The organism is Paraburkholderia sp. SEWSISQ10-3 4 (genome assembly GCF_030464785.1).
GTDB classification, from domain to species: Bacteria; Pseudomonadota; Gammaproteobacteria; order Burkholderiales; family Burkholderiaceae; genus Paraburkholderia; species Paraburkholderia aspalathi.
The window spans coordinates 1-56431 of the sequence record NZ_JALPRI010000024.1; the positions used below are offsets into that span (position 1 = coordinate 1).

General features: G+C 62.3%; 53 protein-coding genes, 1 tRNA gene and 1 riboswitch (1 of these 55 cut by a window edge). Of the genes, 26 read left to right on the forward strand and 28 right to left on the reverse strand.

Annotated features, from left to right (window positions below; translation table 11 throughout):
- Positions 1-402: 402 nt before the first annotated feature.
- The 4 genes from M0D68_RS30500 to M0D68_RS30515 form a co-directional block, all read right to left on the reverse strand.
- Positions 403-1887 (reverse strand): MFS transporter, encoded by a 1485-nt coding sequence (locus M0D68_RS30500; protein WP_093636568.1) that lies wholly within the window; start codon positions 1885-1887, stop codon positions 403-405.
- A 79-nt stretch (positions 1888-1966) separates the two neighbouring features.
- A complete protein-coding gene (locus tag M0D68_RS30505; RefSeq protein ID WP_200651140.1) occupies positions 1967-3214 on the reverse strand; it encodes a CaiB/BaiF CoA-transferase family protein in 1248 nt (415 codons plus the stop codon).
- A complete protein-coding gene (locus M0D68_RS30510; RefSeq protein ID WP_200651141.1) occupies positions 3211-4188 on the reverse strand; it encodes a hydroxymethylglutaryl-CoA lyase in 978 nt (325 codons plus the stop codon). Before M0D68_RS30510 ends, M0D68_RS30505 begins: the two co-directional genes overlap by 4 nt.
- Before the next feature lie 176 nt (positions 4189-4364).
- Entirely contained in the window at positions 4365-5267 is a 903-nt protein-coding gene (locus tag M0D68_RS30515; RefSeq protein WP_200651142.1) for a LysR family transcriptional regulator, read from the reverse strand.
- 180 nt (positions 5268-5447) lie between these two features.
- Between M0D68_RS30515 and M0D68_RS30520 the strand changes: the two genes are divergently transcribed.
- Entirely contained in the window at positions 5448-6095 is a 648-nt protein-coding gene (locus M0D68_RS30520) for a LysE family translocator (protein ID WP_093636581.1), read from the forward strand.
- A 53-nt stretch (positions 6096-6148) separates the two neighbouring features.
- Here M0D68_RS30520 and M0D68_RS30525 read toward each other — a convergent pair whose 3' ends face one another.
- Positions 6149-7051: a DMT family transporter gene (locus M0D68_RS30525; protein WP_200651143.1), complete on the reverse strand. Its 903-nt coding sequence runs from the start codon at positions 7049-7051 to the stop codon at positions 6149-6151.
- 63 nt (positions 7052-7114) lie between these two features.
- On the opposite strand from M0D68_RS30525, the gene M0D68_RS30530 reads away from it, so the two are divergent.
- Positions 7115-8032 carry a LysR substrate-binding domain-containing protein gene (locus tag M0D68_RS30530; RefSeq protein WP_200651144.1) on the forward strand — a complete coding sequence of 306 codons (918 nt, stop codon included), beginning with the start codon at positions 7115-7117 and terminating at the stop codon, positions 8030-8032.
- A 155-nt stretch (positions 8033-8187) separates the two neighbouring features.
- Positions 8188-8976 carry a sulfite exporter TauE/SafE family protein gene (locus M0D68_RS30535; RefSeq protein WP_093636589.1) on the forward strand — a complete coding sequence of 263 codons (789 nt, stop codon included), beginning with the start codon at positions 8188-8190 and terminating at the stop codon, positions 8974-8976.
- A 10-nt stretch (positions 8977-8986) separates the two neighbouring features.
- Here M0D68_RS30535 and M0D68_RS30540 read toward each other — a convergent pair whose 3' ends face one another.
- Both M0D68_RS30540 and M0D68_RS30545 read right to left on the reverse strand, forming a co-directional pair.
- The gene (locus M0D68_RS30540) at positions 8987-9235 is read right to left on the reverse strand and encodes a hypothetical protein (RefSeq protein ID WP_093636592.1); all 249 of its coding nucleotides are present in this window, start codon (positions 9233-9235) and stop codon (positions 8987-8989) included.
- Positions 9236-9469: 234 nt separating this feature from the next.
- Positions 9470-9823 (reverse strand): BON domain-containing protein, encoded by a 354-nt coding sequence (locus tag M0D68_RS30545; RefSeq protein ID WP_054043266.1) that lies wholly within the window; start codon positions 9821-9823, stop codon positions 9470-9472.
- A 692-nt stretch (positions 9824-10515) separates the two neighbouring features.
- On the opposite strand from M0D68_RS30545, the gene M0D68_RS30550 reads away from it, so the two are divergent.
- The 3 genes from M0D68_RS30550 to M0D68_RS30560 all read left to right on the forward strand — a co-directional run bounded on the left by M0D68_RS30550 (position 10516) and on the right by M0D68_RS30560 (position 14042).
- Entirely contained in the window at positions 10516-12003 is a 1488-nt protein-coding gene (locus M0D68_RS30550; RefSeq protein WP_093636598.1) for a TAXI family TRAP transporter solute-binding subunit, read from the forward strand.
- Positions 12004-12170: 167 nt separating this feature from the next.
- Complete coding sequence (locus M0D68_RS30555) at positions 12171-12815, forward strand: 2-hydroxychromene-2-carboxylate isomerase (RefSeq protein WP_200651145.1); 645 nt, start codon at positions 12171-12173, stop codon at positions 12813-12815.
- Positions 12816-13061: 246 nt separating this feature from the next.
- Positions 13062-14042 carry a LysR substrate-binding domain-containing protein gene (locus M0D68_RS30560; RefSeq protein ID WP_200622064.1) on the forward strand — a complete coding sequence of 327 codons (981 nt, stop codon included), beginning with the start codon at positions 13062-13064 and terminating at the stop codon, positions 14040-14042.
- A 53-nt stretch (positions 14043-14095) separates the two neighbouring features.
- On the opposite strand, the gene xdhC is transcribed toward M0D68_RS30560, so the two are convergent.
- The 3 genes from xdhC to xdhA are packed head-to-tail and all read right to left on the reverse strand — an operon-like array spanning position 14096 to position 18641.
- Positions 14096-14662, reverse strand: coding sequence for a xanthine dehydrogenase accessory protein XdhC (gene xdhC / locus M0D68_RS30565; protein WP_234487100.1), 567 nt, complete (start codon positions 14660-14662; stop codon positions 14096-14098).
- A 60-nt stretch (positions 14663-14722) separates the two neighbouring features.
- Positions 14723-17089 (reverse strand): xanthine dehydrogenase molybdopterin binding subunit, encoded by a 2367-nt coding sequence (xdhB, locus tag M0D68_RS30570; protein ID WP_200622065.1) that lies wholly within the window; start codon positions 17087-17089, stop codon positions 14723-14725.
- A 28-nt stretch (positions 17090-17117) separates the two neighbouring features.
- Positions 17118-18641 (reverse strand): xanthine dehydrogenase small subunit, encoded by a 1524-nt coding sequence (gene xdhA, locus M0D68_RS30575; protein ID WP_211707036.1) that lies wholly within the window; start codon positions 18639-18641, stop codon positions 17118-17120.
- Positions 18642-19030: 389 nt separating this feature from the next.
- On the opposite strand from xdhA, the gene M0D68_RS30580 reads away from it, so the two are divergent.
- Positions 19031-20242 carry an MFS transporter gene (locus M0D68_RS30580; protein WP_200651147.1) on the forward strand — a complete coding sequence of 404 codons (1212 nt, stop codon included), beginning with the start codon at positions 19031-19033 and terminating at the stop codon, positions 20240-20242.
- A 769-nt stretch (positions 20243-21011) separates the two neighbouring features.
- Here M0D68_RS30580 and M0D68_RS30585 read toward each other — a convergent pair.
- From M0D68_RS30585 to M0D68_RS30605, 5 genes are all read right to left on the reverse strand, one after another.
- A complete protein-coding gene (locus M0D68_RS30585; protein WP_200651148.1) occupies positions 21012-22241 on the reverse strand; it encodes an alanine--glyoxylate aminotransferase family protein in 1230 nt (409 codons plus the stop codon).
- 192 nt (positions 22242-22433) lie between these two features.
- Complete coding sequence (locus M0D68_RS30590; protein ID WP_093644719.1) at positions 22434-24098, reverse strand: bifunctional aspartate transaminase/aspartate 4-decarboxylase; 1665 nt, start codon at positions 24096-24098, stop codon at positions 22434-22436.
- Between the two features lie 102 nt (positions 24099-24200).
- Positions 24201-25883, reverse strand: a complete 1683-nt coding sequence (gene aspT / locus M0D68_RS30595; RefSeq protein ID WP_171929059.1) for an aspartate-alanine antiporter — start codon at positions 25881-25883, stop codon at positions 24201-24203.
- A 119-nt stretch (positions 25884-26002) separates the two neighbouring features.
- A complete protein-coding gene (gene aspT / locus M0D68_RS30600) occupies positions 26003-27685 on the reverse strand; it encodes an aspartate-alanine antiporter (protein ID WP_200651149.1) in 1683 nt (560 codons plus the stop codon).
- 134 nt (positions 27686-27819) lie between these two features.
- Positions 27820-27990: a hypothetical protein gene (locus M0D68_RS30605; RefSeq protein ID WP_167378514.1), complete on the reverse strand. Its 171-nt coding sequence runs from the start codon at positions 27988-27990 to the stop codon at positions 27820-27822.
- 248 nt (positions 27991-28238) lie between these two features.
- Between M0D68_RS30605 and M0D68_RS30610 the strand changes: the two genes are divergently transcribed.
- On the forward strand, positions 28239-29237 hold the full coding sequence (locus M0D68_RS30610; protein ID WP_211702965.1) for a 2-hydroxyacid dehydrogenase: 999 nt from the start codon (positions 28239-28241) through the stop codon (positions 29235-29237).
- 89 nt (positions 29238-29326) lie between these two features.
- Here the strand turns inward: M0D68_RS30610 and M0D68_RS30615 are convergent, their stop codons facing one another.
- Positions 29327-29974, reverse strand: coding sequence for a hypothetical protein (locus tag M0D68_RS30615; RefSeq protein ID WP_093644711.1), 648 nt, complete (start codon positions 29972-29974; stop codon positions 29327-29329).
- Positions 29975-30063: 89 nt separating this feature from the next.
- On the opposite strand from M0D68_RS30615, the gene M0D68_RS30620 reads away from it, so the two are divergent.
- The 3 genes from M0D68_RS30620 to M0D68_RS30630 all read left to right on the forward strand — a co-directional run bounded on the left by M0D68_RS30620 (position 30064) and on the right by M0D68_RS30630 (position 33617).
- Complete coding sequence (locus M0D68_RS30620; protein ID WP_200651151.1) at positions 30064-30888, forward strand: crotonase/enoyl-CoA hydratase family protein; 825 nt, start codon at positions 30064-30066, stop codon at positions 30886-30888.
- Between the two features lie 226 nt (positions 30889-31114).
- The gene (locus M0D68_RS30625; protein ID WP_200619318.1) at positions 31115-32281 is read left to right on the forward strand and encodes an MFS transporter; all 1167 of its coding nucleotides are present in this window, start codon (positions 31115-31117) and stop codon (positions 32279-32281) included.
- Between the two features lie 175 nt (positions 32282-32456).
- Entirely contained in the window at positions 32457-33617 is a 1161-nt protein-coding gene (locus M0D68_RS30630; RefSeq protein ID WP_200651152.1) for an MFS transporter, read from the forward strand.
- Between the two features lie 133 nt (positions 33618-33750).
- Here the strand turns inward: M0D68_RS30630 and fahA are convergent, their stop codons facing one another.
- The 3 genes from fahA to M0D68_RS30645 are packed head-to-tail and all read right to left on the reverse strand — an operon-like array spanning position 33751 to position 37834.
- Positions 33751-35079 (reverse strand): fumarylacetoacetase, encoded by a 1329-nt coding sequence (gene fahA, locus M0D68_RS30635; protein ID WP_200651153.1) that lies wholly within the window; start codon positions 35077-35079, stop codon positions 33751-33753.
- Entirely contained in the window at positions 35076-36422 is a 1347-nt protein-coding gene (hmgA, locus tag M0D68_RS30640; protein WP_200619321.1) for a homogentisate 1,2-dioxygenase, read from the reverse strand. Before hmgA ends, fahA begins: the two co-directional genes overlap by 4 nt.
- Positions 36423-36469: 47 nt before the next feature.
- Complete coding sequence (locus M0D68_RS30645; RefSeq protein ID WP_200619322.1) at positions 36470-37834, reverse strand: MFS transporter; 1365 nt, start codon at positions 37832-37834, stop codon at positions 36470-36472.
- 353 nt (positions 37835-38187) lie between these two features.
- On the opposite strand from M0D68_RS30645, the gene M0D68_RS30650 reads away from it, so the two are divergent.
- A complete protein-coding gene (locus M0D68_RS30650) occupies positions 38188-39021 on the forward strand; it encodes an EAL domain-containing protein (RefSeq protein ID WP_093644739.1) in 834 nt (277 codons plus the stop codon).
- A gap of 35 nt (positions 39022-39056) precedes the next feature.
- Here the strand turns inward: M0D68_RS30650 and M0D68_RS30655 are convergent, their stop codons facing one another.
- Positions 39057-39842 (reverse strand): IclR family transcriptional regulator, encoded by a 786-nt coding sequence (locus M0D68_RS30655; protein ID WP_200651154.1) that lies wholly within the window; start codon positions 39840-39842, stop codon positions 39057-39059.
- A 117-nt stretch (positions 39843-39959) separates the two neighbouring features.
- Here M0D68_RS30655 and M0D68_RS30660 point away from each other — a divergent pair, with 117 nt between their 5' ends.
- A complete protein-coding gene (locus M0D68_RS30660) occupies positions 39960-41150 on the forward strand; it encodes an acyl-CoA dehydrogenase (protein ID WP_093644695.1) in 1191 nt (396 codons plus the stop codon).
- A 153-nt stretch (positions 41151-41303) separates the two neighbouring features.
- Here M0D68_RS30660 and M0D68_RS30665 read toward each other — a convergent pair whose 3' ends face one another.
- Positions 41304-41942: a peroxiredoxin gene (locus tag M0D68_RS30665; RefSeq protein WP_093644693.1), complete on the reverse strand. Its 639-nt coding sequence runs from the start codon at positions 41940-41942 to the stop codon at positions 41304-41306.
- 340 nt (positions 41943-42282) lie between these two features.
- Between M0D68_RS30665 and M0D68_RS30670 the strand changes: the two genes are divergently transcribed.
- The 3 genes from M0D68_RS30670 (at position 42283) to M0D68_RS30680 (ending at position 43721) form a co-directional block, all read left to right on the forward strand.
- Entirely contained in the window at positions 42283-42585 is a 303-nt protein-coding gene (locus M0D68_RS30670; RefSeq protein ID WP_028198798.1) for a YqjD family protein, read from the forward strand.
- A 140-nt stretch (positions 42586-42725) separates the two neighbouring features.
- On the forward strand, positions 42726-43112 hold the full coding sequence (locus M0D68_RS30675; protein ID WP_093644691.1) for a phage holin family protein: 387 nt from the start codon (positions 42726-42728) through the stop codon (positions 43110-43112).
- Between the two features lie 129 nt (positions 43113-43241).
- Positions 43242-43721 carry a DUF3318 domain-containing protein gene (locus M0D68_RS30680; protein WP_200651155.1) on the forward strand — a complete coding sequence of 160 codons (480 nt, stop codon included), beginning with the start codon at positions 43242-43244 and terminating at the stop codon, positions 43719-43721.
- 122 nt (positions 43722-43843) lie between these two features.
- Here the strand turns inward: M0D68_RS30680 and M0D68_RS30685 are convergent, their stop codons facing one another.
- The 7 genes from M0D68_RS30685 to glyA form a co-directional block, all read right to left on the reverse strand.
- Positions 43844-44275: a type IV pilin protein gene (locus M0D68_RS30685; protein ID WP_200651156.1), complete on the reverse strand. Its 432-nt coding sequence runs from the start codon at positions 44273-44275 to the stop codon at positions 43844-43846.
- A 10-nt stretch (positions 44276-44285) separates the two neighbouring features.
- Positions 44286-44816: a PilX N-terminal domain-containing pilus assembly protein gene (locus M0D68_RS30690; RefSeq protein ID WP_323137242.1), complete on the reverse strand. Its 531-nt coding sequence runs from the start codon at positions 44814-44816 to the stop codon at positions 44286-44288.
- 47 nt (positions 44817-44863) lie between these two features.
- Positions 44864-45661, reverse strand: a complete 798-nt coding sequence (locus tag M0D68_RS30695; RefSeq protein WP_266226250.1) for a PilW family protein — start codon at positions 45659-45661, stop codon at positions 44864-44866.
- An 8-nt stretch (positions 45662-45669) separates the two neighbouring features.
- On the reverse strand, positions 45670-46101 hold the full coding sequence (locus M0D68_RS30700; protein WP_266212545.1) for a prepilin-type N-terminal cleavage/methylation domain-containing protein: 432 nt from the start codon (positions 46099-46101) through the stop codon (positions 45670-45672).
- Between the two features lie 23 nt (positions 46102-46124).
- Positions 46125-46685 (reverse strand): GspH/FimT family pseudopilin, encoded by a 561-nt coding sequence (locus tag M0D68_RS30705; RefSeq protein WP_200651160.1) that lies wholly within the window; start codon positions 46683-46685, stop codon positions 46125-46127.
- A gap of 205 nt (positions 46686-46890) precedes the next feature.
- Positions 46891-47373: a transcriptional regulator NrdR gene (nrdR, locus tag M0D68_RS30710; RefSeq protein ID WP_027799387.1), complete on the reverse strand. Its 483-nt coding sequence runs from the start codon at positions 47371-47373 to the stop codon at positions 46891-46893.
- A gap of 6 nt (positions 47374-47379) precedes the next feature.
- The gene (gene glyA / locus M0D68_RS30715; RefSeq protein WP_200619326.1) at positions 47380-48627 is read right to left on the reverse strand and encodes a serine hydroxymethyltransferase; all 1248 of its coding nucleotides are present in this window, start codon (positions 48625-48627) and stop codon (positions 47380-47382) included.
- Between the two features lie 166 nt (positions 48628-48793).
- A riboswitch (ZMP/ZTP riboswitch) is annotated at positions 48794-48902 on the reverse strand.
- Positions 48903-49140: 238 nt separating this feature from the next.
- On the opposite strand from glyA, the gene ydfG reads away from it, so the two are divergent.
- From ydfG to M0D68_RS30765, 10 genes are all read left to right on the forward strand, one after another.
- Complete coding sequence (ydfG, locus tag M0D68_RS30720; protein ID WP_093644681.1) at positions 49141-49887, forward strand: bifunctional NADP-dependent 3-hydroxy acid dehydrogenase/3-hydroxypropionate dehydrogenase YdfG; 747 nt, start codon at positions 49141-49143, stop codon at positions 49885-49887.
- 70 nt (positions 49888-49957) lie between these two features.
- Positions 49958-50437 carry a tol-pal system-associated acyl-CoA thioesterase gene (gene ybgC / locus M0D68_RS30725; protein ID WP_093644679.1) on the forward strand — a complete coding sequence of 160 codons (480 nt, stop codon included), beginning with the start codon at positions 49958-49960 and terminating at the stop codon, positions 50435-50437.
- A 155-nt stretch (positions 50438-50592) separates the two neighbouring features.
- Positions 50593-51270: a protein TolQ gene (gene tolQ, locus M0D68_RS30730; RefSeq protein WP_012431821.1), complete on the forward strand. Its 678-nt coding sequence runs from the start codon at positions 50593-50595 to the stop codon at positions 51268-51270.
- A 10-nt stretch (positions 51271-51280) separates the two neighbouring features.
- The gene (gene tolR, locus M0D68_RS30735) at positions 51281-51724 is read left to right on the forward strand and encodes a protein TolR (RefSeq protein WP_093644677.1); all 444 of its coding nucleotides are present in this window, start codon (positions 51281-51283) and stop codon (positions 51722-51724) included.
- Entirely contained in the window at positions 51721-52713 is a 993-nt protein-coding gene (gene tolA / locus M0D68_RS30740; protein ID WP_093644675.1) for a cell envelope integrity protein TolA, read from the forward strand. The genes tolR and tolA overlap by 4 nt, the downstream gene beginning before the upstream one ends.
- A 139-nt stretch (positions 52714-52852) precedes the next feature.
- Positions 52853-54145 (forward strand): Tol-Pal system beta propeller repeat protein TolB, encoded by a 1293-nt coding sequence (tolB, locus tag M0D68_RS30745; RefSeq protein ID WP_093644673.1) that lies wholly within the window; start codon positions 52853-52855, stop codon positions 54143-54145.
- A 32-nt stretch (positions 54146-54177) separates the two neighbouring features.
- Positions 54178-54687: a peptidoglycan-associated lipoprotein Pal gene (gene pal / locus M0D68_RS30750; protein WP_035552920.1), complete on the forward strand. Its 510-nt coding sequence runs from the start codon at positions 54178-54180 to the stop codon at positions 54685-54687.
- Between the two features lie 19 nt (positions 54688-54706).
- On the forward strand, positions 54707-55456 hold the full coding sequence (ybgF, locus tag M0D68_RS30755; RefSeq protein WP_093644671.1) for a tol-pal system protein YbgF: 750 nt from the start codon (positions 54707-54709) through the stop codon (positions 55454-55456).
- 199 nt (positions 55457-55655) lie between these two features.
- Positions 55656-55731: transfer RNA gene (locus M0D68_RS30760), tRNA-Lys, on the forward strand.
- Positions 55732-56174: 443 nt separating this feature from the next.
- A protein-coding gene (locus M0D68_RS30765) for a hypothetical protein (RefSeq protein ID WP_200651192.1) crosses the window boundary here: on the forward strand, positions 56175-56431 show its 5' portion. It continues 115 nt past the right edge of the window; 257 of the gene's 372 nt are visible here — the first part of the coding sequence; it begins with the start codon at positions 56175-56177; its stop codon lies off the right edge, out of view.

The window sequence follows — 56431 nt, forward strand, 5'->3', positions numbered from 1 at the left end:
GGCGGCAAAGAAAAGTAGGTGCCCCCCCGCACAGGGGGAACGCTAATAAACCACTGACAAAACAAGGAAAGGCCAAAGCGCTAAGAACACTGACAATAAGCGCCCCGCAGGCAAAAAACCCCAAATCCTCTCCCATAAAAACAAAATTCAGCGCACACTATCCAACTAGCTCCCTCGCGGAGCGATAAAAGCCTACTGGGGAGCCCATCATGGCAAAAGGTCAAATGCGCAGTAACCGAGAAGTAAAGAAACCGAAACAGGCCAAGAAACCCACCCCGGCCACGACGCCATCGGGCGCACCTCCGATCCGCGTAGCGCCAACCGTTTCGGCAACGCCAAAGAAACACTAAAGAAGCACGAACCAGGCAGCAAGCCCGCCCCGCCAGGCGGGCCTCCCCACCATTACCTCGAAATATCCTCCAACGCGACATCCCGCGTCTTCGGCCCAAGCGTCCCGATCGCCAACATGACGATCATCATCGCCCCCGAAATAAACACAAACACCCCATTCACGCCAAAACGGTTCAGGCACCCCGCAATCACAAACGCGGAAAACATCGCCGAAATCCGGCTCCACGAATAAACAAACCCCACCGCCCTCGCGCGAATACTGGTCGGAAACAGCTCGGCCTGATATGCGTGATAGCTATAAGAAATAATGTTGCCAGCCAGCACCAGGCACACGCCCAAACTCACGAGCAATACCGTCTCCCGCGCCTGGCTGAACAGCAACCCACACACCACGTTCACCGCCGCCATGCAGATAATCACCGTCTTACGCTCGAAGCGGTCGGCAATCAGCATCCCCAGCAACGGTCCAAGCGGCGCCGCAATCGCAATGATGCTCGCGTACATCAAACTCGTCGTGACGGTAATGCCCTGCTTGATCAGCAACGTCGGAATCCAGTTCGCGAAGCCGTAATAACCCATCGTCTGGAACACGTGGAAAATGATCAACATCAGCGTGCGCTTGCGATACGGCGGCACCAGCAGATCGCGAAACGTCGCACGCGCGCGCACCGGTTCTGGCAACGCCGGCTCCGGCAAAGGCCGTCCATATTCTCGTTCCACGCGCGCTTCGAGTCGCTTCATCACGGCGTCGGCTTCATCGATGCGGCCCTTCTGCGCGAGCCACCGTGGGCTCTCCGGCAAACGCAGACGGATCCACCACACCACGATTGCGCCCACCACGCCGGTCAGCACGACCAGGCGCCAGCCGTCGAGGCCGAAGTAGCGGTGTGGCACCAGCAAATACGACAGAAACGCGACGATCGGCACCGCGCAAAAACCGACTGCCTGTGAAAAGGCCGATGCGCGGCCTCGCACATGCTTCGGCACGAGCTCGGAAATGTACGTACCGATCGTTACGATCTCCACGCCGATGCCAATCCCTGCGATGAAGCGCCAGAGGTTGAGTCCGAGCGCCGTGTCCTGGAACGCCATGATGATGTTGGCCGCGGTGTACCACAGCAGCGACCATGTGAAGATCGCGCGCCGCCCGAAGCGGTCAGCGAGAAAACCGCATGCGGCCGTGCCGATGAACAGACCCGCGAATAACGCCGCGATGAAGCTCGCCACACCGCTGGTGCCGAACAGACCGTGCGTCGTCGCGGTGAGAATGCCGCTCCGCACGAGGCCCGGCGCGATATAGCCGGAGAACATCAGGTCGTAGAGTTCGAAGAAGAGTCCAAGGCTCAGCAGCATCACCAGTTGCCAGATCGAACGCGTCGCGGGCAAACGGTCGAGTCGCGCCGAAATGCGCGCGCCATTCAGCGCGATCTCTTCAGCACGGCCGCTGGCCGACGCACCGGCGCCTGAGGGCAAACCACCCAGCGCGCCGGCATCGCCGACCGCTGTCGCATACACCGCATGATTCGACGATTTCATCGTCCGTCTCCATGATTTCCGGTCTGACGCCGGATGAGATTGATTGACTACGTTTGACACATCGTGCGCAGCGCTACCCTCACGCAGCCTCTCGCGGCGTCTGCGCTACGCCACCGCCCAACGCCGTGATCTGTGCTTCGTCGTAGCCCAAACCGCGCAGCACGTCGGCGGTGTGCTCACCGATCTTGGCGATCGGCGAGCGCGGTTGCAGACGCGCGCCATCCATCGAAATCGGCAGCAATGGCATCGCGGTTTCGCTTCCGTCATCGAGTGTCAATCGCGCGAGGCCGCCGCTCTCGTTCAGATGCGGATCGTCGAACAGGTCCTCGGGTTTCGTGATCGACGCGAAGGGAATATGGTCACGCTCGAACAGCGGCACGAGGGCCGCGCCTTCGAAGCGACTCAAAGTTTCACTGAGCGTCTGCAGCAACCACTCGCGCGCCAGCACGCGGTCGTTGTTGGTCGCGAGGCGCGGATCAGCCAGCAGGTCGGCGCGACCGAGAATCGCGCACAGCGCGCGCCACTGGCCGTCGCCGGTCGCGGCGATAAACATCTGCTCGTCGTTGGCAAGCCGGAACACGTCGTAGACGGCCCAGGCGCTGATGCGTTCGGGCATCGGCGCAGCGGGCACACCGGTCGCCGCGAACTGCTGCATGTGTTGCGCGGAAAGCAGCACGCAGTTTTCGAACAACGCACTCTGCACTTCCTTGCCGCGTCCGCTCGTATGCCGTTCGTGCAGCGCGGCAAGCACGCCGATCGCGCCGAACATGCCGCCCATGATGTCGTTGACCGAACTGCCCGCACGCAACGGACGGCCTACCGGTCCCGTCATGTAGGCAAGGCCGGCCATCATCTGCACGACTTCGTCCAGAGCCAGACGGTGCTCGTATGGCCCGTTAAGAAAGCCTTTGTGCGAGACGTAGATCAGCCTGGGATTACGCTCACGAAGCGACGCGTAATCGAGACCCAGGCTCGCCATGCGGCCCGGCTTGAAGTTCTCGACGAATACATCCGCGGTATCGACCAGCTTGTGCAGCGCGGCCAGCCCCGCTTCGCTATCGAGATCGAGCGCGACACTCTTCTTGTTGCGATTGAAAGTACGGAAAAATCCCGCGCCGGTGCCGAGCAAACGGCGCGTACCGTCGCCGCGCGGCGGCTCGACCTTGATGACTTCAGCACCGAGGTCACCAAGAATCATTCCGCAGGTCGGCCCCATCACCATGTGCGACAACTCGATCACGCGGATGCCTGCAAGCGGCAACGCGCCCTGTTGCCCTGCTGAAGACGTAGGTGCAGAAGAAGCAGACGTAGAAGAAGCTGAAGTCATTGCGACACCCGTGATTCGGAAGGTTCAAAACGTTGAGCAGCGGCATTGAACTGCTTCGGCAGACCGGCGCGCGCCAGATAGCCGTACAGCGGTTCGCCTGGGAGCGCGTCGGCGAGAATGTCGCGCGACGCGATAAGTCGGGTGAGGTCGATGCCGGTGTCGTAACCCATGCTGTCGAGCATGAACACGAGGTCCTCTGTGTTCACGTTGCCGGTCGCGCCGGGCGCATGCGGACAGCCGCCAAGGCCTGCCAGCGACGCGTCGAATTCGCGGATACCGTGCTGCAGCGCAATCAGCGTATTCGCGAGGCCAAGGCCGCGCGTGTCGTGGAAATGCAGCGAGCGCAGCTTGCTGCCCGCGACCTCTCGCACCAGCTCGATGATTTCGCCGACCTGGCGCGGCGTCGCTTCGCCGGTGGTGTCGCCGAGCGCGATAACGTCGGCGCCCGCCTGCACCGCAGCGCGCGCAATCGCGGCGATATCGGCGTAAGGCACCGCGCCTTGCAACGTACAGCCGAACACCGTCGACAATCCCGCGATCAGTTCGACGCGTCGCGCGTTCGCACTGGCCGCGCTATCGATCAGCTCGCGCATCGCGGCAAATGACTCGATCATCTCGACAGGCGTCTTGCGGACATTGGCAAGGCTATGCGCCGTACTCACCGAAATCGGCGCGACGATCCGATGCACGCCCGAATCGAGCGCACGTTGCGCGCCCTTCAGGTTCGGCACCAATGCCGTCACGATCAGATCGTCGTAGGTGAGCGCGTGGGCGATCACTTCGTCGGCGTCGGCCATTTGCGGCAATAGCTTCGCCGGCACAAACGACGCGACTTCCATATGCCGCACGCCGGCGGCATAGGCGGCGTCGATCCAGCGCCGCTTGAACTGGGTGGGCATTGTGCGTGCAATGCTTTGCAGGCCGTCGCGCATGCCGACTTCGGTCACGACGACGCGCTCCTGGGTGTCACTCATGGTCTTGAATCCCGGTCTTGAATCTTGCATGGAATGTGGGAAATGAAGCCGCTGAGTGACAGCGTGCCCGCGCGCGGCCGTGCGGCAAAGTCTGCGTTGACGACGCACTCCATCGCCGCTCGCGATGGCCGCAGTGGCATGCGGGGCGGGCGTGCGCCGTCGCAAAGGGGAAACCCTTAAGGGCTTTTCAGAGGATGCAGCAGATGGTCGAGTAAATGCGCCGCCGTCAGCGTCAGCGCCTTGCGGTCGCGCATGCAGATCACAAACCGCCGCTCCGCCCAAGCTTCGCGCAAAGGCACGGCGACGATGCCGTATTCGTCAGCCGCATGTTTGGGCAGCGCCTCGCTCGGCAGGATCGCGACGGCAAGACCTGCCTGGATGAAACGATAGGCGGCGTCGAAGGTCGATACATAGGTTCGATAGTTGAGCTCGCTGCCTTTTTCCACCGCAATGCGCTGCATCAGCGCATTCACCGATGCATTCGATGCGAGCCCGAGATGATCGAACGCCAGGGTCTGCTCGAAGCCAACCGCCGTCTCACTAGCCAGCGGATGATCGCGCGGCACGATCAGCGCGAGATGATCGGAGCGATACGGCAGCACATCGAGACTGCCCATCGGCACCACATCACGGCAGATGCCGAGATCGGCCACACCCTCCTCCAGACCGCGCACGATCTCGGCGCTGACGCGTTCTTCGACATCGACACGAACCTGCGGATTGGCCTTCAGAAAAACCGACAACGCCTCGGGCAGAAACTCGACCATCGACGAGACATTCGCCAGCACCCGGACATGACCGCGCGCGCCGGCCGCATATTCGCTGAGTTCGGCCTGCAAGCGTTCGTGGCCGCGCATGATGAGCCGTGCGTGCCTGAGCAGCGCCTCACCGGCGGCAGTCGCGCGCACGCCGCGCTGACTGCGCGAGAGCAGCGCGACGTCGACCAGCGCTTCGAGATCGGCGAGCCGCTTGCTGACCGCGGACGGCGCGATGAACTCGCGTTCGGCCGCCCGCGCGATCGTGCCTTCCTCGCAGACGGCGATGAACAAGCGCAACGTCACCTGATCGATTTGCCACATGAACGGGCGCGCCCTGGATGTTTGAAGTGGGAAAATTATGCCCGAGGAAGGCGGCGGCCAAGCCCATCCCAGGGTATCCACGGCCTGCACGCTGGTTGGCGATCGTCGAGCGCGCCCCGGGTTGCGGCCGTTAATCGTGTGGCAAACTGCGCAATCAGAACAACTGACAAAGGCTTTCCCATGTCCACCGCCAGTCTCTTCGTCACGTCCGCAGGCGTCGGCCTCGCGATTGCCGCACCGGTCGGCCCGATGGGCATGCTATGCATCCGCCGCACGCTGACGGGCGGTCCGCGCGCGGGGCTCGCAATCGGCTTCGGCATTGCGACCGGGGATGCGGTTTATGGCCTGATCGCGGCGCTCGGCCTGGTCGGCATTTCGCAGTTCATGCTCGCCTACGACCGGCCCTTGCATCTGGTCGCCGGTCTGTTTCTGCTTTATCTCGGCGTGCGTACGCTGCTGCAAAAAGCGCCCGCCGACGCGGCAAACGGCAACAGCGACGGCAACGGCAAGCTCGCCCAGGTAGGCCGCGCCGGCGCACTGCGCGCGTATGCAAGTTCATTGCTGCTCACGCTGACCAATCCGCAAACCGTCATTATGTTTGCCGCGCTGTTCACGACGCTCGCTCCGCGTGGCGCGTTTTCATCGAGCATCGCGTTGACCACCGTAGGCGGCGTATTTTGCGGTTCGATCGCGTGGTGGTGTTTTCTCGTGACCGTGGTGTCGCTCGCGCGTCATGCGATCGGCAGCAAGCTGCGCGTCGCGATCGACCGGATCGTCGGGATCACGCTGGCGGCGTTCGGTATCGTCGAGATTCGCCGCGCGCTCTGAGTAAGGTTAGCGGGGCTGCGCAACGGCGCTCAACGAACGATGCGCCTTCTGACTCACGAGCGGCCCCGCAGCGCCACGAACACCACACCGGCAATCGCCATCAATCCGCCGCAGAGCGTCGCAAGACCTGGACGCTCGCCGGTCAGCACGGCGGACAATGCCGTCGCCACCGCGGGCGTCAGATACAGGAAATTGGCCGCGCGCGCCGCGCCGAAGTAGCCCAGCGCGAATGTCCACGTTGCATAACCCAGCGCCGCTGGAAATACGCCGAGCACCAGCACCGCCTGCACCGTGCCGTGCGGCGCACTGCCCAGCGAACTCAACGCGCCCGGCAGCCACGGCGCCAGCAACACCGCTCCTGCCAGCAACGTGTAGGCGGTGCACGTCAATGCCCCGTAGACCGGAATCAGGCGCCGTTGCAGCACGAAGTAGCTCGCCGAACACAGCGCCGCGCCGAGAATCAGCGTGCTGCCCGCGCCGAGCGTCAGGCCGCCGGGCTGCCCTCGCGCAATCACCGCGATGCCGGCGAGACTGGCTAACGAACCGAGCCATCCCCACCGATTGAATCGCTCGCCGAGAAACACGGCTGCCAGCAGCGCCGTGAAAATCGGCAGCGTATTGACGATGAAACTCGCCGCCCCTGGCGCCACCGTTTTCTCGCCGGTATTGAGCAGCGCGTTGTAAAGCGCGATGCCGAGAAACCCGCACAGCACGAAACGCAGACCGTCGCGCCATGTCGGCAACGGCGGACGCCGATAGGCAAGCCATGCGATCACCAGCAGCGCCGCAGTGGCGAAGCGCGCCGCCGCCAAGGGCAACGGCGCCAGACCCTGCAAGCCGATACGAATGAATGGAAAGGCGGACGCCCAGGACACGATAGTGCAGGCGACCGCGCCTGCCGCCAGCAGCGGCTGCCGCGCGGAACGGGGCGATGGGGACGAAGTGAGTGTGTTCATGCGCAGATGGTGCCGCGCCGTGAGCTGCTAAGCTAGCGCACAAATACACATCGTGATGTGAATATGACTCACACCTCCTCACCGACCTCATCGGCGCGGCCGCCGCTTGCGAGCCTCGAAACCGTTTGCGCCGTCGCCCGCGAAGGCTCGTTTCTCGCCGCTGCCGAGGTCGCCGGATTGACGCACGGCGCAATCAGCCGGCGGGTGGCCGCGGTCGAAAACTGGCTCGGCATGACCTTGTTCGAACGCCATGCGCGCGGCGTGCGGCTGACGCCGGACGGGCAGCGCTTCGTGGGGCGTATCGAGCAGGCGTTTGGCATCATCGACAGTGCGGCGGATCAGTGGCGCTCGCCGCGCAGCCCGCAACTGGTCAAGCTGAGCGTAGTGCCCGCGTTCGCCAAACTGTGGTTCTTCGAGCGCCAGGCGGCATTCGAGAGCGCTGCCCCGGCGCTGCGCATCCAACTCGATATCGATCATCGCAACGCGGACATTGCCGGCGGCGAAGCAGATCTGGCGATTCGCTACGGGCGCGGCAGTTGGCGTCAGCTCGAGGTCAAGCCGTTCCTGCCGGAGACGCTTTATCCCGTCGCGCATCCCGCGCTCGCCGCACGCCTCGCGAAGCAGCGGCACAAACATGGCGATGCCGCACTGCTCGATGTGCCGTTGCTGCACGACTCGGATGTGACCGGCTGGCGCGCGTGGTTCGGCGCGCTGGCTATTCCGCTGAAGCCGCGCGCCCAGGACCGGCGCTTCGAAGACTACACACTGGTGCTGGCCGCCGCCGAAGCGGGACTCGGCGTGGCGCTGGCACGCGTGCCGTTGGCCGACGCGTATCTGCAGAAGAGTGGCCTCGTGCGCGTGAGCCGCCACGAAGTCGCCTCGCCGCTGACTTATTACTTCGTGCATGCGAAGGGCGAGAGCCGGCCCGAAGTGCTGGCGCTGATCGACCGGATGCAGGGGGCGCAGCAAGGCGTGTCATAGCACTTCATACGCAAGCGCGGCAGTTTTGCGACAATAGCGGCTTTCGCCGCGCCGTCGCGGGCCTGTCGCCGGGATGCGCCGGCGCTCAAAGGCAAGTGCGCGCCGGCCTTGCCGTCTAACCTGTTCAACCCACCCGACCGTCAGCGGTCTGCTCAATGGCTCTTCCCCACATCGATCTGCTGTACTCCGTCTCCGGCCTGTTCGTCGGCTTTCTGGTCGGCCTGACGGGTGTCGGCGGCGGCTCGCTGATGACACCGATTCTGGTCCTGCTGTTCAACGTTCATCCGGCTACCGCGGTCGGCACCGATCTGCTGTACGCGGCCGCCACCAAGGCGACCGGCACGCTGGTGCACGGCCTGAAAGGCACCGTCGATTGGCAGATCACCCTGCGTCTCGCGGCGGGCAGCGTCCCGGCGGCGACCATCACCCTGATCCTGCTGCATCGGTACGGGATGGACACACCGGGCGCGAGCCGGCTGATCCAGATCGTGCTCGGCGCCGCCCTGCTGGTCACCGCCGTGGCGCTGATCTTCCGCCCACAGCTCGCGGCGCTCGGCGCGCGCCGTCAGCGTGCGCCGAGGCAAGGGCGTACGCTCGCGCTCACCATGCTGACCGGCGCGGTGCTGGGTGTGCTGGTGTCGCTGACGTCGGTGGGTGCGGGCGCGATCGGCGTGACGGTGTTGCTGCTGCTGTATCCGTTGCTGCCGACCACACGCATCGTCGGCTCCGATATCGCGCACGCGGTGCCGCTCACGCTGCTGGCGGGCGCCGGTCATTGGCTGCTGGGTTCGGTCGACTGGTCGATGCTGCTGTCGCTGCTGGTGGGATCATTGCCGGGCATCGCGATCGGCAGTTATCTGTCGTCGCGTGCACCGGACGCGCTACTGCGCAACGTGCTCGCCGCCACGCTCACGCTGGTCGGCGTGCGCCTCGTGCTGTCGTAAAGCAGCCGCGCTATTTGAAAAACCGGCAGGTCAGGTCGGTCTCGAACTGCCTGACCCATTGGCCGTGATGGTCGTGATATGACTGCGCCCAGCCGCCGCGCCGAACCGTGACAAGGCGCTCGTGTGCGGCATCGCCCGGGTCCGGGCAGGCGCTGATGTCGAAATGCGCCGGCGCAAAACCATGCCGCGCGCATACCAGTTCGAAAGCCGCCCGATCGCTGATCGGCAGATCGGTATAACGCAATTGCGTGGTTTCCATGGCGTTGACTCCGGTTCCACTGGCATCACAGTACGCTTCGCGCCGCGTCGATAGTGTGTCACAGCGCACAAACGGGCTGTTGCGGCGCCGACGTTCAGTCCGGTACTGGCCGATTCATCATCACCGCTTCAAAAATCACCGCCAGGAAAAATAAAGCGAAAAAAAAGCTCCGGGTATTCGCCGGAGCCCTCGCTTATGCAGGCCGCTTATCGCGGCCTGCTCATTGCAAGCGTCTTACTGCTGCACAACGGTCAGCTTGTTCGACACCGACGTCACACCGGCGACGCCCTTGGCCGCTTCACCGGCAGCGTCGATCTGGCCTTGGTCAGGCACCGAACCCGTCAGCGTCACTGCACCGCCACGAGCACGCACGGCGATGTTCGAGACGTCGATGCCTTGCGCCTTGGCGAGCGCGCTGCGCACCTTGCGACCCAACTGGCTATTGGCCTTCTTGCCGGCCTTGGCACTTGCAGCCGGCGCTGCGGTCGTGCCCGTAGCCGTTGCATCGCTTGCCTGAGCGTACACATTGCACGCCACCACCATTGCCACAACCGAGCCCAGCGTTTTCAGAAAACCGACCGATTTCATAGTTTCTATTCTCCTTAGCTACACATTGGACCGCATGTACAAGCGGCTTCGTTACGACTACCGGCGGCCATGCTTAAGACGCGTCAACGCGCGGCTCAGCGACGGCCGACTATGGCTGCGACACGGTGTGCGAGAGGCGAGAGAGGCCGGCCGCCGTTAGTCGCATGCGATGCCACGCATGCAATGCGGTAGGGGAGCCGGCAAGCCGCGAAGTCCGCCAGCGCGCCCGGTTCTTGTCTGTCGTGCCGGGTCACGCTGTGCAAACATCTGTTCGCGGCAGCGATCCACAATTTAATCTAGCCGCGCCAGAAGCGCAAAGGGTTTAGTCATACGTTGCGGTGCGTTCCGGTTGTTACAGGGGGCATCGGGCGTGTTTCGTTCATGCGTTGTTCATATTCTGGTTCGGGCGTGCCTGGCCGGCCGGTCAATGTGTCGTTCATGGGACGTTCATATGCCGGTCATGCGCCGTTCACGAATTGTTACGGGTTTGACGGCGCCCGCGCCGGCTGGACGCTGCGCCGCCGCGCTAATCTCAGGTACCATCGGCGCGTCGCGCTGCCGCGCGGCTTGTGCGGTTTTTTGTATGTCCCGCACGGCAGCCAGGCCGGCATGGCGCGAATGCTTCGCCCGGTTCGCGCGCCGCGGAATGCCGCCATCCTGTTCACTTTCGACCGTAGCCGTCACGTCACCCGATGAAGCCAGCCACCGGCCGCAAACGCCCTCCCCGTCTCGTCGCCCGTTTTGTGGCGATCTCCTGGCGCGATCTGGCGGTCTCGTTCGGACCGCTCGTACTGATTGCCATCGCGGCGATCTGGGTCGCCGTGCGCCTGATCCAGCCCGCCCCGCCCAGCACACTGACGATCAGCGCCGGCCCCGAAGGCAGCACCTTCTGGAATGCGGCCCAGAAATACAAGGAGATCCTGGCGCGCAACCGTATCACCCTGAACGTCTTGCCCTCGGAAGGCTCGCTGCAGAATCTCAAACGGCTCTCCGACCCGAAGTCGAACGTCGACGTCGGCTTCGTGCAGGACGGGGTCGCGCCCGGCGCAGCGAACGAGGGCTTGATGTCGCTCGGCAGCGTGGCCTATGTGCCGCTGGCGATCTTCTATCACGGCCCGACGATCTCGCGGCTCTCCGAATTCAAAGGCTTGCGCCTCGCGGTCGGCGCCGAAGGCAGCGGCACGCGCGAACTGGCGCTGGCGCTGCTCAAAGCCAACGGCATCGTGCCGGGCGGTCCGACCAAGCTGCTGCCGCTCTCGGGCGACGACGCCGCCCAGGCACTCGTCGCCGGCAAAATCGACGCGGCGTTTCTGGCCGGCGATTCGGCGCAACCGGCGGTGATGGGCAAGCTCTATCGCACGCCGAACGTGCAGTTCTACGACTTCACCCAGGCCGATGCCTACACCCGCCGTTTTCCGTATCTGACGCAGCTCCAGATGCCGATGGGCGCGTTCGACCTCGGCAAGAATCTGCCGTCCACGCCGATTCATATGGTGGCGCCGACCGCCGAACTGGTGGCGCGCGATTCGCTGCATCCCGCGCTCTCCGATCTGCTGATCGAAGCGGCCCGCGAGGTCCACGGCAAGGCAAACATCATGCAGCGCGCCGGCGAATTCCCCGCGCCGCTCGCCCACGATTTCCCGATCAGCGACGACGCCGCCCGCTACTACAAGTCAGGCAAGAGCTTCCTCTACCGGATCTTGCCGTTCTGGCTGGCAAGTCTCGCGGACCGGTTGCTGGTGGTCGTAGTGCCGCTGATCGTGCTGCTGATTCCGGCGCTGCGCGTCGTGCCCTCCCTGTACACGTGGCGGGTGAAATCGCGCATTTACCGCTGGTATGGCGCGCTGATCGCGATCGAACGCAGTGCGCTCAGCGAGTACTCGGCCGAAGAACGCGCCACGCTGATCGAGCGGCTCGATGCGATCGAAGAATCGGTGAACGGGCTAAAAATGCCGCTCGCCTATGCGGATCAGTTCTACGTGCTGCGCGAGCATATCGGCTTCGTGCGCGAGCGGCTCACGCATAGCCGCGAGGCTCAGCGCGACGCGGCGGAAGACTCGGACGACGAGCCGCAGCCACCTGCTTCGGCGCACGCATCAGAAGCCGATGCCGCAACGGAATCACCTGAAGCGCGGGGAGCCGACGAGGCCGACGAGCCTTCGGCCGGCCGCCACGCCTAGAGACCCGTACCGACTCACGGGGTCGAGTTTGGCGCTCGCCGTGTCGGCCATCCCCGGTCCAAATCCATATTGACGGGTGCAAGCGGCGGCTGCACCGCGTAAGATCATTACAATTCCGACGGTCCAGCAGACGACACCGTTCGGAAAGGGCAATCCGGGAGACACTTATGACCGTAGGCATCGACGCCAGGCAACCGCAGTGGTTTTACGATTTTGTCTCGCCGTTCACCTACCTGTTGCTCGAGCAACACGACAAGTGGCCGGGTTTCGACTTCGCGTTCACGCCGGTCGTGCTGAACGAGCTGTATCGCCACTGGGGCCAGCGGCCCGCTTATAGCGTGCCCGCCAAACGCACCTTCCTGTACCGCCACGCGCTGTTTCGCGCGGACCAGCTCGGCATTCCGTTCAAGATGCCGCCGGCCCATCCGTTCGACTCGATGAAGCCGCTCCTGCTCGCCACCGCGGCGAAGGGCGACATCAGCTTCGTACGCGAGATCTTCCGTTTTATCTGGCGGGAAGGCCGCGATCCGTCGAGCAACGGCGCATTCGCCGAACTGTGCGAGCGTGTCGGCATGCCGGACGGCCCGGAACTGATCGAGGACGAAGAAGTGAAGGCGCAGTTGCAGCGCAACACTACGGATGCAATCGGTCTGGGCGTCTACGGCGTGCCGACCTTCCGTCTGAACGATCAATTGTTCTGGGGCGAAGACGCGTTGCCCATGGTGCTGTATTGCGCACGCACGCCGAACTGGCTCGACTCGAAGGAAGTGAAGCGGATCAGTTCGCTGCCTTCCGGCCTTGCCGACGATTAGAACGAAAGCAAGACGTAATATTCGTGCAAACAGGCGCGCCGTGCCTGTGCTTGCGCCGGTCTTTTCGGACGCAATGGCGTCAAAAAGGCCGTCCTGATGCCGGCCATACCGCGCCTGCTATGCCGCCACACCGCAAACGGGCCTAAGGTTATAACCTTTGCGCCCCGCTCTCGCGATCTGGCTCGCGGGCGGCTCCGTACGACGCTTCATCCGGACCCGACCTGCTTGCATCGCCTCGCCTAAACCATGGACGATTCCGCCGCTTCCCTCGATATCTGGCTCGTGCGCGTGCTGCGCACGCTGATCGTCGAGCGCAGCGTCACACAAACCGCGCTGCGTCTGAATCAGACCCAGCCGGCTATCAGTACCGCGCTGCGCAAACTGCGCGAAACGCTGAACGACCCGATCCTCGTGCGCGGCAAATCGGGCATGGTGCCGACCGAATACGGCGAATCCTTGCTGGCCTCGGCGCAACGCGTGCTGCGCGAAGTCGATTTCGTTGCGACGCCGCACGGCGACTTCGATGCCGGCCGCTCGCGCCGGACCTTCCGCGTGGCGGCGCCGGATTATCTGAACGACTTCTTCATGCCCACCGTGATCGCGCAGTTTCGCGAAGCGGCGCCGCATGCGCGTCTGGAGATCGATTCGTTGAGCCCGATGCTCGACCATTCGGCCGCGCTCGATGCCGGTGAACTCGATCTGGTGATCGGCAACTGGCCGAAGCCCGATCCGCGTTTCGAGCGCAGTGACCTGTTCTCCGATACGGTGGTATGCCTGATGCGCGCCGATCATCCGCTCGCCCGCACGCCGATGACGCGCGAAGCGTATCTCGCCGCACCGCATCTCGCGCCAACGCCTTATAGCGGCGCCAGCGGCGGCGCCGTCGACATCGGGTTCGCGAGAGCCCGCGCCGAGCGGCGCATCGTCACCACGCTGCCCTACTTCGGCCTCGTGCCGCAAACGCTGCTGCAATCGGATCTGATCTTCACGACCACGCGCCGTTTCGCGATGCACTATGCGAGCATCCTGCCGCTCGCCGTAGTCGAAGTGCCGATTCCGTTTCCGCGCATCAAGTGCTATCAGTTGTGGCATCCGCAGCCGGATCGGCCGAGCGATGTCGGCTGGCTGCGTACGCTGATGTCGCAAGTGTCGGATGAATTGATCGCGCAGAAGGTGCGGCGCGCGAAACGGCCGGCGAAAAAAGAAACGTCAGCCGCGGAGGGCTGACGTTGTGGTGTGGTGCTTGACGGCTCGATGTTGCGTTTGAAGGCTCTCTCCGCCTAGACGCTCGCGCAAAGCTTCTGCATTGCCGCCTGAGCCGCGGCTTGACGTGAACGGATCTGCAGCAACTCGGCACACACCGCGACCGCGATTGCCGAAGGCGCTTTATCCACAATGCCGGTCACGCCGATCGGGCACGTCATCTCCACCAGCCGATCCAGATCCACGCCTCGATCCAGCAAACGACGCTCGAATTTCACGCGCTTTGTCTTCGATCCGATCATGCCGAAGTAGGTGAAATCGCGCCGCCGCATGATGCGCGCGGCGAGCGAAAAGTCGAGCGCGTGGTTATGGGTCATCACGAGGAAATACGCGCCGGGCGGCGCAGTGTCGACGATCGCTTCGGGCGTGTCGGTCGCTTCGATCTGCACGTTGGCCGGGGTTTCGTCGGGGAACAGTTCGTCGCGCTCATCGACCCACTGGACGACGCACGGCAAGCTGCCCAGCAGCGTGACGAGCGCATGGCCGACGTGCCCCGCGCCGAACAGCACGATGTGCATCGGCGCCGGACGCGGCGCTTGCACGGCGCTGCGCCGGCCGATCTGAACGGAAGAGAAGTCGTTCATGGCGATCATTCCAGTGAGTTTCGATATTTGCACGATTGTCCTTAGCTAGCCAGTTGCGCTTTACTGCCGCGCCGCCGCGGTTGCCGCCCGCACTGCGCCGACTGCCTTCAAGATTTCCTCGCTGGTCGCGGGCGCATTCAGCGGCGGATTGACCTTGTGGTCACCCACGGCCGACACCGCATCGCGCACGGCAAAGAACACCGAGAACGGCAGCAGCAGCGGCGGCTCGCCGGTCGCCTTCGAACGGTGGATGCTGTCCTCCGCATTGCGGTTCTTGAACAGACGCACACGGAAATCGGGCGGCGTATCGTTGACGGTCGGAATCTTGTAGGTCGACGGCGCGTGCGTCATCAGCTTGCCGCCCGCGTTCCACCACAGTTCTTCGGTCGTGAGCCAACCCATGCCCTGGATGAACGCGCCTTCGACCTGACCGACGTCGAGCGCCGGGTTCAGCGATGCGCCCACGTCATGCAAAGCGTCCGCGCGCAGCACGCGCATTTCGCCGGTCAGCGTGTCGATCACCACTTCCGACACGGCTGCGCCGTACGAGTAGTAGTAAAACGGTCGGCCTTGCAGCTTCGATTGATCCCAGTAGAGTTTCGGCGTTGCGTAGAAGCCGTCCGACCAGAGCTGGACACGCGCGATGTAGGCCTTCGCGATCACTTCTTCGAACGGCACGATCATCTCGCCGACCACTACGCGGTCGTGCACGAAACGCACTTCCGAAGCGGCCACCTGCCCCGCGCCGAAACGCTCGGCAGCGAAGGCCGACAGACGTTCGCGCAACTGACGCGCGGCGTCTTGCGCAGCCTTGCCGTTCAGGTCCGAACCGGTCGATGCAGCGGTCGCCGACGTATTGGCAATCTTGCTCGTATCGGTCGCCGTGACGCGGATGCGGTTAAAGCCGATGCCCAATTCATGCGCCACGACCTGGGCGACCTTGGTGTTCAAACCCTGGCCCATTTCGGTGCCGCCGTGGTTCACCAGCACCGAACCATCGGTGTAGATGTGCACCAGCGCGCCGGCCTGGTTAAAGTGGGTCACGTTGAACGCGATGCCGAACTTGACCGGCGTGAGCGCCAGGCCCTTCTTCAGCACTTCGTTGTTCGCGTTGAACTCGTTGATCGCTGCACGGCGCGCGCGGTATTCGCTGGTCGCTTCGAGTTCGTCGATCAGTTCGTGAATCACGTTGTCTTCGACCACCTGACCATACGGCGTCTGGTTGCGCTCGGTCTTGCCGTACAGATTGCGGCGGCGCACGTCGAGCGAATCTTCGCCCACCGAACGCGCGACGTTGTCCATGATGTACTCGATCGCGAACGCGCCTTGCGGACCGCCGAAGCCCCGGAACGCGGTGTTCGATTGCGTGTTGGTCTTGCCGCAGAAGCCGTCGATCGTGACGTCGGACAACCAGTACGCGTTGTCGAAGTGGCACAGCGCGCGCGTCATCACCGGACCGGACAGGTCGGCGGAGAAGCCGCAACGCGAGGTCATGTCGACCGTCACGCCGTCGATCACGCCCTTGTCGTCGTAGCCCACTTCGTACGTGTAATGGAAATCGTGGCGCTTGCCCGTGACCATCATGTCGTCGTCGCGGTCCGGACGCAGCTTGACCGGGCACAGCAGCTTCCATGCAGCCAGCGCCGCGCAGCACGCGAACAGACCCGATTGCGATTCCTTGCCGCCGAAACCGCCGCCCATGCGGCGGCATTCGATCAGCACGTTGTGCGACGCCACGCCCAAGGCGTGCGCGACCATGTGCTGCATTTCGGTCGGGTGCTGCGTCGAACAGTAGACGTGCATGCCGTCGTCGTCTTTCGGTACCGCGTACGAAATCTGGCCTTCCAGATAGAACTGCTCCTGGCCGCCGAGCAGCATTTCGCCGGCTTCGCGACGCGCCGCGCGGGCGATCTTCGTATCGGCTTCGCCGCGCGCGAGTTTCATCGGCGGCAAGACGTGCTGGTTCGCGGCGCGGGCCTGTTGCGCGGTGAGGATGGCCGGCAGTTCTTCGTAGACGATTTCGGCGCGGCGCGCAGCGAGGCGCGCGATGTCATGCGAGGTCGCGACCACGATGAACATCGGCTGGCCGACGTATTGCACGACACCGTCGGCGAGAATCGGATCGTCGCCGTGGATGATCGGACCCACGTCGTTGACGCCGGGGATATCGCCCGCGGTGAAGATCGCGACCACGCCGGGCGTGGCGCGCACTTTGTCGAGCGCCATCGAGACGATCTTCGCGTGCGCTTTCGGCGACAGGCCGAGCGCGGCGTGCAGCGTGCCGGCGAGCGTCGGGATGTCGTCGGTGTAGGTGGCGCGGCCACTCACGTGCAGATGCGCGGACTCGTGCGGGCGCGAGACGTGGACCTGGGTAAAGTCGTCGAGCTCCTTGAGGTCTTTCAGGAACGGTTCGGCTTGCTGATTCATTGTGGTGTTCTCCGTATCCTTTGGCTTCTTAAGCGCCGACTGGGGCGCAGGCAGCGGCGACTGCACGAACATCCAGCGCGCTCTTGGGCAGCGGATTGTTCGGACGCGTTTCGAGCCAGAAGCGGTACAAGGTGTTCTTAGCCGCTTCGAGGCGGTAGTTGCTGGTCGCGCGCATGTCGCTAAGCGGCGCGTAGTCGTTGCCGAGCGCGAGCATCGCGGCCTGTGCGGTAGCTTCGTGCCATTCGGCATCGCGCAGCACGGCTTCGGCGTGCGTCGCGCGCTTCGAGGTGGCGGCCATGCCGCCGAACGCAATGCGCGGCTCGCGGATCACGTTGCCGTCGGCGATGAAGGAAAACGCGGCGCACACGGCCGAGATGTCCGAGTCGAAACGCTTCGACAGTTTGTAGGTGCGGAACTGCAGGTTCTTGCGCACGCCGGTACGGGTCGGCACCTTGAGGCCGACGACGAACTCATGCTCCGCCATATCCTTCTTCTGATACGCGAGGTACAGATCCTCGAGCGGCATTTCGCGTTCGATCTCGCCGCCGCGCACGATCACGCGCGCGCCGAGCGCGATCAGGCCCGGCATCGAATCGCCGATCGGCGAGCCGTTGGCGATATTGCCGCCGAGCGTGCCGGCATTGCGGATCGGCAGCGACGCGAAGCGTTGCCACATTTCGGTGAGTTCTGGATATTGCTTGGCGATCTCCGTGTAAGCCTTTTCGACGCTCACGCCCGCGCCGATCTCGATCCAGTCGTCGTTGGTTTCGAGCTTCTGCAATTCGGCGATCTGCCCGACATACAAGATGTTGCCGAGCTCGCGCATCATCTTGGTGACCCACAGACCGATGTCCGTGCTGCCGGCGAGAATACGCGCGGCCGGTTCGGCTTCCTTGATCTTCGCGAGCGCCGCGACCGTGCGCGGCGCGTCGAACTGCTGGCCGGCGTGCTGGTAATGAAAGGTGTCCTTGCGCTCGAGCGTGGCGAGTGCGTTCGACAGCGCTTCGATATTGACCGGTGCTTTCGGCGCGGGCGCTTCGAACATGCGCACGGCCGCATCGACGATCGGACGATAGCCGGTGCAGCGGCACAGATTGCCGGTCAGCGCATTGCTGATCTCGTCACGCGACGGCACGGATTTATTTGCGCAGCTATGTTCGTGACCGTGCTTTTCGTACAGCGACCACATTGACATCACGAAACCAGGCGTGCAGAAGCCGCATTGCGAACCGTGGCACTCGACCATCGCTTCCTGCACCGGATGCAGCGAGCCGTCCGGCTGACGCAGGTCCTCGACGGTGAAGAGCGCTTTGCCGTCCAGCGTCGGCACGAACTGGATGCAGGCGTTGACCGCCTTGAAGTCGACGCCGCCCGCCTCGTTACGCTCGCCGATCACGACCGTGCATGCGCCGCAGTCGCCTTCGGCGCAGCCTTCCTTGGTGCCGGTGCAATGCACGTCTTCGCGCAGATACTGCAGGACGGTGCGGGTGACGGGCGCATCCTTGATCTCACGGATCGCGTTGCGGTGGTAGAAGCGAATCGGCTCAGTCATGTCTCGTTACTCTCAATGTTCTGTGTCCGTTGGGACGTGCTGCGATGATGGTTCGAAAACTATCACCATCAATAAATACAACCCATAGCGGGGATCGCATGCGGGATATATTCGCGAAACGATATAGAGATGGGTTTGAGGATCGGTTGGCTTATGTTGAATTGGCTGTTTTGCCATATTTTTTGCGTAATTATAGTTTTTTGGCCATCCACAGCTAAAGTCCATTCATCCAGTTGGCATCGAAAGACCACTCGTGCAGGGTGAAAACTGACCACTATATCGATCCGGCACCGTTATTTAACCGCCGAAATTATTAAGCAACCCCTGCAAGGGAATCGGTTCCATGGGAAAATCACGCCTTCCCGCCGTTTTCAAGTCTCGTTTTCCCCATGTCCACCGACTCAGCGACACCGCGCAGCGAATTTGCGACGACCATGCAGATCATTCCGGTCGTCTTTTTCACGTTTCTTTGCTACCTGACGATCGGAATTCCGCTCGCGGTGCTGCCGGGCTACGTCCACGACGACCTGGGTTACAGCGCGATTCTGGCTGGCGCGGCGATCAGTGTTCAGTACCTGGCCACGCTGGCATCGCGGCCGCTCGCCGGCCGTTCGGCCGACACGTTAGGGCCGAAGCGGACGGTCACAATCGGCCTGATGGGTTGCGGCGCGAGCGGGATCTTGTTGCTGCTGGCCGTGTTGTGCGGGCGCTGGCCGGTGGTGAGCCTGGGGCTGCTGGTGTGTAGCCGTCTCGTACTCGGCTTCGGCGAAAGCCTGTGCGGTACTGGCGCGATTTTGTGGGGCATCGGCCGGGTGGGTACGAGCAACAATGCGCGGGTGATTTCGTGGAACGGTATCGCGACATACGGCGCGCTCGCGATTGGCGCGCCGCTTGGCGTCGCGATTGCGCACACGATCGGGTTTGCCGCGTTGGGTGTTCTGGTGATTTTGCTGGCGGCGCTCGGGTTTTATCTGGCGCGGCCTATCGCGCCGGTGCCGATCGTGCATGGTGAGCGGATGTCGTATCGGAGCGTGTTCACGCGGGTGCTGCCGCATGGGATCGGGTTGGCGCTGGGCTCGGCCGGCTTTGGGTCGATTGCGACGTTTATCACGCTGTTTTATGCCGCGCGGCATTGGCCCAATGCGGCTTTGTCGCTGACTGTTTTTGGCACGCTGTTTATCGGTGCGCGGTTGTTGTTCGCTAATACGATCAAGGCTTACGGTGGGTTCCGGGTCGCGATTGCTTCGTTTTCGTTTGAATGTGCCGGGTTGTTGATGTTGTGGTTGGCGCCTGAGCCGCATATTGCCCTCGCGGGGGCGGCGTTGACCGGGTTTGGGTTTGCTTTGGTGTTTCCTGCTCTTGGTGTTGAGGCGGTCGGGCTTGTGCCGCCCGCTAGCCGGGGGGCGGCTTTGTCGGCTTATTCTGTGTTTCTTGATCTTTCTCTGGGGATTACGGGGCCGTTGGCCGGGTATATCGCTGGGGAGTTTGGTTATGCGCAGGTGTTTTTGTTTGCGGCGGTTGCTTCCGCATTGGCAGTCGTGCTGTCGACGATGATGTATTTGCGGAACTCTCGGGCGCCGAATGCGCCCGCGGCTACTTGATTTTTTTGCCTTCGCGGCGCTTGTTGTCAGTGTTCTTAGCGCTTTGGCCTTTCCTTGTTTTGTTAGTGGTCTATTAGTGTTGCCCCTGTGCGGGGCGGCACTTACTTTCTTTGCCGCCGCAAAGAAAGATAAGCAAAGAAAGCGGCTAGAAGCCCCTGCTAAGCGGGTCCCGCAGCTCGCTCACGGTAGTGGTGCATCTGGAATCTGTGTTCGTGCCCGTGCATAAGCTTGTGACAAGGGCGTCATACTTCCGGCGGCGCTGCGCGCGCCGAAGAGCCGTTCATAAAACCATCCGCTACGTTTTGACTCCCACCCCTCGCCACCGGATCGCGGCTCGACCTTGCACCGCGTAGCCGCGACCGTGATAGCGGGGCACGGGCATATCATTTGAAGTTAGGGTTCCCAGGTGAGTGCAGAGCGCCTCGCCGAGGCGGAGCCAACGGCCCCCACAAACCAAAACCGAAGCCGGCGGTTTCCCGTGCAGACCCGTCCGCGACGCACGTAGTGCGGAGTGGGAGCTGATGACTCCTTTGTCACTAACGCCGAATGTGCGAGAACACGGATTCCAGTCGCACCACTACCCCAGGCAGACCACGGTGCCCACTTAGCAGGGGCTTCTAGCCGCTTTCTTTTGCCTACTTTTCTTTGCGGCGGCAAAGAAAAGTAGGTGCCCCCCGCACAGGGGGAACGCTAATAAACCACTGACACAACAAGGAAAGGCCAAAGCGCTAAGAACACTGACAACAAGCGCCCCGCAGGCAAAAAACCCTCATTTCCCTTCGGACAACCCGCGCTCCAACGCCGCCACCCCAGCCGGCAACTCAACCTTAACCCCAAGATCAACCATAGTCCTCCCAAGCGCATGCAAAGTCCTGAACAGATTATGTTCCCGGCACTGCTCGCCCATCTGCCCAATCCGCACAATCGGCAAACCAAACGACCCCGAGATTTCCACCTGATGATGCCGCGAGATATGACCGCAAATATCAGCAGGACTCAATCGCTCAGGCACAACAATGCCAACAACCGAATTCAACCGACAAGGCGCCGGCGCATACAACTGCAAACCCAACGCAGTAATCCCCGCCTGCAGCGCCACAGAACACTTCAAATGCCGCGCAAACCGCTTCTCAAGCGTCTCCGCGCACACAAGCCGCAACGCCTCGTGTAAAGCCAACACGCCCGACACGGGCGCCGTATAGTGATACCCCGCGTTGTGCCAGAAATTCTCCGCAAGCGAAGCGTCAAGACACCAATGCGCATTCGGCGCCGTGCGCCCCTTCACCCGCGCCCATGCCTCATCCGAAAACGCGATCAGCGAAACCCCCGGGATCGACGACAAGCCCTTCTGCCCGCCCGTAATGACCGCATCAATACCCCACGCGTCCATCTCCAGGGGCATCGTGCTCAACGTACACACCGCGTCGACGATGACCAGCGCACCGGCCGCTTTCGCGAGCGCCGCAATCTCCTTCAATTGATGGTTCCACACGGTGTTGGACGTTTCGCCCTGCACGATCGTCACGATCTCGGGACGCTCGCGGCGGATCGCCTCAGCCACCGTTTCGAGGCTCGCCACGGTACCGTCTTCGACGTCGAGTATCGCGACCTCCGCGCCGACGCGTCGACCCATCTCCGCCATCCGTTCGCTGAAAAAGCCGTTCTTGATGCTCAGCACTTTCGTGCCTTCCCACGCAAGGTTGGAGATCGCCATTTCCATCGCGGCAGAACCCGGCCCGGCTACGCCCAGCACCCACTTCGAATTCGTCTGGAACACGTAGCGCGCCATGGTCTTCACCTGGCCGATCACCTTCACCATTGTGCTGCCCAGGTGATTGATCACCACCGTATTGGCCTTGGCCACCGCCGCGGGAATCGGCACGGGACCGGCGCCCATCATCAGCAACGGCTCTTCGGGAAGAATGGCGTCGAGCGATTCGACAACCGGACAAGGCACAGCATAGGAAACCGGTGCGGCAGAGGTGGGGGAAGTCGGCATGATCGGTACGTGAATGTCAAAGTGCAAGGGACAAGCGGCCCCGCCAGCAATGACACTGGCGGGGCCGCTTGTCCGATCATTCACTGATCCGCGCAATTGCGCAAGTTTTTTGTCCATGCCACACCGCGCTCGAAGCCGAGTTCGAGCGCGGCCAGGCACGAATCAACCGTGAATTAAAGCCTCAATTCACGTTCACTTCACCTTGGACTTATCGAGCTTCTTGCCAGTGGCCGCGTTATATCGCTCGACATACTCCTCGATCAGCTTGCGCATCGCGCGGCCAATCTGCCGATAGTCCGACTCGTTCAGATTAGCCAGCGACACCCGTCCCGACGGATGCTGCGTACCGAAACCGCGTCCCGGCAGCAACACGACGCGCGCTTCGCGCGCGAGGCGGAACAGCAATTCCGAAGGCTCGGTGTTCTTCAGAAGCCACTCGACGAACTCGCGCCCGAACATACGCTCGCCGAGGAACTCGATGTCGAGAATCGTGTAGTAGTCGACCTGGTTCGGATCGTCGTCTTCGAACGAGATGCCGACCTCTTCGTACAGCGCCTGCTTGCGCTTGCGGATCAGGCGCTTCAACGCGTTCTTGTACGCGTCGGGCGTGTCCATCAGCGAAAACAGCGAGAACAGCACCATCTGCACCTGCTGCGGCGTCGACAAACCCGCCGTGTGATTCAGCGCAACAGTGCGGCTGTCGGCGACCAGCCGATCGATGAACTTGAGCTTGTCCGGTTCGGTCGTGATCGATTCATAACGCTCGTGCAACTGCTTCTTCGCGTCCTTCGGCAACTCGGCGATCAGCTTGTCGAGCACGTTGTCGCGATGCGTCGCGATCACGCCGAGACGCCAGCCCGTCGCGCCGAAATATTTCGAGTACGAGTACACGAGGATCGTGTTCTTCGGCGCGAGCGCGAACAGCGAGACGAAGTCGTCGGCGAAGGTGCCGTACACGTCGTCGGTCAACAGAATCAGATCGGGACGTTCCTTGACGATGTCCGCGATGTATTGAAGGCTCTCGTCGTCGATCTTCACCGAAGGCGGGTTGCTCGGGTTCACGAGGAAGAACGCCTTCACCTTCGGATCGCGCAGCTTGTCGAGTTCCTTCTTCGAATACTGCCAGCCGCTTTCAACCGTGGCTTCGAGATTGACGACGTTCAGCTGATAGTCGTTCAGGCGCGGAATCTCGATGTACGGCGTGAAAATCGGCAAGCCCAGCGCAATCGTATCGCCCGGCTTGATCAGGTGATTCTCGCGCATGGTGTTGAAGATGTACGTCATCGCCGCCGTGCCGCCTTCCACCGCGAACACGTCGAACTCGCCGACGAACGGATGGTTGCCGATCATCTCCTTGCGCAAATACTGCCCGACAATCTGTTCGGATAGCTTGAGCATCCGGTCCGGCACCGGATAGTTCGACGCGAGAATACCCTCGCACATTTCATAGAGGAAGTCGCCCGCGGAGAGCCCGAGCTGATCGCGCACGTACGACACCGCGCCGCGCAGAAAGTCGATGCCAGGCACGCCTTTGTTTTCACGCAGGAACAGATCGAAGCGCTCCGTCAACCCTTCGCGTCGTGGAAAACCGCCAACGCCTTCCGGCATGAACGCAAACGAACGCTCCGACTCGCGCATCGCAAACAGGCCAAGCTGCCAGAAGCCGTGGCGCGGAATCGTCGCGAGGAAGTTCGGATTGCCGCGGCCGGCATTGAGCATCGACGCGTTGGCGGCACGCTCCACTGCGCCGCCGCCCGCGGCCTTGATCAGTTCGTCCTTGAGTTCGAACGGGCTGAGCGCCGCAAAGCCGGCTTGAGCCATGTCGCCTTGTTTCTTGCCGCTTTTCTCTTTTGCCATGATGCGTTCTCCAATGTGCAAGTGAATGACGCCGGCGCCGCGAGTAATCGTTCAGTTGCCGCCGACGTAAGAGAGATCGATAGATGCGTACACTAAACCGGGCTAAACCAGCCCAACCACGAGCGGTCCGAGCAAGGTCAATGCGACGTTCGCAATTGCATAGGTGATCGCAAACGGCACGGTCGGCACGGCGCTTTCCGCCTTGTCGAGCACACCGCCGAATGCCGGGTTGGCACTGCGTGAACCTGTCAGCGCGCCGGCGAGGATAGCCGCGTTGTTGTAGCGCAGCACGTAACGCCCGAACAGCATCGTCAGTATCAGCGGCAGCACCGTGACAACCACACCGAGCAGGAAGATCGTCATACCGCTCTGCTTGACGGTCACCACGGCCTGCAGGCCGGAATTCAAACCGACCACCGCGACGAACGCCGCGAGGCCGAAGTCCTTCAGCAACTGCGAAGCCGCGGAGGGCATCGCGCCGTACATCGGATGCTTGCCGCGCATCCAGCCGAACAGCAGGCCGGCCAGCAGACAGCCGCCGCCGGAACCGAGCGTGAGCGGAACGCCGCCCACGTCGATCACGATCAGACCGATCAGCAGACCCAGCACGATGCCAACACCCATATAGATGAAGTCGGTCTTGTTGCTGTACGGCAGCTCGTAGCCGGCTGCATCGACGGCGCGCTTGGTATCTTTAGGTGAACCGTAGAAGGTGATCACGTCGCCGTGCTCGAGCTTGGTTTCGGGCAGGATCGGCAGCGGCTGGCCGGCACGCGAAGCGCTCTGGATATAGACGCCGTGGCGTAAGTCGCGATCCACGACTTCGCGTGCAGCGGCGATCGTCGTGTGGTTCATGCCCTTGCGTGTGAACACGCCATCGCGTGTCTGCATCACGACGCCAATGTCGTCGACGCTGGCGATCTCGTTGCCGTTCGCGCCGAATGCGACCACCGCCTCCCGGCGGCCCACCACCAGCACTTCGTCGTTGAGTTGCAAGGTCAGATCGGGCGTCGGCTCGAGGTTCTTACCGTCACGCTTGATCCGCTCGATCGTCAACATGTCCTGATGCAGGGTCTCGACGGCCTTGACCGTTTTCCCGGCGCTGACATCGATCTTGTACGCGCGCCCTACCAGTTCGGGCAACGCACGAATTTGCCCCGCGCCGAGTGAGGACGAGCCCGCAGACAGTTCGCGCTCGGCTTCGATCGAGGCGTCGCGCAGACTCTGCCCCATGAACTTAGGCAGGATGTTCACGCAGACAATGATGGCGCCGAGCGAGCCGAACACGTAGGTCACCGCATAGGCAATCGCCACGTCGGACTGCAGCGACTTGACCTGATCGGCGGGCAGACCGAGACGCGCGATGGCGTCGCCGGCCGTGCCGATAATCGCCGACTGCGTCAGCGCGCCGCCCGCGAGTCCGGCTGCGAGACCCTTGTTCAGATGGAACAGCTTCGCGCAGATCACCACGGTGATCAGTGCGGTGACGGCGAGAAAGATCGCCATCGCGATCTCACGCAGCGTCTTGCGGTTCAGCGAGTTGAAGAAGCCCGGCCCGGAGTCGTAGCCGACCGCGTAAATGAACACGGCGAACATCACCGATTTCACGCCGTTGTCGATCGTCACGCCCGCCTGACTGATCAGAACTGCAGCGAGCAATGAACCGCCTACGCCGCCTAACTGGAATTTGCCGAAGTTGATTTGCCCGATGAAATAGCCGGCTGCAAGTGACAGAAACAGCGCAATCTCGGGTGATTTCTGAAAAATGTGATGTAGCCAGTCCATCATGCCCTCGCTGGATAGTTTGCGGTACTGAGTACTGGGTACTGCATGTGCATACGAACCTCACGGCATCCGCATGCGGTCGACTGCGCGCCACGCTGCGCGCAGTCCATCTGCCCCGCCTAGCCGAATTTCCCGGCAAGGCCGACCACGACCGGCCCCATCAACGGCAGCAGAATATTCGAGAGTGCATAGGTGATCGTGTAGCCGATCACGGGTGTCGAATTGCCGGTTACGCCGACCAGCGCGCTGATCGCCGGCGTGCTGCATTGCTGACCGGCGATGGCGCCGAGCAGCATGGGCGCTTCGAGCTTCAGAAAGGCGCGGCCGATCCAGAGCGACAACAGACCGGGCACGAGCACCATCAGGATGCCGGCGACGGGCAACGCCAGGCCGTATTCGCGCACCAGCTTGATGGCATCGGGCCCCGCCGAAAGACCGACGGCGGCAATGAAAGTGGCAAGACCGAAGTCCTTAAGAATTTGCGCGGCGGCCGAAGGCAGCGAGCCGACTAACGGATGGCGCGAACGGATCCAGCCGAATAGCAATCCTGAGAGCAGGCAGCCGCCGCCCGTACCAAGCGCGATCGACACACCGCCGATGCGGCCGCCGAGATGGCCAATCGCCATGCCAAGCAACACGCCCAGGCCGAGATAGACGAAGTCGGTTTTCTGGGTTGGGGTGAGCACGTAGCCCAGATTCCGCGCGCCACGCTCGACGTCGGCTTTCGCGCCCACCAGCGTCAGCACATCGCCGCGATTGAGCTCGGTGCCGGGTAGCGCGGGCACCGTGGTTTCAAGCCGCGTGACGGCCGCGATGTAGATGCCGCGCCCGTCCTCCGGTTTTGCCCGTTCACGCAACTGCGCGACCGTCAGACCGTGCGCGTCGCTGCGCGTCAGCACGATGTCGAGCTTCTCCGCAATGATCTGGCCGAAGCCGGCATCCGCCACTTCTTCGCCGAGGCTGGCAGCGGCGGCCACCATCGCTTCGCGCCGCCCGCCCACGAGAATCAGGTCGCCGGTGGCCAAGGTCAGTTGCGGCTCGACCGGCACGTCCGCACCGTTGCGCCGAACCTGCTCGATGGTCAGGTTGAAGCCGTGCTTCTGTTCGAGCGCCTGGATCGTTGCGCCGGCCGCCGTGCCGACCCGGAACGCGCGGCCCACGAGCGCCGGGGCCGCGGCCTGCTGCCCCTCGCCGAAGGCGCCGTCGCCGCCGAGCTTGTGCCACACGCGCTCGGCTTCTTCGCGCAGATTGATGCGCAGCAGCAGGGGCGCAAACTGACTCGTGAACAGGACGATGGTGATCAGGCCGAACAGGTAGCTCACGCTGTACGCGGTCACGATGTTGGCCTGCAGGCGCAGCGTCTCAGCATCGCTGAAGCCGAGCTTGGCGATCGCCTCCGAAGCCGTGCCGATCACGGCCGACTCCGTCGCGGCACCTGCCAGCAATCCGGCCGCCGTACCGGCGTCGAGCCGCATCACGAGGACCGCGATCATGATCAGCACCAGCACCGAGACGATCTCGACCACTGACAGCAAGCCATAGCGCCAGCCCCGGCCAATGTTGGCAAAGAACTGCGGTCCGCCGGTGAATCCCAGCGCAAAGATGAACAGCGCAAAGGCGATGTTCTTCAGATCGGGGGCCAGCCGCGCGCCCGTCTGCCCCAGCAGCAAGGCGACGATCAACGTGCCGCAGACGCCACCCAGCTGAATTGGCCCCACGCGAAACGAACCAATGAAATATCCGATTGCAAGGCTTGCGAACAGCGCGATCTCCGGTTGAGACCTCAGCAATTCACCGATCATGTTGGCTCGCCGATTTACGGTTTATTAGCAGAAAGATGAAGAAATCTTTCTGGAATTTGAAATGAATTCGATCCGAGTCACCCCGACTCAGAAATTACTCATCCAGCATGACCGCATTCCATCGAATGGAAAGTTTATGGCAATGACATGACGCTCTCGGCGCCAAAGAAGGTATGCCGCAATGCAGCGACGATAGCGATAGTGAAATACTTTTCAGCAAGTTCGACAGTCACACTTTCCTCGCGAAGTTTGCCCGACGCCTTGAAAAGGGCATGCTCTGCTGGCGGCCGGTTCTCTCGTGGCATGATTGAACATGCTTTTTTGGGACTTCTTTTTTAATAAATATTGTAGTTCGGCATCGCTGTCAATATGATTTTCAATTGCGACCGTTTTCGCTTCGCAAAAGATGATCTTTAGTAAAGATCTGAATGGATTTCGAACTGTGCATCGTAAGCGGAGGTCACTGCCATTAAGTGCCGATATACTGACTTGCCTGCATGCCGCGTCGTGAATTGGCATTCGCCGCGCCGGCACTTATCCTTCGGAGCCACTCATGCGCATGATCCTGTTCAGCAGCCGCCAATACGACAGCGACACGTTCGGCGAGGCCAACGGTACGCATCGCTATGAACTGCACTTCCAGGAATCGCACCTCGATGTCGAGACCGCGATCCTCGCGCAGGGCTATGAAGTAGTCTGCCCGTTCGTCAACGACAACGTCGACGCTGCCGTACTGGAACGTCTCCACGCCGGCGGCACGCGCATGATTGCGCTACGCTCGGCGGGCTTCAATCACGTCGACCTGGCCGCGGCTGAACGTCTCGGCATAACGGTTGCGCGGGTGCCGGCCTACTCGCCGCACGCGGTCGCTGAACATGCGGTCGGTCTGATTCTGGCGCTGAACCGGCGCTTGCCGCGCGCGGTCGCGCGCACCCGTGAAGGCGATTTCTCGCTGCATGGGCTGCTCGGCTTCGACCTGCATGGCAAGACCGTGGGGGTGATCGGCACCGGCATGATTGGCCGCGTGTTCGGACGCATCATGGCGGGCTTCGGCATGCAGGTGCTCGCTCATGACCCCGGTGCGCCGGCCGAGGATCTGCTCGCGCTCGGCGCGCGCTACGTGCCGCTCGACACCCTGCTCGCTGAAAGCGACGTTGTCAGCCTGCATTGTCCGCTGGTGCCGGGCACGTACCATCTGATCGACGGGCCCGCGCTCGCAAAGATGAAGCGTGGCGCGATGCTGATCAACACGGGGCGCGGCGGACTTGTCGAAAGCAATGCGCTGATCGGCGCGTTGAAAGATGGCCAGCTCGGCCATCTCGGGCTCGACGTGTACGAGGAAGAGGGCGGCCTCTTTTTCGAAGACCACTCGAACCTGCCGTTGCAGGACGACGTGCTGGCGCGTCTCTTGATGTTCCCGAACGTGATCGTCACCGCGCACCAGGCATTCTTCACGCGCGAGGCGATGAACGAGATCGCGCAGACCACGCTCGAGAACGTCGCGGCATGGCAGGCCGGCACGCCGCGCAACGTCGTGCAAGCGCGCGGCTAGCCAGACCTCCGCCCGCTACCCGCTACCCACACCACCGTTGATTGTGCAAGGGAGGGGACTCGAACCCCTACACCGGCCTCGCATCTGCTTTATCGGAGCGGGCTGTCGCCGGCCACCGCGTCCGAGGCGCCATCCACCGTGGTCGGGCGGATTACCGTGCGGGCGTCGTCCGCTGCGCCGCATATCTCGCGCAGCAAGGCCGCCTCGCGTTCGTGCACTTCCACCGGAAACCAGCGCGCGCCCGCATCGGCCAGATAGCGCGCGCGATGCTGTCCGTTGCGAAACGCCACCACGCCCTCGCGTTCAAGACCGAACCAGCCCAGCAGACCCGGCGCGCGACGCGTCGAGATCGTCACATACGGCATCTGCGGAATACGCGGATTCTCCGGATCGAGAAACTCGCGAATACCACGCACCTTGCCCGAATGCCATTCGGCGACCGGCTTCAACACGTAATCGGTGTTGTCGCGATCCGCGCATTCCAGCAACTTACGCGCGTCGACCATGACCACCTGATGGCGCGTGCCGTCCGTCACAAAGACGCGTTTCAGGCGCACATGGTCGTACCATGGATGTTCATGTTCATGCAGAGGGACGTTCCAGACCATCTCGGCACTGGCCGGCGCGGTTTCGGGCGATGAATTGGACAAGGGCAAAAGCAGGCTCGATAAGCTGGCAAAAAAACGCCAGCGCGTTAAAAGAGCGCTAACGCTACGAGCCGATTGTGAAAGATGCATGACAACCAACGGTATTAGTCGCACTGCATGAGCGCAGCACATGAACCTCCGGCATGAGCAGCCGGATGCGAACCTTTACGGACACTACGATGATAACCACGCAAAATCTAAATGAACATGTGTGCATCGAAGCCAATGAGGACACCGGCGTCGCCACTATCGTGCTCTCACGGCCGGCGCGGCGCAATGCCGTCGACCGTCCTACTGCCGAAGCGCTCAGTGCCGCCTTCCTCCGCTTCGAAGCGGAGCCGGCATGGCGCGCGGCCGTGCTGTTCGGCGCGGGCGGCACCTTCTGCGCCGGCGCGGATCTCACCGCGCTCGCGGACGAGGCACGCCGCAATGAACTGCACGCCGACGGAAGCGGTCCCGGTCCAATGGGACCGACGCGGATGAGCTTCAGCAAGCCGGTGATTGCCGCGATTGCCGGCTATGCAGTCGCGGGTGGTCTTGAACTGGCAGCGATGTGCGATCTGCGCGTGGTCGAAGAAGACGCTGTGCTCGGCGTGTTCTGCCGACGTGTCGGAATTCCGCTAATCGATGGCGGCACGATCCGCTTGCCGCGTCTCATCGGACTGTCGCGAGCACTCGATCTGATCCTGACCGGCCGCGCGGTGAATGCGCAGGAAGCGCTCAGCATCGGTCTCGCCAACCGCGTCGTGCGCAAGGGCGAGGCACGCGCCGCGGCAGAACAGTTGGCCGCTGAACTCGCGGCCTTTCCGCAAGCGGCGCTGCTGGCGGACCGCCGCTCCGCATTGGAAAACAGCACGCTCGAGGATCTCGCTCTCGCCCTGCAACGCGAAGGCGCCGGCGGCTATCAGGCAGTATTCGACGAAGGCGTTACAGGGGCAGCGCGTTTTGCCGAAGGCGCAGGCCGTCACGGCAACACTTTCAAGTCAGACGAAAGCACGCCATAAAACAGCACCATTCCACGGGCGATGTGCAGTCGCGTGCACGCCCAATGCACGCTCCAAGGCGTGCTTTCAGCAAAAAACAACAGCCTGCTTGACGCTCAGCAAGGGTGTTTTGACTTAGGTAGAATCCCCTACTGTTTTCCCCTCGCATGGCGCATGCGTTCTCGCCCCGAAAAATGCGCGCCTGCCGCACGACGCTTCCCGTCGTGCTGATTCACGCTCCGTCACCATGCCTTTGCCCCTGCTCGCCCTTGCCGTTGCCGCTTTTGGAATCGGTACCACCGAATTCGTGATCATGGGGCTGCTGCCCGATGTCGCGCGCGATCTGTCTGTCTCAATCCCCGCGGCCGGCATGCTGGTGTCGGCTTACGCGCTCGGCGTCACCATCGGCGCGCCGATCGTCGCGATCGCCGTGGCCAACATGCCGCGCAAGAAGGCGTTGATGAGCCTGATCGGCGTCTTCATCGTCGGTAATCTGCTGTGCGCGGTCGCGCCGGGCTACGCGGTGCTGATGGCCGCGCGCATCGTCACGGCGTTTTGCCATGGCGCGTTCTTCGGCATCGGTTCAGTGGTCGCGGCCGGTCTGGTCGCGCCGAACCGTCGCGCGCAGGCCATCGCGCTGATGTTCACCGGCTTGACGCTCGCCAACGTGCTCGGCGTCCCGCTCGGCACCGCGCTCGGCCAGGCGGTGGGCTGGCGCGCGACCTTCTGGGCCGTGACCGGCATCGGCATTCTCGCTGCGGGCGCGCTCGCCGTGTGCCTGCCGGCGAAGATCGAGATGCAGAAGGCGAGCCTGATCCATGAATTCAACGTGCTGAAGAACCCGCAAGTGTTGATGGTGCTCGGCATCAGCGTGCTCGCGTCGGCCAGCCTGTTTTCCACCTTCACCTACATCACGCCGATTCTCGAAGACGTGACCGGCTTCACGCCGCACGCGGTCACCTTCGTGCTGCTGCTGTTCGGCCTCGGCTTGACGGTGGGCAGCACGCTCGGCGGCAAGCTCGCGGACTGGCGGCTGATGCCTTCGCTGGTCGCGTTTCTGCTGGCGATCGTCGTCATCCTGACTATCTTCGCCGGCACGATGCACGCCGAGATTCCGGCCATGATCACGATCTTCGTGTGGGGCATTCTGGCCTTCGCGATCGTGCCGCCGCTGCAAATGCTGATCGTCGACCGCGCGAGCCATGCGCCGAATCTGGCGTCGACTCTGAATCAAGGCGCGTTCAACCTCGGCAATGCAACGGGCGCGTGGCTAGGCGGCATGGCGATCGGCGCGGGTGCGCCGCTTACTACGTTGCCATGGGTCGGCGTGGCGACCTCGATCGGCGCGCTGGCGCTGACGCTGTGGTCGGTGTCGATCGACCGGCGCGCACAACGGATGGCCGTAGCCGGATAACCGAGGCACGCGCGCGCAGACTGCGCAGACGGCCTCAGCCAGGACAGGTTTCGTATCGCCGCCGCCGGCGAGCGGCGGGCATCACCTCGATAGCAAGCGAACGCGGCCCTCGACCGCGTTCATGCAATCCGCACACAGGTGCGAATGACTCGTGGCCGTAGTAGCATCTGGCCCGATGAAAGTCATCTTCACTCGCGATTTCCTCGCTCTGATTCTTAGTGTTGCCGTCGTCGGACTCGGCAGCGGCGCCACACTTCCCCTCACTGCCCTCGCACTGACGCAAGCCGGCTATGGCACCGACGTGGTCGGTCTACTCACCGCCGCGCAAGCGGGCGGCGGCCTGCTCGTCGTGCCGGTGGCCGCCTGGATCGCCGCGCGCTGCGGCGGCCGCCAGGTGATCGTCGGCGCGGTGCTGACGGTTGGGGCCGCCACCGCGCTGATGCAATTCACCTCGAACCTGTGGCTATGGGCCGCGTTGCGCGTACTCTGCGGCGCGGCGCTGATGCTGCTCTTCACGATCAGCGAAGCATGGGTCAACCAGCTCGCTGACGACGCCACCCGCGGCCGGGTCATCGCGATCTATGCGACCAACTTCACGCTATTCCAGATGTCGGGTCCGGTACTGGTGAGCCAGATCGCTGACTTCACGCACTGGCGCTTCCTGATTTGCGGCGCGATCTTCCTGCTGGCTTTGCCCGCGCTAGCCAGCATCCGCAAGACGCCGCAGGCGTCGAAGGATGAACACGCCGCGCACGGCAGTTGGCGCCATGTGTTGCCGCAGATGCCGGCGCTCGTGATCGGCACGGGGTTTTTCGCGTTGTTCGATACGATCGCGCTGTCGCTGCTGCCGCTCTTCGCGATGTCGCACGGCATCACGAGCGAAGTGGCCGTGCTGTTCGCGTCGGCGCTGCTGCTCGGCGACACGACAATGCAATTTCCGATCGGCTGGCTCGCCGACCGGCTCGGCCGCGAACGCGTGCATATCGGCTGCGGCGTGATCGTCGTTGTGTTGCTGCCGTTGCTGCCCTGGGCGATCCATTCGCCGTGGCTGTGCTGGCCCTTGCTCTATGTGCTCGGCGCGACGGCTGGGGCGATCTATACGCTGTCGCTGGTCGCGTGCGGCGAGCGGTTCCGTGGTGTCGCGCTGGTGTCGGCAAGTTCGGTGGTGGGGGCGTCGTGGAGCGCTGCCAGTTTCGGTGGGCCACTGGTGGCCGGCGCGTTGATGAAGGGGGTTGGTAACGACGCGATGGTCGGTGTGCTGCTGGTTGCTGCGCTTGCGTTTCTTGCTGCGGTTTGGTGGGAAAAGCGACGTGCGCCCGCGCGGGCGATCGGGTGAGGGTGAGGTTGCGCTGTTGTTGCGTTGAGGCGTCGAACCACCCTCGCCTCTGGATACGAAAACGGGGAAGCCACAATGGCTTCCCCGTTTTGCATAGCGCTTCCTTCCGCGTGATTTCCGCGCTACCTCTGCTCTACTTCCGCGCCGGCAGAATCTCGCCAACACACGTGCCGAAGCCCACACGATACCCATCGCCCTGGCACCATCCGGCGAGCGTCAGTTCGTCGCCGTCTTCGATAAACCCTCGTGTGCCGCCTTCCTTCAACTCCAACGGATTCTTGCCGTTCCAGGTGGACTCGAGCAGGCTGCCGCATGAGTCGGCGGTCGGGCCGCTGATCGTGCCCGAACCCATCAGATCGCCAACCCGCGTGTTGCAGCCCGATACCGTGTGATGCGCGAGCTGTTGCGCCATCGTCCAGTACATGTGCTTGAAGTTGGTTCGCGAGATCGTGGTGGCCTGCTTTGCCGCTTGCGGACGCAGTGTCACTTCCAGCGAGATGTCGAATGCGTGCTTGCCTTCGTGGCGCAAGTAGGCCAACGGCTGCGGTTCCTGCACAGGCTGCTCGACACGGAAGGGTTCGAGCGCGTCGAGCGTCACGATCCACGGTGAGATCGTGGTCGCGAATGTTTTTGCGTTGAACGGACCGAGCGGCACGTATTCCCATTGCTGAATATCGCGCGCGCTCCAGTCGTTCAGCAACACCATGCCGAAGATGTGCGCTTCGGCATCGGCACAGGCAATCGGCTCGCCCAATGTATTGCCGCTGCCGATCACAAAGCCAGTCTCCAGTTCGATATCGAGTTTGCGGCATGCGCCGAACACCGGACGCTCCTGATCCGGTAGTTTCAATTGCCCGTTAGGACGCCGCACGGGCGTGCCGCTCACGACCACCGATGACGCGCGTCCGTTGTAGCCGATCGGCATTTCGGACCAGTTCGGCAACAGCGCATTCTTCGGGTCGCGGAACATCGAGCCGACATTCGTCGCGTGCTCTTTCGACGAATAGAAATCCGTGTAACCCGGAATCTGCACCGGCAGATGCAGTTGCGCATCGGACTGACGCACTAGCGCTTTCGCGCGCAAGGCGGAGTCGTCGCGCAAAGTCGCGTTGTCACGCGCAAGCAGATTGCTCAACTGGATGCGCACACTGCGCCATGCATCGCGGCCAAGCGAGATGAAATCGTTGAGTGTGTCCTGCTCGAACGCCCGGTCTTTCGTTGCAATGAATTGATCGGCAGAGGCGAGCGGAAGCTTGAGCAAGCCGGCGGACTTGAGAACGCTCAGATCGACGATCTCATCGCCAATCGCGACTCCCACGCGGCGCGCGTCATTGTTCTTATCGCTGAAAATACCGAACGGCAGATTCTGGATCGAAAAATCGTTAGTCGAATCGTTTGCCGACTCGACCCAGCTCTTACGCGACGGATCGAGCGTCGCCTGAAGATCGCTCAATGCGCTCATCGTTGCTCCGGGTTGAAGTGTTTCTTGAGACCTTGCCAGCACTCGTAGTAATGCGCCTGCAGTTGTGCGGTTTCGAGCGCGAAGCGGGTCGGCTTGATCAGCGTGCGCGTTTCGAACATGAAGGCCATCGTGTCGCCGACTTTCTTCGGCGTGGACGTGTCACCATGCGACGCTTTCTCGAAGGTGTCCGCGTCCGGCCCATGACCCGACATGCAGTTATGCAGACTCGCGCCGCCCGGCACAAAGCCTTCGGCCTTCGCGTCGTACACGCCATGCACAAGGCCCATGAATTCGCTCGCGACGTTGCGATGGAACCAGGGCGGCCGGAACGTATCTTCGGCCGCGAGCCAGCGCGGCGGGAAGATCACGAAGTCGATCGTGTCGACGCCCGGCGTATCGCTCTGCGATTGCAGCACGAGGAAGATCGATGGGTCCGGATGGTCGAAGCTGATCGAGCCGATCGTGTTGAAGCGGCGCAGATCGTATTTGTACGGCGCGTAGTTGCCGTGCCACGCCACCACGTCGAGCGGCGAATGACCGATATCCGCGCGCCACAGGTTGCCGCTCATCTTGGCGACGAGTTCGAAGTCGCCTTCGCGGTCTTCGTAAGCAGCATGCGGCGTGAGGAAATCGCGCGGATTGGCTAGGCCGTTCGAGCCGATCGGGCCGAGGTCCGGCAAACGCAGCAACGCGCCGAAGTTCTCGCAGATATAACCACGCGCGGTACCGTCCGGCAGGCTCACCGCAAAGCGCACGCCGCGCGGAATCACCACGATTTCGAATGGCTCGACATCGAGTCGGCCCATTTCGGTAGCGATATGCAGGCGGCCTTCCTGCGGCACGATCAGCAATTCGCCGTCGGCGTTGTAGAAGAAACGATCCTTCATCGAGCGGTTCGCTGCATACAGGTGGATCGCGCAGCCGTTCATCGCTTCGGCTGCGCCGTTGCCCGCCATCGTTATCCAGCCATCGACGAAATCGGTCGGCTCGGTGGGCATCGGCAATGCGTCCCAGCGCAACTGGTTAGGCGGCGTTGGCGGCACCTCGGCGAAGTTGGCGACGAGCCGGTCCGAGGGCAGCAGCGTGAACGGCTTGTGAACTGCTGCCGGACGAATCCGGTACAGCCATGAACGGCGGTTATGTCCGCGCGGCGCGGTGAACGCGGTGCCCGACAGTTGCTCGGCGTACAGGCCATAGGCCGCGCGTTGCGGCGAGTTGCGGCCTTCGGGCAGCGCGCCCGGCAAAGCCTCCGTAGCGAATTCGTTCGCGAATCCCGACTGATAGCCCGGCTCGATTTCGAGTCGCGAGCTGGCGGTATTCGGCGTGCGGGTTGAGGTATCCATACAAGGTTCTCCGTTGATACTTGATCTGTCGACGTGCGCTGTCTGTCTCAGGCCGTCTGGGGCTCTGACGGGCTGCCGCGTTGCCGCGTGGCAGCGGCCAGCGCGATCACCAGCAACGCGGAGCACAGCACCGGTACCGCAGCCGCATGAAACAACGATTCATTCGACCAGTTCAGCGCGATCAGTTGTCCACCGACCAGCGGCCCGATCACCGAGCCAATGCGGCCGATGCCGAGGCTCCAGCCGATCCCTGTGGAACGCAACGTGGTCGGATAAAAATGACCGGCCAGCGCGTTGACCGCCGGCTGTCCGCCGACCACGCAGAAGCCGCCCGCGAATACGACAAGCAACAGCCACGGCAGCGCATGCGCGACCGTTCCGATGGTGCCGACCGCCAGCGCCGCGCCCGCGAAACACACGAACAGCACACGCACAAAACCAAAGCGCTCAATGAACCAGCCGAGCAACAAGGTGCCCACCACGCCGCCCGTCTGCAATACCGTGCCGACGATCACCGCCGTGCTCGGCGAGTAACCGGCATCGCGCATCACGGTGGGCAGCCAGTTCGACAGGAAGTAAAGATCGATCAGGTTCATGAAGCTGATCGCCCACAAAATCAGCGTGACCGGGCCACGACCCGCGCGGAACAGTTCGGCGACGGGCGCGCCGCCGTTGCCCTTTTCACGCACAACGATACGTGTATTCGCGTCAATCGGTAGCGCCGGATTGAACTTCGCGAGCCAGCGCAACGCGCGATCGCTGCGCCCTTTGAGGACCAGAAACTGCAGCGACTCCGGCAATGCGGCCAGCATCGCGAACGCGAGCAGCAAAGGCACGGCGCCGCCCACCCAGAACACCGCGCGCCAGCCGTACGCTGGGATCAGCGCGGCGCTGATGAAACCACCCAAAGCCGCGCCCAGCGTGAAGCCGCACGACACCAGCATCATGCGCTTGACGCGATGCGCGGGGGTCGAGAATTCGCCGACCAGCGCCATCGCATTCGGCATGATGCAGCCGAGTCCGAGGCCCGTGATGAAGCGCAGCGTGATCAATGCGGGGATCGTCTCAACGAAGGGCGTGGCCAGCATCGATAGCGCGAAGAAAAACGTCGCGCCAATCAATACCGGGCGCCGGCCAATGCGGTCAGCCAGCACCGACAAGCCCAACGCACCCAGCAACATGCCGAACAGACTGGCGCTGAACACGGGCCCGAGCGCCGCCTTCGAGACATGCCATTCACCGATCACGCTCGGCGCGACGTAGCCCATCGCTTGCGCGTCGAAGCCGTCGATCACGAGGCATAGCCCGCATAGCGCGAGCAGCATCAACTGGAATGCCGGGTGATGCGTTTCGCCGAGCACGCGCTCGACTTCGATCACATTGGCGGCGGCCACGGCCGGTTTGGCGCTCATTGGGTCGTCTCCTCGTCCTGACTGGATTGTTTGGGTTTGGTCGCGGCGCGCGCCCGGTCGGTCCGCGGTCAGGGACCACGCCCTTTCCCGCAAAGGAGACACAAACACGCCCGCCATCGCAGCCGCGCTGCAATTTACGTATAGTAAAACGAATTACGTATAGTGAAATTAACGTATACCCTGGAAACTCGCCGCGAAATCCGCGGCGGCCTGTGCCGACAAGCGTTCGGCCGATAACGTTATGAGCATTTTGTTCAAGTGCGCGCGGCGCGGACTGCTACCATCAATGGATGCGGCAACCGAGTCGCGTTGCCGAGCGCCGAGTGCGCACCTATCGCCATCCATTCGCCTACATGATTCCGCCGACCATCCCCAACCTGATTGCACGCGCCGCCGATCACCCATTTCTCGGTGAACATCTGGTGATGGGGACCGGCGTGCATAGCGATGTCGCGCTGGCGCAGTTCGACGGCTTCGAGCTCGCCAGTGCCTATGAGCCGATCTTCGATATCAGCGTGCATGCGTTGGCGCAGTCGTTGTCGTCGGGCGCCGAGGGCGTGGATCGTTTCGGCGATGAGCTCGGGTTCCAGGCCGTCACGCAGCGCCTCGACGGCGCGCCCTTCGATGCCTTCGATCCCTTCGACCGTATTGCAGACGATCAGGAACTAGTCGCCCTCGACCGCATGTCACGCGCGCTGCACGCCATCAATTTCTTCGGCGCGCAACGGCACGGCTTGCTATTTCTGCGCGTGCACGAGCGCCTGCTCAAGAGCGTCAAGTACGACCATGGACGGCATTTTTCGAGCGTGCTGCTGTCGTTCGGACTGAACCCGTCGCGTGTGGTAATCGAGTTGCCGGCGTCCGCGGTCGCACATAAGACATTCCTCGGCTATCTGACCACGAGCTATCAGCGCTATGGCTTCAAGGTGGCGGGAAATCTTTCGAACGCGGGGCAGATTCTGTCGGTGTCAGAAACCGCGCGGCTCGACTTCATCAAGATGGATGCGGCGGTCGCATTGCGCGACGCGATGGTGAAGCCGCTGGTCGGCTATGCGAGCCGGCTGCGGGTTCCGCTGATCTTCAATCGGGTGATGGATGAGCCGCAGTTCCTCGCGCTGCAGCAGTACGACGTGCGCTTCGTGCAAGGGCCGTTATTCACGGCCCATTATCACGATCGGGCGGTGTGAGTATTTCTTGTGCTGACGCTGCGCGGGCCGGTACTTCAGCCGGTATCGCCTAATCGCCGCGCCAATGCCTTCAGCCGCGGCGCGACGCTTTCCCGGAACACCTCCTCTCCCATCGACGACGCCGGCCCGCTGCAACTGAGCACCAGCCAGCGGCCTTCGCGCGGCTCGCGAAACGGCACCGCGACCGCGTTCACGTCGTCATGCCAGGCGCGGAACGAATAGCAGCAGCGTTCCTCTGCAAAGGCTTCGATTTCCTTTTCGGCATCGGCCAGCAACGCAGCGCCCTCTTTGCCCGCCAACTTCTTGAGCTCGGCCAGCAAGGCGGCGCGCACGTCCAATGGCTGGACCGCCAGATACGCGCGCCCCATCGAACTGGTCAGCATCGACAGTTTCGAGCCCGAGGCGAGTCCGAGCGTCAGCGCGGTTTCACTGCGGATCGTCTCCAGATAAATCATGTCGAGGCCGTCACGGCATCCAAGCGACACCGCCGCGCCCACTTCGCGCGCGAAGGTGCGCATGTGCGGACGCGCGAGTTCGAGCGTGTCGGTACCCGAGAGCAGCGCGAAACCGAGCGAGAGCACACCGGCGTCCAGCGCATATTTACCCAGCGTTTCGTCGAGCCGCAGATAGCCGAGCACAGTCAGCGTGTAGGCCAGACGGTTGACGGTCGCCTTCGGCAAGCCCGTGCGTTCGACGAAATCGCGATTGCCGAGCATCGTTTCGCCCGGCTTGAACGCGCGCAGCAAATCCAGCCCGCGCGCGAGGGCGACGACAAATTTGCGCTCGTCGAGCGGTTCGGAGAGAGTGGATATGGGCGTCATGTGGTGATACACTCGGGCGTGGTTTGCAAAACATTGTTTCGCATAGCGGAACTTAAGTCAAGCTCGAACACGTTTAACGAACACGTTCAAGTCAAGCAGGAAATCAGGAGATACGTCATGGCAGAGGCCGCGCAGTTTCACTGGGAAGACCCGTTGCTGCTGGATCAGCAGCTCACCGAAGACGAACGCATGGTGCGCGACGCCGCCGCCGCGTACTCGCAGGACAAGCTGCAGCCGCGCGTGCTCGAAGCGTTCCGTCACGAGAAGACCGACATCGAGATCTTCCGCGAAATGGGCGAGCTCGGCCTGCTCGGCCCGACGATTCCCGAGCAATACGGCGGCCCCGGTCTGAACTACGTGGCGTATGGTCTGATCGCGCGTGAAGTGGAGCGCGTCGATTCCGGCTACCGGTCGATGATGTCGGTGCAGTCGTCGCTCGTTATGGTCCCGATCTACGAATTCGGCTCGGAAGCGCAAAAGCAGAAGTACCTGCCGAAGCTCGCCACCGGCGAATGGATAGGCTGCTTCGGCCTGACCGAACCGAACCACGGCTCCGATCCGGGCAGCATGATTACGCGGGCGAAGAAGGTGGACGGCGGCTATTTGCTGTCGGGCGCGAAGATGTGGATCACCAATTCGCCGATCGCCGACGTGTTCGTTGTGTGGGCCAAGCTCGAAGAGGACGGCAAGGATTCGATCCGCGGCTTCATTCTCGAGAAGGGGTGGAAGGGGCTGTCGGCGCCGACCATCCATAGCAAGGTGGGTCTGCGTGCGTCGATCACCGGGGAGATCGTGCTCGACGACGTGTTCGTGCCGGAAGAAAACCGCTTCCCCGAAGTCAGTGGCTTGCGCGGTCCGTTCACCTGCCTGAACTCGGCGCGCTACGGTATTGCCTGGGGCGCGCTCGGCGCGGCGGAAGCGTGCTGGCACACGGCGCGTCAGTACGTGCTGGATCGCAAACAGTTCGGCCGGCCGCTCGCCGCGAACCAGTTGATCCAGAAAAAGCTCGCCGACATGCAAACCGAAATCACGCTCGGCCTGCAAGGCGTGCTGCGTCTCGGCCGCATGAAAGATGAAGGCACGGCTGCCGTCGAAATTACGTCGATTATGAAACGCAATTCGTGCGGCAAGGCGCTGGACATCGCACGGCTCGCGCGCGACATGCTCGGCGGCAACGGGATCTCGGACGAGTTCGGCATCGCGCGTCATCTGGTCAATCTGGAAGTCGTGAACACCTATGAAGGTACGCACGACATTCACGCGCTGATTCTCGGGCGCGCGCAGACGGGGATTCAGGCGTTTTTCTGAGGCACTGAGCTGAGTGCTTCGATGGCGGCGTTTCGTGCTGGCCGCTGAGTTGAAGATCGAACAGTAGAAAAGGAAAGGCCGGTTCTTTTGAACCGGCCTTTTTTTGTTGCGCCGCCTTGGTGCTAACGATGCGCTTCGTGACGCGTCAGCCGCTTACTTGTTCGGCTGCGGTGTCAGACGCAGATACGGGCGCAGGGCCTTGTAGCCCTTCGGGAATTTCTGCTTGATGACTTCTTCGTCTTTCAACGACGGCACGATCACCACGTCGTCGCCCTGCTTCCAGTTGCCGGGCGTTGCGACCGAGTGGCTGTCGGTGAGTTGCAGCGAGTCGATCACGCGCAGCACTTCGTCGAAGTTGCGCCCGGTGCTGGCCGGGTAGGTAATGGTCAAACGCACTTTCTTTTTCGGATCGATCACGAACAGCGATCGGACCGTGAAAGTTTCACTGGCGTTCGGGTGGATCATGTCGTAAAGCTCAGCGACCTTGCGATCGCCGTCGGCGAGAATCGGGAAGCCGACACTGGCGGCTTGCGTCTCGTTGATATCCTTGATCCATTCCTTGTGCGACTCGGCGCTGTCGACCGACAATGCAATCGTCTTCACATTGCGCTTCTCGAATTCGCCGGCCAGGTTCGCCGTCAGACCCAGTTCGGTCGTGCAGACCGGCGTGAAGTCAGCGGGGTGCGAAAACAGCACACCCCAACTGTCGCCCAGCCAGTCGTGGAACTTGATGCGGCCGACACTCGACTCCTGCTCGAAATCCGGTGCGATATCGCCAAGACGTAGACTCATATTGCAGCTCCTTGATTGTATTCGGACATTCCGCGCGAGCATTCGCTCGCGACGCGCAGCAAAAATACAGCATACGGGAGTGACAGTGAACAACTAACCAACATCGCGTCACTACTTTATGCGTTTTTGTAATTTTCACCGATTTAGTGGAAACTTTGCGGGACAGATCAACTCCATCTTATGCAAACTTCGCAACCCTGTGCCGCAAGGGTGGAGTTTTTAAGTCTTGCTTCAACCAGGAACGGTTCGTGCGATTGTTCATGAATCGAGCGCTGCGCTCGCCAGCAGCCGTTTCTTTGGTTACGATTCACGCGTGGCGTGAGACGAAGGGGAGCTGTCAATGTCGGAAGTCAACAAGGAGAGATTGATGTCGGATATCAAAACCGTCCTCGCGGACGCTGAGGATTTGCTGAAACAGGCCGCGAGCGCAACTGGCGAGCGCGCTTCGGAACTGCGTGAAACGGCGCTTACGCGCCTGAAGCAGGCTAAGGAAAAGGCGGCTGACGTGCAGGTCGTGGTGGTCGAAAAAGGCAAGAAGGCCGCACGCGCCACCGACGACTACGTGCATGAGCATCCGTGGGCATCCATCGGCATCGCCGCGGGCGCCGGCGTATTGCTCGGGCTGTTGATCAACCGCAAGTAACACTGGTGAGGCTGCCGGGGCGATTCCGCCTCCGGCACATCAGCGAATCGAGTTGACCGGCGCACGTTTGGCCGGTCCGCTTCTTTTGGCGCGCTCGTTTTCACGCGCCGGTTAAGCATTCACCCGCAACGCCCAGAGCCATGACGATCGAAACACAATCGCAGCACGGCGAACATAGTCCGTTGCGCCGTATCATCGGATCCGTGTTTGCCATTTTGCAAACCCGGCTTGAGTTGGTCGGCATCGAACTCGCCGAAGAAAAAGACCGTCTGCTCGGTGTGCTGTTCCTCGGCCTCGCGGCCATGATGCTCGCGACGATGGCCTTAATCGCATTGACGGCGCTGGTCGCCATCGCATTCTGGGACACCTACCGGTGGCAAGCGCTCGCCGGCATCACGGTGGTTTATGCGGTCGCGGGAATAGCCTGTGCACTGAAAGCGCGCAGCGGTTTGCGCAATGCTCCCATGGTGTTCGAAGCCACGCTTGCCGAGTTCGAAAAAGACCGCGACGTGTTCCGCAAACCGTGACGCAGCAGGCATAACAATGGGCTCATGGGCGGATGTCAACTGCCCTGCGCCGTCGAAGAGACTTCGCCAATACCTCGAGCGATTTGCAGCACAGTTTTACTGCCCCACCTCCACTGCCGCCGACACGCCATGAGCCAAACCCATTCCGATACCGCATTCCGCAACAAACGCCACCAGGTCAGAGATCTGAGTGCGCCGCACCTGCGAGCGCTACGCAAGGAACTGCTGCTGGTCCGCGCGGATGTCGAGCGCATGGAACTCGCTCAGGCAACCATCGAATTGCGGCAGGCAGTCACGCATTTCAGCTGGCTCAAATTCATTCTGCCGGGCTTCGGCGGCATGCGCGTGGGCCGCGGATCGAAGGCGAGCTTCCTCAACGCCGGGAGCATAGGCGCGCTTCTCAAACAGTATCCGCTCGTCAGTTCGATCGCTTCGCTGGTGTTGGCGAAGCCGCTGCGCGCGACTATTGCAGCAGGTGCAAAACCCGCACTCAAATGGGGCAGCCTTGCACTTGCCGGATGGGAAGCGTATCGGATCTGGAAGCAGATAAAGAATGACCCCGCCGCGTCTGCCGACAACAAGAAAGAGACAGTTGATAGCGGGTATTGAAGCGCGGGGACCGTTGACCGTTTCCTGCGTGGGCCTTGCAGCAGCAGCTTGTCGCTTGGCCCTAAGGTTCGCAGGCACTAGAACGCCTCGACTCGCCAACCCTCGTTCTGCAGTAAGGGTCCCTAGCTTGTATTCCAGCACTCGCCGCTTGCCGGTGCTGTGCCGTTTGTTCCGCTTCTATTGCCTCGCAGCCCTGTCGCATCCAGCGTGAAGGTGCCGCAGGCGTCGTCTCGCATAGGGCTGGTTTCGATGGGCACGGCCTCTACCGAATAACCACCGTTTGCATCGTTTGCCGGCAGCACTTGCAACCGGTAGATCGGTGTGCCGAACTGCGGAGCCTGATCCAGACCCGCAGGCAACGTCGCGGGGCCATCGCTTGCCGATCCCTCGACGAATTGCGCCGCGCGATAAAGGGCTGACGCAGCGTCGACCCGATGTGCTCGCACGACATGGCTCCGATACGAGGGCACAGCAAACGTGAGCAGCGTGGCGGCTATTGCCAGCGCAATCATCAGTTCCAGTAGCGTGAATGCGGATGTACGCGGTCTCGCCATAAACCTCCCGTCAAAATGGGTGTGCGGCAACGTGACGCCAATGGCGCTCGATCTGCTCGCCTGTGATCACGAGCTCCATCTGCAACCACACCTGCGACTCTCCGGTCCGGCCGAAGCCACGCGAAGTCAGCAGATAAGCTCGGGCATCGGTGCGAGTGCCCAGACGCCACGCTTCGATCAAACATTGCGGCGCTCGCAGCGATCCGGGCCATTGCGCGACGGGCGTGACGGCACCGGCTTCAAAGGCGACTTTGTGTGTCCATTGCGTCGGCTCGCCGGGTGAGAGCGATGACACCGGTTGCGGCTCGAAAGCAGCCGCGGCGGCGACGCTCCTGGCGCATAAGGTCAGCGCCGAATCCGCGGCATGAAATGCCTGCAAATAGTCACGCACGTTGCTGGCGCCGCGCGCCGCTGCAAGCGATGTCTCAAACCAGGCCGCGGAGGTGGTCAACATCATCGCGGAAATCAGCAAAACGATCGGCAGGACAGTGCCGCTATTGAGAACGCGTGATCGACGACCCGTGCAGGTAAGACGCGTCAAATGTTTCGACGACGCGCGGCGGTGCGTTGGATTGCAAAGTCTTTCCGTCACAGGAGATCCTCCGCGTAATTGCGTATCGCCACGCGCCGCCAGAAAGCCTGTCGCGCGCGCATGTCGGCGCCAAGCACGCTCGCGCCGTCGCAGTCGACGTAGCGCATACGCCGTCCTTGCGGCGCTCCCCGGACGAGCACGCAGAGATCGACCGCGACGATCTTTGCCCATTGGCTGTCCGTCACCGCCGATGCATCTATTGCAGCCAGGCCACCGGCCAACCAGTACCTGAATCGCACGCGCTCGACGCCTTCGACCAAGGGCTGCGCAGACCCTGCCTTGCCGTTGCCTTCGCAGTAAAGCTCCGGCTCACCTGTCGACGCGCTGACTCTCGCGAAGTACCGGTTGACCACCAATACGCCCTGCTCGCCGAGTGCCGCGTTGTTGTTCGTTACAGCCTGGCCGAGACAGTCGGTCGTTTGGCCGGTCGCTGACGGCCACGTCGAAACGGCGTCCCCGACATAACGAACCACAATGCCATCCGAGCGACCCGGCAACGCCTCGCAGGCGACGCTGTCGTCCGCACCGGTCGGGCGACCGCCAGAACAACCGAACAACGGCGGTGGACTATTGAACTTCACGACGTCCGCGGGCACGAAGCCGGCCATTTGAATTTGCTGGCCCATCAGCGTAAGCGCGCTCAGGCCGGCTTCGCGGATCCGCATCACATCGCCCGCGCGCTCGAACACGTTACGCTGCGTTGTATAAAGCGCGACCGCGCCGGCGGTCACCACCAGCCCCAACGCAATTGCGATCACGAACTCGACGAGCGTATGCCCACGCGCGGTAGCCATACGTCGTGTCATTTTGCGAACGCCAGCACAACGCATGAGGAGCCCGCTGGAACATCCACCCCACCGCACGACTCGGGCTTGTCGATGACATCGCCGGCGCGTGGCGTGTCACGCAGGGTCGCCCACGTAACGCGTGCGGCAGATACACCGCCACTCTCGCCTACCGAAGCCTCACCATGCGGTAACAAAGTCGCTGCACACGCGCTCCATTGCCTGATCGCAGAATCGCCTGCCGAAGGCTCGCGCATTGCTTCGACAACGGAATCGGCTATCCATGCTGCGTGCTCGCGCATTGCCATCGCACGGGCTTCGCGCGCAGTCCACAATTGACCGGCGATCAACCCGAGCGCCGTCACTGCCATCAAGGCAACGGCGAGCATTACTTCGATTAGCGAACTACCCCTATGTCTCGTTGAACACGTTGCTGCGCAATTGCGCACCCGTGAGTTGGACGGATATCGGCTCACGACGCAGCTCCACACGCGCCCTCGACAATCCGCACGCGCCCGCCCGCCGCGATGCGGATGCAGCGCCGCCACTTGTCGCCTTGCGTCGCTTTCGACGGCACGCGTGGCGCGATCTCAAAGCTGCGAAAGGTGCCGATCAACTGCCCCGCCGGCGGCGTAAACGTGAGATTTGTCTGCGTCCCGGTGATGCTGACCGCAGCGAGCAAAGGATGCGCGCGCAGCAGTGAGAGCGTGCCATTCCGTTCGGCCAACACAGCCCAGCCACACGACCAGTCCGTGACGCCGTTGCCACAAGCTTGCCCTGCGGCAAGACAACGACGTGCCGCGTCGATCCGGCACACAGTGACGCGGGCACCGAGGCGCAATGCCTCGCTGCGCGCATAGGCGAGCGTCGAGGCAAGCGCTTTCGCACGCGCGTCCACCTGGTCCCGCAGGTGCCACGCAACGAACGACGGTGTCGCCATCACGGCGACTATCGCCAGCAGCGCGACAACAGCCAGTGTTTCGACAAGCGTAAAGCCGCGGCGCGGCCACAAACAGACTGCATCCCATTTCATCTGCATCCCTGATCGTTTCAAAGCACGCAGCCAATCTAACGATTCGCAAGCGGGTCAACAATCGGCCGAATGGCCAGGTGGCACTCAGACGCTATCCCGCGCAAAAATGCACGCGTGACGAACCATAACGGGAGCGGAGATGCAGATGCGCAAACCTACGCAGCGGAAAACAGAACCTGGCGCGCAACTTCAGGCGCGACAGAAATCAGCGCTTGCGGGACGGCTTGGGAGGAGAGGAGGCGCGGCGAAATTCCTCGATCACGTCCTCGAATTCGGAGACGTCTTCGAAGCGCCGGTAGACAGAGGCGAAACGAACATAGGCAATCGTGTCGAGCGCACGCAACTCGTTCATCACGAGTTCGCCGAGGCGCTCGCTGCGCACCTCGCGCTCGCCGCTGCCGAGCAGTTGATACTCGATGCGGGCGACTGCCGCATCGATCGCGTCCGCTGCCACTGGCCGCTTACGCAGCGCCAGTTGCATGCTTGCGACGATCTTGCGGCGATCGAATTCCGTGCGGCTGCCGTCCTTCTTGACGACCGACGGCAACGCCAGCTCAACCCGCTCATACGTCGTGAAACGTTTGTCGCAGGCCGGGCAGCGGCGGCGCCGGCGAATCGTCGCGCCGTCTTCGGATACGCGGGAATCCACAACTTGCGTATCGGCGTGACGGCAGAAGGGGCAGTGCATGGCGGCTTAGCGGTAAACCGGGAAGCGCTGGGTCAGCTCGGCGACTTGCGCGCGCACACGTTCGATCGTGGCTGCGTCTTCCGGGTTGTCCAGCACGTCGGCGATCAGGTTACCTACCTGCTCCGCTTCCTTCACGCCAAAGCCACGCGTGGTCATAGCCGGCGAGCCGAGACGCACACCGCTCGTAACGAACGGCTTTTCCGGGTCGTTCGGAATCGCGTTCTTGTTGACCGTGATGTGTGCCGCGCCGAGCGCCGCTTCCGCTGCTTTGCCGGTGATTTTCTTCGCGCGCAGGTCGACCAGCATCACATGGCTTTCAGTGCGACCGGAGACGATGCGCAGCCCGCGCTTGACCAGCGTTTCCGCCAGCACGCGCGCGTTCTCGACGACCTGTTGCTGATACGCCTTGAACTCCGGCGACAGCGCTTCCTTGAACGCGACGGCCTTACCGGCGATCACGTGCATCAGCGGACCACCTTGAATGCCCGGGAAAATTGCCGAATTGATCTGCTTTTCGAACTCGGCCTTCATCAGGATCACGCCGCCGCGCGGGCCGCGCAGGCTCTTGTGCGTGGTGGTGGTGACGAAATCAGCGTGCGGCACCGGGTTCGGGTAGACACCAGCGGCGACGAGGCCGGCATAGTGAGCCATGTCGACCATGAAATACGCGCCGACCGACTTGGCGATCTTCGACATCCGTTCAAAGTCGATGCGCAGCGAAAACGCCGACGCGCCGGCCACGATCAGCTTCGGCTTGTGTTCCTGAGCCAGTTTCTCAGCAGCGTCGTAGTCGATGTCTTCGGCTTCGTTGAGGCCATAGCTCACCACGTTGAACCACTTGCCCGACATGTTGACCGGCGAACCATGCGTGAGGTGACCGCCGTGCGCGAGGCTCATGCCCATGATCGTGTCACCCGGCTTGAGCATGGCGAAGAACACGCCCTGGTTCGCCTGCGAACCGGAGTTCGGCTGCACGTTGGCGGCGTCGGCGCCGAACAGTTGCTTAACGCGGTCGATCGCCAGTTGCTCGGCGATGTCCACGAACTCGCAACCGCCGTAGTAGCGCTTGCCCGGATACCCTTCGGCGTACTTGTTGGTGAGTTGCGAGCCTTGCGCAGCCATCACGGCCGGGCTCGTGTAGTTTTCCGACGCGATCAGTTCGATGTGCTCTTCCTGACGGCGGTTTTCCTGCTCGATGACCTTCCAGAGTTCAGGATCGACGTTGGCGATGGTGCTTTGGGCTCTATCAAACATACGGATTCCGTTGAGTGTGTGCAGGTTGACCGGATCGTGCGCCGAATCTTGCGTAGGGGGTACGCAGCGCTGCTGGCGGCTGGGCCAGCCCTGACGTGGCGGATGGAGAGTCGCCGCACACGCGAGGCAGGACAGCCACCGTCAGCGCAGATCAATGCGCGCGGATCACGGCTGCCCAGGCGAACGGCAAAACGGCTCCCTGCGCTTCACGGTGGGTTGCTCCACCTTGAACCCGATTGCTCGAATCGGTTCTATCGCCAGTCACGCAGGGATGAGCGCGTTAGTTTATTGGAAGAGGATCGAATAGGCAACCGGCTTCCTGCCGGGCCCGCGGATGCTCGCGAAGCCGGTCCTGGCGCCGCTGCGAGCGGCGCACAAACGTCTGATGAAAGCACGCCCGGAAGCCGCTCCGCGTCACTGCCGCAGCCACTCGTGCGACTGGTTCATCCTTGCCGCAGCGCCGCATTGGAAGTAGGCTTGGGGCCTTTCTCTCCTACCAACCAGGGAACTGCAATGATCGTGTTCGTCACCGGAGCGTCCGCAGGATTTGGCGCCGCTATCGCTCGTGCTTTTGTCAAGGGCGGCCATCGTGTCGTCGCCACCGCGCGCCGCAAGGACCGCCTGCAGGCACTCGCCGACGAACTCGGCGATGCCCTTTTGCCGTATGAACTCGACGTGCGCGACCGCGCCGCCGTCGAGGCCGTGCCGGCCTCGCTGCCCGCCGATTTCGCCGCACTCGACGTGCTCGTCAATAACGCCGGCCTCGCGCTCGGCATCGAACCGGCGCAAAGAGCGAGTCTGGACGAGTGGAACACCATGATCGAGACCAACTGCACAGGCCTCGTGCAGGTCACGCATGCGCTCCTGCCCGGCATGGTGGAGCGCAACCGCGGGCACATTTTCAATCTGGGCTCGGCGGCCGGCAGTTGGCCTTACGCGGGCGGCAACGTGTACGGCGCAACCAAGGCGTTCGTGCGCCAGTTCAGCCTGAATCTGCGGGCCGATCTGGCCGGCACGGCACTGCGCGTGACGGACATCGAGCCGGGCCTGTGCGGCGGCACCGAGTTCTCGAACGTGCGTTTCCGCGGCAACGACGAAAAAGCGGCCAAGATGTACGAGAACGTACAACCGCTGACACCCGAGGATATCGCCGACTCGATCTACTGGATCGCCACGCGTCCCGCTCACGTCAACATCAACACGATCGAGCTGATGCCGGTGGCCCAATCCTTCTCCGCTTTGTCCGTTCATCGCGGCTGAAATCCCGGCTGAGGCCCGCCAGACGGGGCGCACATCTTGAAACAGACCTCGGGGTGTGCGTTCCGGTAAAATGCGCCGCATGAATATGTCGACCAGCCAGCCCGGCACGGAAATCGGCTTCACGTGGCCAATCCGCGTGTACTACGAAGATACCGACGCCGGCGGCATCGTGTTTTACGCGAATTATCTGAAGTTTTTCGAACGTGCGCGCACCGAATGGCTACGCGCGTGCGGCGTCGACCAGAACCGTCTCGCCGGCGAATCGGGCGCAATCTTCATCGTGCGCAGCACCGCAGTCGACTATCGGGCACCGGCCCGGCTCGACGATGTCGTCAAAGTGGTGAGCAGAATCGAACGTCTTGGCCGCGCGTCGGTCGATTTTGCGCAGGAAGCGTGGCGGGACGGCACGCTGCTTGCTACCGGTTCCATCCGGGTCGGCTGCGTCGAGCGCATTGCGCTGCGGCCGGTCGCGATTCCTCCGCCGGTTCTCGCGGCTTTGCGGCGCGGGCCGGGCGTGAACGACGGTGGCATGTCAACGGACAACGACTGAACCCCGTTGTTACGGGGCCAGTGAACTCGTATCGATCAAGCAACACAAAGCATGGTTCGGCTTGCAATATCGCCGATGCTTCCGTTTTGCTCACGGCAAGCTTCGAGTGACCTTGCAGCCGGACGCCCCCTTCCGGGACGTTAAAACGAACCTTTATGAACACTACACAAGATCTGTCGATCGTTTCTCTCGTACTCAATGCGAGCCTGCTGGCGCAGGCCGTCATGGCGCTGCTGCTTCTGCTGTCGCTGTTGTCGTGGACTTTCATCTTCCGCAAGTGGTTTGCGATCCGCCGGGCGCGCGCGCAAACTGAGCGCTTCGAACGCGATTTCTGGTCGGGCGGCGACCTGCAGGCGCTCTATCAGAGCGCCGCGAACAACCGCCACACGATCGGCGCACTGGAACGGATTTTCGAATCCGGCATGCGCGAATTCCTGAAGGGCAAGGAAAAGCGGCTGAACGATTCAGGCGCGATTCTCGATGGCGCACGCCGCGCCATGCGCGCCGCGTTCCAGCGTGAAATGGACGTGCTCGAGGCAAATCTGGCATTTCTCGCGTCGGTCGGCTCGGTCAGCCCGTATATCGGTCTGTTCGGCACGGTGTGGGGGATCATGAATGCGTTCCGCGGCCTCGCCAACGTGCAGCAGGCTACGCTTGCGAACGTAGCTCCAGGCATTGCCGAAGCGCTGACCGCTACCGCAATCGGCCTGTTCGCGGCGATTCCGGCCGTGGTCGCCTACAACCGCTACGCACACGACATCGACCGTCTGGCGATCCGCTTCGAGACCTTCATCGAAGAGTTCTCGAACATTTTGCAGCGTCAGGCACAGTAAGGAGTCCACGATGGCAGGCTCTTCCTCCAGCATGCGCGGCTCCCGTCAGCGCCGCGCGATGGCCGACATCAATGTCGTGCCGTACATCGACGTGATGCTCGTGCTACTCGTGATCTTCATGGTGACCGCGCCGCTCGTCGCCCCGTCGATCGTCAATCTGCCGACCGTCGGCGGCTCCGCGCCTCAGCAGCAGACCCCACCGGTGATCGTCAATATTCGCGCAGACGGCAATATGAGCGTCAAATACAAGGACGACGCGGGCGCGCAGCAGCAGGAAGACATGACCAAGGCCGATCTGCACGGCTTTATCGCCGACCGTGCGCAATCGCACCCTGACCAACCTGTCGTGATCGCCGCCGACAAGACCGTGAAGTACGAAGTCGTGATGAACGTGATGTCCGAGTTGAAGGCTCAGGGTGTCAAGCGCGTTGGATTGCTCGTCAAATCACAATGATCCGCAAGAATTCCGAATACCCGCTTCAGCCGCCGCGTGAACGCGGCACCTGGCGAGCCTTTGTGTTCGCTCTGGTTATGCACGCGCTGCTCGGGTTCTTCCTGTATCACGGCATTCAATGGCAGAACAGCACGCCTGAAGGCGCGGAAGCAGAACTGTGGACCGAGGTGCCGGATTCGGCTATTCCGCGCCCGCCCCCACCGCCGCCTGTGCCGGTTGCCCCTGCCCCGCCGCTGCCGGACGAACAGGCCGACATCGCGCTGCAGGAAAAGAAACGCCAGCAGCAGGAAGCGGCCCGTCAAGCGCAACTGGCCGAGCAACTGCGTCAGCAGAAACTGCAGGCCCAGCAGGAGGCCGAGGCGAAGCGCCAGCAGCAACTGGCGGCCGATCAGGCTGCGCAAAAAGCAGCGGCTGCCAAGCAGAAACAGTTGCAACAACAGCAACAGCAGCAGGCCGACAAGCTGAAACAACAGCAATTGGCCGATCAGCAAAAGCAGCAACAGGAACAGCAGAAACAGGCCGACGCTGAGGCGCAGAAGAAGGCTGATGCGCAGAAAGCGGCGAAGGCCAAGGCTCAGGCCGATGCAGCGGCACAAGCCAAGAAGCTGGACGCGGAACGTCGTGCGCGGCTGGCCCAGATGCAAGGTTCGGCGGGCGCTCCTGGCTCGACCGGCAATGGACTTGCGAAGAGCGGCACGGGTAGCGGCTCGGGTGGCACGGCGACATCGCCGGGTTACGCGGACAAGGTGCGCCGTGTGGTGCGTCCGAACATCTCGTGGGGTGGCGAAACGGAAGGTCTGGAGACAGTCATCTCCGTGCGCTGCTCGCCGACAGGCACGCTGCTGGACGCGCAGATCGCGCACAGCAGCGGTAACTCGGCGTGGGACGATGCGGCACTGCGGGCCGTCCAGCGTTCCAATCCGATGCCTCAGGACATCGACGGGAAGACGCCGACCAGCTTCAAGATTACGTTGCGCCCAGCAGGTTGATTGCAACAGTTTGACAGTCAGTTGACAGCAGACGCCGCGCCCCGCCCAGCGCGGCGCGCCCGGGAACGAATTAGTTGTTTTCGGGTCTCTCTGCTGTCATGAAGTGTTAGTAAAACCGTTTTTGGGGAAACCATTCAGCATGAGTTTGATGACCAAGCTAGGCCTGCGGACACTTGTAGCATCGTGTTTGATCGCCGTCGGCGGCGCCGCCCACGCACAACTCAACGTCCTCGTGACAGGCGTCGGGTCCACCCAGTTTCCAATCGCAACGGCGAATTTCGCCAATGAAGCGAACTCGCCGCAGCAGGTCAGTACGATCGTGCGTCAGGATCTGCAACGCAGCGGCAAATTCACGAATATCGACGCGGGCAGCACGCCCGTCGCAGAAACCGATTCCGTCGACCTCGGCAGCTGGAAGGCCAAGGGCGCCAACGCGTTCGTGTCAGGCAGCGTGAACCGCTTGCCGAACGGCCAGTACGAAGTGCGCTTCAAGCTGTACGACACCGTCAAGGGCGAAAGCCTGGGTGGCCTCGTGCTGGTGAGCCCGGAAAGCGGCTTGCGCATGAGCGCGCACAAAGTCGCGGACTATATCTACGCGAAGCTGATGGGCGGCCGCGGCGTGTTCGCCACGCGCCTCTCGTACGTCATCAAGACCGGTGGCCGTTATCAGTTGCAGATCTCCGATTCGGACGGCCAGGACGCGCACATCGCGCTGTCGAGCCCCGAGCCGATCATCTCGCCGGCATGGTCGCCTGACGGCACCAAGGTCGCTTACGTTTCGTTCGAAAAGAAGAAGCCGATCGTCTACATCCACGACCTGCCTACGGGCCGGCGCGTGGTCGTATCGGACCAGAAGGGTAACAACAGTGCGCCGGCATGGTCGCCAGATGGCCGCACGCTGGCCGTCGCGCTCTCACGCACCGGCAACACACAGATTTTCGCCGTCAATGCAGACGGCAGCGGCCTGCGGCGCCTGACGCAAGGCAGTTCGATCGACACCGAACCGTGCTTCTCTCCTGACGGCCAGTCGATCTATTTCACCAGCGACCGCGGCGGTCAACCGCAGATCTACAAGATGTCGGCCCAAGGAGAAAACGCCGGCGCCGCGCAACGCGTGACCTTCACGGGCAGCTACAACACCAGCCCGCGCGTGAGCCCGGACGGCAAGCAACTCGCCTATATCTCGCGCGTCGGCGGCGGCTTCAAGCTGTATATCCAGGACCTGCAAGGCAACACCGCGACGGGCCTGACGGACACCACACACGACGAATCGCCGAGCTTCGCGGCGAACGGTCAGTACATTCTTTACGCCACAGAGGTGAACGGCCGTGGCGTGTTGGCCGCAGTATCGACCGACGGTCGCACTCGGCAGGTCCTGTCCGTTCAGGGTGGCAGCGTACGCGAGCCATCCTGGGGCCCGTTTATGCAGTAACGTTCATGCAACAACACAAGGAGAGTAACAAAATGATGTCAAAACTTCGTTTCGCATTTGCCGTATTGATGGTCGGTGCGCTGGCCGCATGTCACTCGGGCGTCAAGCTCGACGAAAACGCTAACAAGGGTGGCGCAGTTTCGACGCAACCGAATCCGACCGATGTCGCTCAGGTCAACGTCGATCCGCTGAACGATCCGAACAGCCCACTCGCCAAGCGCAGCATCTACTTCGACTTCGACAGCTACTCGGTCAAGGACGACTATCAATCGCTGCTGCAACAACACGCGCAATACCTGAAGAGCCATCCGCAACGTCACGTCCTGATCCAGGGCAATACCGACGAACGCGGCACCAGCGAATACAACCTGGCACTCGGCCAGAAGCGTGCAGAAGCGGTTCGCCGTTCGCTGTCGCTGATGGGCGTGACGGACTCGCAAATGGAAGCCGTGAGCCTCGGCAAGGAAAAGCCGCAAGCTACCGGTCATGACGAATCGTCGTGGGCACAAAACCGCCGCGCCGACCTCGTGTACCAACAGTAAGTAACAGGTGATGAGCCGAATGACGCATCGTTTCTCCTGGCTGCGGTTTGCCGCAGCGGCCTGCGTCGCGGGCACGGCCTTCGCGGCTGTGCCCGCGCATGCGGGCATCTTCGACGACGATCAGGCCCGTCAGGCCATTCTCGATCTGCGCTCGAAGACCGATAGCCTGTCGAGCCAGCTGTCGGCCGCACAACGCACGATCCTCGATCAGTCCAACCGCCTCGATCAGCTGAATCAGCAGGTCGCGACGTTGCGTGGGCAGAACGAAGATATGGGCAACCAACTCACCACGCTGCAAAAGCAGCAGAAGGACTACTACACCGACCTGGACACGCGCCTGAAGAAATTCGAGCCGCAGCAACAGACGGTGGACGGCGTCCAGGGTGAGGTGCAGCCGGGTGAAACCGATTCGTTCAACGCGGCTTCACAGCAGTTCCGCAACGGCGACTTCAAGAATGCGGCGGCGTCGTTCCGCAGCTTCATCGCCAAGTTTCCGAACAGCCCCTACCAGCCGACCGCGCAGTACTGGCTCGGCAACGCGCTGTACGCGCTGCGTGACTACAAGGGCTCGACGGCGACCTGGCAAGGTGTGGTGGCCAAGTATCCGCAGCATCCGCGTGCGCCGGAAGCGTTGCTCGCGATTGCGAACAATCAGCTCGAGCAAGGTCAGAAGGCTGCGGCCAAGAAGACGCTGGAGCAGATCGTTGCGCAATACAGCGGCACGGACGTCGCGCAGTCGGCTCAGAGCAAGCTGTCGCAGATCAAGTAGTCAGCCGTACAAGGTTTGGCAGTTGATGTAACGCGCAGTGGCCACGCAGTCTTCAAATCAATAGTCACGCGCGCCTCTCGCTGGAAAGCCCAGGGTAGCGATACCTTGGGCTTTTCACTATCTGAAGTGCGGAAAACTCGACCCACCACCATGGGTTGACAACCTGCGGGTGTCATCGCTATAATCTCGCTTCTCTTTTGGGTCGTTAGCTCAGCTGGTAGAGCAGCGGACTTTTAATCCGTTGGTCACAGGTTCGAATCCCGTACGGCCTACCAAAAGATTCAAGGGCTTGCACGCGTCAGCGTCGCAAGCCCTTTTCTTTTTGCGGCTCGAATCCGCGCGAGGTCCAGGCGAATCACGCCGTCACCGTTCACCTCGTATCCGCTCGCATCACCCCGACCGAATGACGTCGCGAAAACGCCGTTTGAGTGACGAGCGAAATCGGTGAAATCGGTGAAATCGAAACGATATCGCCGCACCCTTTACACGCGCGCGAAGCATTCTCACAGCGTCAATCACAAAACCTCACGCAACCACAAGACCTCTCTTACATCACGCCTCTTCGATCCTGAACAGATACAACGGACTCCGAACATTGATATTTATTGAGACATAAAGACGTGCAATGATCGCCGCCGATTCTGCGAATCACGCTGCAACGCTGCGTGAGCAAACGCTTTGGCAACGCCACAGACCTCTGCGCTTTCATTCCGTCAACATGACCAATTTTCTGTTCGACCTCGTCTCAAACCTCGTTTTGCTCGCTATCGTGCTGAGCGCATGTCATCTGTGTAACCGGCTCGTACCCAGCGCTGCGCTCAATGGCGCGCACGTTTTCGTCGTGCTGGTTTCCGCCGCCTTGCTTCTCGATGCCGCGCTGACCTTTCTCGTGTTCGCCGATGCGCAGAGCCGCTACGGCAGATTCAGCACGCCGACCGCGTTCTTCGAACGCGCCGGCGCGTATGCGCTTGCAGC

Excerpts from the sequence above, each read along its gene's own strand:
- M0D68_RS30590 (WP_093644719.1), bottom strand. The coding sequence starts at position 24,098 with ATGGCAAAAGAGAAAAGCGGCAAGAAACAAGGCGACATGGCTCAAGCC.
- M0D68_RS30685 (WP_200651156.1), bottom strand. The coding sequence starts at position 44,275 with ATGGCGAGACCGCGTACATCCGCATTCACGCTACTGGAACTGATGATT.
- fahA (WP_200651153.1), bottom strand. The coding sequence starts at position 35,079 with ATGAGCGCATTGAGCGATCTTCAGGCGACGCTCGATCCGTCGCGTAAG.
- ybgC (WP_093644679.1), top strand. The coding sequence starts at position 49,958 with ATGCGCCGCATGAATATGTCGACCAGCCAGCCCGGCACGGAAATCGGC.
- M0D68_RS30505 (WP_200651140.1), bottom strand. The coding sequence starts at position 3,214 with ATGACTTCAGCTTCTTCTACGTCTGCTTCTTCTGCACCTACGTCTTCA.
- glyA (WP_200619326.1), bottom strand. The coding sequence starts at position 48,627 with ATGTTTGATAGAGCCCAAAGCACCATCGCCAACGTCGATCCTGAACTC.
- aspT (WP_171929059.1), bottom strand. The coding sequence starts at position 25,883 with ATGGACTGGCTACATCACATTTTTCAGAAATCACCCGAGATTGCGCTG.
- M0D68_RS30670 (WP_028198798.1), top strand. The coding sequence starts at position 42,283 with ATGTCGGAAGTCAACAAGGAGAGATTGATGTCGGATATCAAAACCGTC.
- M0D68_RS30580 (WP_200651147.1), top strand. The coding sequence starts at position 19,031 with ATGTCCACCGACTCAGCGACACCGCGCAGCGAATTTGCGACGACCATG.
- ybgF (WP_093644671.1), top strand. The coding sequence starts at position 54,707 with ATGACGCATCGTTTCTCCTGGCTGCGGTTTGCCGCAGCGGCCTGCGTC.
- pal (WP_035552920.1), top strand. The coding sequence starts at position 54,178 with ATGATGTCAAAACTTCGTTTCGCATTTGCCGTATTGATGGTCGGTGCG.
- M0D68_RS30660 (WP_093644695.1), top strand. The coding sequence starts at position 39,960 with ATGGCAGAGGCCGCGCAGTTTCACTGGGAAGACCCGTTGCTGCTGGAT.
- M0D68_RS30585 (WP_200651148.1), bottom strand. The coding sequence starts at position 22,241 with ATGCCGACTTCCCCCACCTCTGCCGCACCGGTTTCCTATGCTGTGCCT.
- xdhB (WP_200622065.1), bottom strand. The coding sequence starts at position 17,089 with ATGAATCAGCAAGCCGAACCGTTCCTGAAAGACCTCAAGGAGCTCGAC.
- M0D68_RS30620 (WP_200651151.1), top strand. The coding sequence starts at position 30,064 with ATGATAACCACGCAAAATCTAAATGAACATGTGTGCATCGAAGCCAAT.
- tolR (WP_093644677.1), top strand. The coding sequence starts at position 51,281 with ATGGCAGGCTCTTCCTCCAGCATGCGCGGCTCCCGTCAGCGCCGCGCG.
- M0D68_RS30650 (WP_093644739.1), top strand. The coding sequence starts at position 38,188 with ATGATTCCGCCGACCATCCCCAACCTGATTGCACGCGCCGCCGATCAC.
- xdhA (WP_211707036.1), bottom strand. The coding sequence starts at position 18,641 with ATGACTGAGCCGATTCGCTTCTACCACCGCAACGCGATCCGTGAGATC.
- M0D68_RS30510 (WP_200651141.1), bottom strand. The coding sequence starts at position 4,188 with ATGAGTGACACCCAGGAGCGCGTCGTCGTGACCGAAGTCGGCATGCGC.
- M0D68_RS30605 (WP_167378514.1), bottom strand. The coding sequence starts at position 27,990 with ATGCCACGAGAGAACCGGCCGCCAGCAGAGCATGCCCTTTTCAAGGCG.
- hmgA (WP_200619321.1), bottom strand. The coding sequence starts at position 36,422 with ATGGATACCTCAACCCGCACGCCGAATACCGCCAGCTCGCGACTCGAA.
- M0D68_RS30610 (WP_211702965.1), top strand. The coding sequence starts at position 28,239 with ATGCGCATGATCCTGTTCAGCAGCCGCCAATACGACAGCGACACGTTC.
- ydfG (WP_093644681.1), top strand. The coding sequence starts at position 49,141 with ATGATCGTGTTCGTCACCGGAGCGTCCGCAGGATTTGGCGCCGCTATC.
- M0D68_RS30615 (WP_093644711.1), bottom strand. The coding sequence starts at position 29,974 with ATGCATCTTTCACAATCGGCTCGTAGCGTTAGCGCTCTTTTAACGCGC.
- M0D68_RS30550 (WP_093636598.1), top strand. The coding sequence starts at position 10,516 with ATGAAGCCAGCCACCGGCCGCAAACGCCCTCCCCGTCTCGTCGCCCGT.
- M0D68_RS30540 (WP_093636592.1), bottom strand. The coding sequence starts at position 9,235 with ATGGAAACCACGCAATTGCGTTATACCGATCTGCCGATCAGCGATCGG.
- M0D68_RS30655 (WP_200651154.1), bottom strand. The coding sequence starts at position 39,842 with ATGACGCCCATATCCACTCTCTCCGAACCGCTCGACGAGCGCAAATTT.
- tolA (WP_093644675.1), top strand. The coding sequence starts at position 51,721 with ATGATCCGCAAGAATTCCGAATACCCGCTTCAGCCGCCGCGTGAACGC.
- M0D68_RS30525 (WP_200651143.1), bottom strand. The coding sequence starts at position 7,051 with ATGAACACACTCACTTCGTCCCCATCGCCCCGTTCCGCGCGGCAGCCG.
- M0D68_RS30695 (WP_266226250.1), bottom strand. The coding sequence starts at position 45,661 with ATGGCTACCGCGCGTGGGCATACGCTCGTCGAGTTCGTGATCGCAATT.
- nrdR (WP_027799387.1), bottom strand. The coding sequence starts at position 47,373 with ATGCACTGCCCCTTCTGCCGTCACGCCGATACGCAAGTTGTGGATTCC.
- aspT (WP_200651149.1), bottom strand. The coding sequence starts at position 27,685 with ATGATCGGTGAATTGCTGAGGTCTCAACCGGAGATCGCGCTGTTCGCA.
- M0D68_RS30555 (WP_200651145.1), top strand. The coding sequence starts at position 12,171 with ATGACCGTAGGCATCGACGCCAGGCAACCGCAGTGGTTTTACGATTTT.
- M0D68_RS30520 (WP_093636581.1), top strand. The coding sequence starts at position 5,448 with ATGTCCACCGCCAGTCTCTTCGTCACGTCCGCAGGCGTCGGCCTCGCG.
- M0D68_RS30625 (WP_200619318.1), top strand. The coding sequence starts at position 31,115 with ATGCCTTTGCCCCTGCTCGCCCTTGCCGTTGCCGCTTTTGGAATCGGT.
- M0D68_RS30515 (WP_200651142.1), bottom strand. The coding sequence starts at position 5,267 with ATGTGGCAAATCGATCAGGTGACGTTGCGCTTGTTCATCGCCGTCTGC.
- M0D68_RS30545 (WP_054043266.1), bottom strand. The coding sequence starts at position 9,823 with ATGAAATCGGTCGGTTTTCTGAAAACGCTGGGCTCGGTTGTGGCAATG.
- M0D68_RS30680 (WP_200651155.1), top strand. The coding sequence starts at position 43,242 with ATGAGCCAAACCCATTCCGATACCGCATTCCGCAACAAACGCCACCAG.
- M0D68_RS30705 (WP_200651160.1), bottom strand. The coding sequence starts at position 46,685 with ATGAAATGGGATGCAGTCTGTTTGTGGCCGCGCCGCGGCTTTACGCTT.
- M0D68_RS30665 (WP_093644693.1), bottom strand. The coding sequence starts at position 41,942 with ATGAGTCTACGTCTTGGCGATATCGCACCGGATTTCGAGCAGGAGTCG.
- M0D68_RS30675 (WP_093644691.1), top strand. The coding sequence starts at position 42,726 with ATGACGATCGAAACACAATCGCAGCACGGCGAACATAGTCCGTTGCGC.
- tolB (WP_093644673.1), top strand. The coding sequence starts at position 52,853 with ATGAGTTTGATGACCAAGCTAGGCCTGCGGACACTTGTAGCATCGTGT.
- M0D68_RS30630 (WP_200651152.1), top strand. The coding sequence starts at position 32,457 with ATGAAAGTCATCTTCACTCGCGATTTCCTCGCTCTGATTCTTAGTGTT.
- M0D68_RS30645 (WP_200619322.1), bottom strand. The coding sequence starts at position 37,834 with ATGAGCGCCAAACCGGCCGTGGCCGCCGCCAATGTGATCGAAGTCGAG.
- M0D68_RS30535 (WP_093636589.1), top strand. The coding sequence starts at position 8,188 with ATGGCTCTTCCCCACATCGATCTGCTGTACTCCGTCTCCGGCCTGTTC.
- M0D68_RS30530 (WP_200651144.1), top strand. The coding sequence starts at position 7,115 with ATGACTCACACCTCCTCACCGACCTCATCGGCGCGGCCGCCGCTTGCG.
- xdhC (WP_234487100.1), bottom strand. The coding sequence starts at position 14,662 with ATGAACGACTTCTCTTCCGTTCAGATCGGCCGGCGCAGCGCCGTGCAA.
- M0D68_RS30560 (WP_200622064.1), top strand. The coding sequence starts at position 13,062 with ATGGACGATTCCGCCGCTTCCCTCGATATCTGGCTCGTGCGCGTGCTG.
- M0D68_RS30500 (WP_093636568.1), bottom strand. The coding sequence starts at position 1,887 with ATGAAATCGTCGAATCATGCGGTGTATGCGACAGCGGTCGGCGATGCC.
- tolQ (WP_012431821.1), top strand. The coding sequence starts at position 50,593 with ATGAACACTACACAAGATCTGTCGATCGTTTCTCTCGTACTCAATGCG.